The organism is Enterococcus sp. DIV2384 (genome assembly GCF_050534975.1).
In the GTDB taxonomy this organism is placed as follows: Bacteria; Bacillota; Bacilli; order Lactobacillales; family Enterococcaceae; genus Enterococcus; species Enterococcus faecalis.
The window spans coordinates 2,091,104-2,148,774 of sequence record NZ_CP172905.1 but is presented as its reverse complement, the minus strand read 5'-3'; the positions used below and the strand labels follow the sequence as shown (position 1 = coordinate 2,148,774).

General features: G+C 37.3%; 56 protein-coding genes and 1 riboswitch (2 of these 57 running past the window's edge). Of the genes, 44 read left to right on the top strand and 12 right to left on the bottom strand.

Features of this window, described 5'->3' with window-relative positions:
- From IGK54_RS10265 to IGK54_RS10255, 3 genes are all read left to right on the top strand, one after another.
- On the top strand, nt 1-564 hold the 3' portion of the coding sequence (locus IGK54_RS10265) for a CdaR family transcriptional regulator (protein WP_002379728.1). Its footprint begins 450 nt before the window's first position; 564 of the gene's 1,014 nt are visible here — the last part of the coding sequence; the start codon falls outside the window, past its left edge; its stop codon occupies nt 562-564.
- A 122-nt stretch (nt 565-686) separates the two neighbouring features.
- Nucleotides 687-1,589, top strand: coding sequence for a diacylglycerol/lipid kinase family protein (locus IGK54_RS10260; RefSeq protein ID WP_002362274.1), 903 nt, complete (start codon nt 687-689; stop codon nt 1,587-1,589).
- Nucleotides 1,590-1,709: 120 nt separating this feature from the next.
- Nucleotides 1,710-2,444, top strand: a complete 735-nt coding sequence (locus tag IGK54_RS10255; RefSeq protein ID WP_002384134.1) for a YcjF family protein — start codon at nt 1,710-1,712, stop codon at nt 2,442-2,444.
- A 284-nt stretch (nt 2,445-2,728) separates the two neighbouring features.
- Here IGK54_RS10255 and IGK54_RS10250 read toward each other — a convergent pair whose 3' ends face one another.
- The 4 genes from IGK54_RS10250 to IGK54_RS10235 all read right to left on the bottom strand — a co-directional run bounded on the left by IGK54_RS10250 (nt 2,729) and on the right by IGK54_RS10235 (nt 8,415).
- Nucleotides 2,729-4,438: an ABC transporter permease/substrate binding protein gene (locus IGK54_RS10250; RefSeq protein WP_002384135.1), complete on the bottom strand. Its 1,710-nt coding sequence runs from the start codon at nt 4,436-4,438 to the stop codon at nt 2,729-2,731.
- The gene (locus IGK54_RS10245) at nt 4,431-5,621 is read right to left on the bottom strand and encodes a quaternary amine ABC transporter ATP-binding protein (protein ID WP_185938168.1); all 1,191 of its coding nucleotides are present in this window, start codon (nt 5,619-5,621) and stop codon (nt 4,431-4,433) included. Before IGK54_RS10245 ends, IGK54_RS10250 begins: the two co-directional genes overlap by 8 nt.
- Nucleotides 5,622-5,821: 200 nt before the next feature.
- Nucleotides 5,822-6,454, bottom strand: coding sequence for a GntR family transcriptional regulator (locus IGK54_RS10240; protein WP_002356525.1), 633 nt, complete (start codon nt 6,452-6,454; stop codon nt 5,822-5,824).
- 14 nt (nt 6,455-6,468) lie between these two features.
- On the bottom strand, nt 6,469-8,415 hold the full coding sequence (locus IGK54_RS10235) for an ABC-F family ATP-binding cassette domain-containing protein (protein ID WP_002374213.1): 1,947 nt from the start codon (nt 8,413-8,415) through the stop codon (nt 6,469-6,471).
- Nucleotides 8,416-8,628: 213 nt separating this feature from the next.
- Here IGK54_RS10235 and IGK54_RS10230 point away from each other — a divergent pair, with 213 nt between their 5' ends.
- On the top strand, nt 8,629-9,279 hold the full coding sequence (locus IGK54_RS10230; protein ID WP_002356528.1) for a redox-sensing transcriptional repressor Rex: 651 nt from the start codon (nt 8,629-8,631) through the stop codon (nt 9,277-9,279).
- A gap of 42 nt (nt 9,280-9,321) precedes the next feature.
- On the opposite strand, the gene IGK54_RS10225 is transcribed toward IGK54_RS10230, so the two are convergent.
- Together IGK54_RS10225 and IGK54_RS10220 are read right to left on the bottom strand one after the other, a co-directional pair.
- Nucleotides 9,322-9,975 carry a CPBP family intramembrane glutamic endopeptidase gene (locus IGK54_RS10225; RefSeq protein WP_002356529.1) on the bottom strand — a complete coding sequence of 218 codons (654 nt, stop codon included), beginning with the start codon at nt 9,973-9,975 and terminating at the stop codon, nt 9,322-9,324.
- 18 nt (nt 9,976-9,993) lie between these two features.
- The gene (locus IGK54_RS10220; protein WP_002356530.1) at nt 9,994-10,170 is read right to left on the bottom strand and encodes a hypothetical protein; all 177 of its coding nucleotides are present in this window, start codon (nt 10,168-10,170) and stop codon (nt 9,994-9,996) included.
- 233 nt (nt 10,171-10,403) lie between these two features.
- On the opposite strand from IGK54_RS10220, the gene groES reads away from it, so the two are divergent.
- The 29 genes from groES to IGK54_RS10075 all read left to right on the top strand — a co-directional run bounded on the left by groES (nt 10,404) and on the right by IGK54_RS10075 (nt 37,896).
- Nucleotides 10,404-10,688, top strand: coding sequence for a co-chaperone GroES (groES, locus tag IGK54_RS10215; RefSeq protein WP_002356531.1), 285 nt, complete (start codon nt 10,404-10,406; stop codon nt 10,686-10,688).
- A 57-nt stretch (nt 10,689-10,745) separates the two neighbouring features.
- Entirely contained in the window at nt 10,746-12,371 is a 1,626-nt protein-coding gene (groL, locus tag IGK54_RS10210) for a chaperonin GroEL (protein ID WP_002362559.1), read from the top strand.
- A 302-nt stretch (nt 12,372-12,673) separates the two neighbouring features.
- Nucleotides 12,674-13,393, top strand: coding sequence for a response regulator transcription factor (locus IGK54_RS10205; protein ID WP_002368880.1), 720 nt, complete (start codon nt 12,674-12,676; stop codon nt 13,391-13,393).
- Nucleotides 13,394-13,416: 23 nt separating this feature from the next.
- Nucleotides 13,417-14,127 (top strand): hypothetical protein, encoded by a 711-nt coding sequence (locus tag IGK54_RS10200; RefSeq protein WP_016626163.1) that lies wholly within the window; start codon nt 13,417-13,419, stop codon nt 14,125-14,127.
- Between the two features lie 16 nt (nt 14,128-14,143).
- Nucleotides 14,144-15,691, top strand: a complete 1,548-nt coding sequence (locus IGK54_RS10195) for a glucosaminidase domain-containing protein (protein ID WP_142957637.1) — start codon at nt 14,144-14,146, stop codon at nt 15,689-15,691.
- Nucleotides 15,692-15,875: 184 nt separating this feature from the next.
- Complete coding sequence (locus tag IGK54_RS10190) at nt 15,876-17,582, top strand: IS1182 family transposase (protein ID WP_241408206.1); 1,707 nt, start codon at nt 15,876-15,878, stop codon at nt 17,580-17,582.
- Between the two features lie 100 nt (nt 17,583-17,682).
- On the top strand, nt 17,683-18,093 hold the full coding sequence (locus IGK54_RS10185) for a GtrA family protein (RefSeq protein ID WP_002356537.1): 411 nt from the start codon (nt 17,683-17,685) through the stop codon (nt 18,091-18,093).
- Nucleotides 18,094-18,170: 77 nt separating this feature from the next.
- Nucleotides 18,171-19,655, top strand: a complete 1,485-nt coding sequence (locus IGK54_RS10180; protein WP_002356538.1) for a nicotinate phosphoribosyltransferase — start codon at nt 18,171-18,173, stop codon at nt 19,653-19,655.
- Nucleotides 19,656-19,657: 2 nt separating this feature from the next.
- A complete protein-coding gene (gene nadE, locus IGK54_RS10175) occupies nt 19,658-20,485 on the top strand; it encodes an ammonia-dependent NAD(+) synthetase (RefSeq protein ID WP_002356540.1) in 828 nt (275 codons plus the stop codon).
- Between the two features lie 168 nt (nt 20,486-20,653).
- Nucleotides 20,654-22,483: a heavy metal translocating P-type ATPase gene (locus tag IGK54_RS10170; RefSeq protein ID WP_185938124.1), complete on the top strand. Its 1,830-nt coding sequence runs from the start codon at nt 20,654-20,656 to the stop codon at nt 22,481-22,483.
- 91 nt (nt 22,484-22,574) lie between these two features.
- Entirely contained in the window at nt 22,575-22,859 is a 285-nt protein-coding gene (locus IGK54_RS10165; protein WP_002356543.1) for a (4Fe-4S)-binding protein, read from the top strand.
- The gene (locus IGK54_RS10160; RefSeq protein ID WP_002356545.1) at nt 22,849-23,124 is read left to right on the top strand and encodes a GNAT family N-acetyltransferase; all 276 of its coding nucleotides are present in this window, start codon (nt 22,849-22,851) and stop codon (nt 23,122-23,124) included. The genes IGK54_RS10165 and IGK54_RS10160 overlap by 11 nt, the downstream gene beginning before the upstream one ends.
- Nucleotides 23,125-23,291: 167 nt before the next feature.
- On the top strand, nt 23,292-23,528 hold the full coding sequence (gene secG / locus IGK54_RS10155; RefSeq protein WP_002356546.1) for a preprotein translocase subunit SecG: 237 nt from the start codon (nt 23,292-23,294) through the stop codon (nt 23,526-23,528).
- 145 nt (nt 23,529-23,673) lie between these two features.
- The gene (locus IGK54_RS10150; protein WP_002384145.1) at nt 23,674-24,447 is read left to right on the top strand and encodes an alpha/beta hydrolase; all 774 of its coding nucleotides are present in this window, start codon (nt 23,674-23,676) and stop codon (nt 24,445-24,447) included.
- Nucleotides 24,447-26,816, top strand: a complete 2,370-nt coding sequence (rnr, locus tag IGK54_RS10145; RefSeq protein WP_430602955.1) for a ribonuclease R — start codon at nt 24,447-24,449, stop codon at nt 26,814-26,816. The genes IGK54_RS10150 and rnr overlap by 1 nt, the downstream gene beginning before the upstream one ends.
- Nucleotides 26,817-26,828: 12 nt before the next feature.
- Nucleotides 26,829-27,293: an SsrA-binding protein SmpB gene (gene smpB, locus IGK54_RS10140; protein ID WP_002356550.1), complete on the top strand. Its 465-nt coding sequence runs from the start codon at nt 26,829-26,831 to the stop codon at nt 27,291-27,293.
- 302 nt (nt 27,294-27,595) lie between these two features.
- Entirely contained in the window at nt 27,596-28,315 is a 720-nt protein-coding gene (gene atpB, locus IGK54_RS10135) for a F0F1 ATP synthase subunit A (protein ID WP_002356551.1), read from the top strand.
- Nucleotides 28,316-28,363: 48 nt separating this feature from the next.
- Complete coding sequence (gene atpE / locus IGK54_RS10130; protein ID WP_002356552.1) at nt 28,364-28,585, top strand: ATP synthase F0 subunit C; 222 nt, start codon at nt 28,364-28,366, stop codon at nt 28,583-28,585.
- Between the two features lie 137 nt (nt 28,586-28,722).
- Entirely contained in the window at nt 28,723-29,253 is a 531-nt protein-coding gene (gene atpF / locus IGK54_RS10125; protein WP_002365031.1) for a F0F1 ATP synthase subunit B, read from the top strand.
- Nucleotides 29,240-29,782, top strand: a complete 543-nt coding sequence (gene atpH, locus IGK54_RS10120; RefSeq protein WP_002356554.1) for an ATP synthase F1 subunit delta — start codon at nt 29,240-29,242, stop codon at nt 29,780-29,782. Before atpF ends, atpH begins: the two co-directional genes overlap by 14 nt.
- A 28-nt stretch (nt 29,783-29,810) precedes the next feature.
- Complete coding sequence (atpA, locus tag IGK54_RS10115) at nt 29,811-31,367, top strand: F0F1 ATP synthase subunit alpha (RefSeq protein WP_002356555.1); 1,557 nt, start codon at nt 29,811-29,813, stop codon at nt 31,365-31,367.
- A 15-nt stretch (nt 31,368-31,382) separates the two neighbouring features.
- Complete coding sequence (locus IGK54_RS10110) at nt 31,383-32,291, top strand: F0F1 ATP synthase subunit gamma (protein WP_002359606.1); 909 nt, start codon at nt 31,383-31,385, stop codon at nt 32,289-32,291.
- Nucleotides 32,292-32,364: 73 nt separating this feature from the next.
- Nucleotides 32,365-33,771, top strand: a complete 1,407-nt coding sequence (gene atpD / locus IGK54_RS10105; protein ID WP_002356558.1) for a F0F1 ATP synthase subunit beta — start codon at nt 32,365-32,367, stop codon at nt 33,769-33,771.
- A gap of 16 nt (nt 33,772-33,787) precedes the next feature.
- Nucleotides 33,788-34,207, top strand: a complete 420-nt coding sequence (locus IGK54_RS10100) for a F0F1 ATP synthase subunit epsilon (protein ID WP_002356559.1) — start codon at nt 33,788-33,790, stop codon at nt 34,205-34,207.
- Nucleotides 34,208-34,395: 188 nt separating this feature from the next.
- The gene (locus IGK54_RS10095; RefSeq protein WP_002356560.1) at nt 34,396-34,632 is read left to right on the top strand and encodes a DUF1146 family protein; all 237 of its coding nucleotides are present in this window, start codon (nt 34,396-34,398) and stop codon (nt 34,630-34,632) included.
- 102 nt (nt 34,633-34,734) lie between these two features.
- The gene (gene murA, locus IGK54_RS10090; RefSeq protein ID WP_002356562.1) at nt 34,735-36,036 is read left to right on the top strand and encodes a UDP-N-acetylglucosamine 1-carboxyvinyltransferase; all 1,302 of its coding nucleotides are present in this window, start codon (nt 34,735-34,737) and stop codon (nt 36,034-36,036) included.
- Nucleotides 36,037-36,049: 13 nt separating this feature from the next.
- Nucleotides 36,050-36,226, top strand: a complete 177-nt coding sequence (locus IGK54_RS10085; protein WP_002356564.1) for a DNA-directed RNA polymerase subunit beta — start codon at nt 36,050-36,052, stop codon at nt 36,224-36,226.
- 127 nt (nt 36,227-36,353) lie between these two features.
- Nucleotides 36,354-36,722: a PTS glucitol/sorbitol transporter subunit IIA gene (locus tag IGK54_RS10080; protein WP_002356567.1), complete on the top strand. Its 369-nt coding sequence runs from the start codon at nt 36,354-36,356 to the stop codon at nt 36,720-36,722.
- A 4-nt stretch (nt 36,723-36,726) separates the two neighbouring features.
- On the top strand, nt 36,727-37,896 hold the full coding sequence (locus IGK54_RS10075; RefSeq protein ID WP_002381494.1) for an AI-2E family transporter: 1,170 nt from the start codon (nt 36,727-36,729) through the stop codon (nt 37,894-37,896).
- A gap of 61 nt (nt 37,897-37,957) precedes the next feature.
- On the opposite strand, the gene IGK54_RS10070 is transcribed toward IGK54_RS10075, so the two are convergent.
- Nucleotides 37,958-38,584: an FMN-dependent NADH-azoreductase gene (locus IGK54_RS10070; RefSeq protein ID WP_002356569.1), complete on the bottom strand. Its 627-nt coding sequence runs from the start codon at nt 38,582-38,584 to the stop codon at nt 37,958-37,960.
- Nucleotides 38,585-38,885: 301 nt separating this feature from the next.
- On the opposite strand from IGK54_RS10070, the gene licT reads away from it, so the two are divergent.
- The 10 genes from licT (at nt 38,886) to manA (ending at nt 51,648) form a co-directional block, all read left to right on the top strand.
- Entirely contained in the window at nt 38,886-39,728 is an 843-nt protein-coding gene (licT, locus tag IGK54_RS10065; RefSeq protein WP_002397991.1) for a BglG family transcription antiterminator LicT, read from the top strand.
- Between the two features lie 162 nt (nt 39,729-39,890).
- Nucleotides 39,891-41,771, top strand: a complete 1,881-nt coding sequence (locus tag IGK54_RS10060; protein ID WP_010717106.1) for a beta-glucoside-specific PTS transporter subunit IIABC — start codon at nt 39,891-39,893, stop codon at nt 41,769-41,771.
- 24 nt (nt 41,772-41,795) lie between these two features.
- Nucleotides 41,796-43,241, top strand: coding sequence for a glycoside hydrolase family 1 protein (locus IGK54_RS10055; RefSeq protein WP_002362575.1), 1,446 nt, complete (start codon nt 41,796-41,798; stop codon nt 43,239-43,241).
- Nucleotides 43,242-43,422: 181 nt separating this feature from the next.
- Nucleotides 43,423-43,992, top strand: coding sequence for a guanylate kinase (locus tag IGK54_RS10050; protein ID WP_002384153.1), 570 nt, complete (start codon nt 43,423-43,425; stop codon nt 43,990-43,992).
- Between the two features lie 147 nt (nt 43,993-44,139).
- Nucleotides 44,140-44,817 (top strand): TetR/AcrR family transcriptional regulator, encoded by a 678-nt coding sequence (locus tag IGK54_RS10045; protein ID WP_002367146.1) that lies wholly within the window; start codon nt 44,140-44,142, stop codon nt 44,815-44,817.
- Between the two features lie 20 nt (nt 44,818-44,837).
- Nucleotides 44,838-46,565: an ABC transporter ATP-binding protein gene (locus tag IGK54_RS10040; RefSeq protein WP_033594452.1), complete on the top strand. Its 1,728-nt coding sequence runs from the start codon at nt 44,838-44,840 to the stop codon at nt 46,563-46,565.
- Complete coding sequence (locus IGK54_RS10035) at nt 46,562-48,430, top strand: ABC transporter ATP-binding protein (protein WP_002362258.1); 1,869 nt, start codon at nt 46,562-46,564, stop codon at nt 48,428-48,430. The genes IGK54_RS10040 and IGK54_RS10035 overlap by 4 nt, the downstream gene beginning before the upstream one ends.
- Nucleotides 48,431-48,592: 162 nt before the next feature.
- Nucleotides 48,593-49,462, top strand: a complete 870-nt coding sequence (locus IGK54_RS10030) for a VOC family protein (protein WP_430602952.1) — start codon at nt 48,593-48,595, stop codon at nt 49,460-49,462.
- A 129-nt stretch (nt 49,463-49,591) separates the two neighbouring features.
- Nucleotides 49,592-50,635 (top strand): serine hydrolase domain-containing protein, encoded by a 1,044-nt coding sequence (locus tag IGK54_RS10025; protein WP_142957431.1) that lies wholly within the window; start codon nt 49,592-49,594, stop codon nt 50,633-50,635.
- A gap of 41 nt (nt 50,636-50,676) precedes the next feature.
- The gene (gene manA / locus IGK54_RS10020) at nt 50,677-51,648 is read left to right on the top strand and encodes a mannose-6-phosphate isomerase, class I (protein WP_002356580.1); all 972 of its coding nucleotides are present in this window, start codon (nt 50,677-50,679) and stop codon (nt 51,646-51,648) included.
- Nucleotides 51,649-51,703: 55 nt separating this feature from the next.
- Here manA and IGK54_RS10015 read toward each other — a convergent pair whose 3' ends face one another.
- The 5 genes from IGK54_RS10015 to IGK54_RS09995 form a co-directional block, all read right to left on the bottom strand.
- Nucleotides 51,704-52,249, bottom strand: a complete 546-nt coding sequence (locus IGK54_RS10015) for an ECF transporter S component (protein ID WP_002368898.1) — start codon at nt 52,247-52,249, stop codon at nt 51,704-51,706.
- A 2-nt stretch (nt 52,250-52,251) separates the two neighbouring features.
- Nucleotides 52,252-53,226 carry a nucleoside hydrolase gene (locus tag IGK54_RS10010; RefSeq protein WP_002376589.1) on the bottom strand — a complete coding sequence of 325 codons (975 nt, stop codon included), beginning with the start codon at nt 53,224-53,226 and terminating at the stop codon, nt 52,252-52,254.
- Between the two features lie 77 nt (nt 53,227-53,303).
- A riboswitch (PreQ1 riboswitch) is annotated at nt 53,304-53,348 on the bottom strand.
- A gap of 114 nt (nt 53,349-53,462) precedes the next feature.
- Nucleotides 53,463-54,155, bottom strand: coding sequence for a type 1 glutamine amidotransferase (locus tag IGK54_RS10005; protein ID WP_002356583.1), 693 nt, complete (start codon nt 54,153-54,155; stop codon nt 53,463-53,465).
- On the bottom strand, nt 54,145-55,497 hold the full coding sequence (locus IGK54_RS10000) for a Mur ligase family protein (protein WP_131639100.1): 1,353 nt from the start codon (nt 55,495-55,497) through the stop codon (nt 54,145-54,147). The genes IGK54_RS10005 and IGK54_RS10000 overlap by 11 nt, the downstream gene beginning before the upstream one ends.
- Nucleotides 55,498-55,702: 205 nt before the next feature.
- Complete coding sequence (locus tag IGK54_RS09995; protein ID WP_002381503.1) at nt 55,703-56,341, bottom strand: helix-turn-helix transcriptional regulator; 639 nt, start codon at nt 56,339-56,341, stop codon at nt 55,703-55,705.
- 402 nt (nt 56,342-56,743) lie between these two features.
- Here IGK54_RS09995 and ssnA point away from each other — a divergent pair, with 402 nt between their 5' ends.
- Nucleotides 56,744-57,671, top strand: the 5' portion of a protein-coding gene (gene ssnA / locus IGK54_RS09990) for a putative aminohydrolase SsnA (RefSeq protein WP_048737938.1). Its footprint extends 407 nt past the window's final position; only the first 928 of its 1,335 coding nucleotides appear in the window; its start codon is at nt 56,744-56,746; the stop codon falls past the right edge of the window.

Genomic DNA, 57,671 nt, shown 5'->3' with positions numbered 1-57,671 from the left:
CTATATAACCTTCAATTAGATGACCAGAATCATTGTGTACTGACCAAGGACAAGCGCTTATTATCCAGTTATTATCCTGGACATGAAATATTTGAATGGGAAAATTGTTATCTGGTGATTACTTCTGAACCACCTCAGATAACAAAGCCAGTAACAGAATACCTTGTGATAAGTTCGGAAAAAGCCACGATTCAACAAATGGTCCAAGAGGCACAAAACACGTATTTACTTCTATCGTTTCTCCAATTAGAAAAGGCTAAGTTTTACCAAGCAGAAGATTTTTTCATTCAAGGAATTTTTAATTTTCCTTTTCATATTGAATTGGATTTTTTTGAAACCATCCAGACGATTTATGATGAATACTATGAAACCGTTATTTTTTTCGCCAATCATAACTTAAACATCAATGAAACCTCACAAGTATTACATATCCATCGAAATACATTGAATTACCGTTTGAAACGAATTCATGAATTGACGGGGATGGATCCAAAAGTTTGGCAAGATTTTTGGAAATTGTTCTATTATTTTGCCTATTGCTTTAAAGAACGTTTTGAAAAGTAGTGAGGAGCAGGAATGCTTGTTTGTTAAGCAAGTGTCAGCATATTTTTCGCCAGAATCAAAAATATCTTTTATAATAATTGTAAGGAATCAAACGATTTAGATATCAATGAGGAGTGGTACCAGTGAAAAAAGCAGTTTTAATTGTTAACCCCAGTTCTGGTGGTGAAAAAGCCAAAGAATTTGAAACGTTAGCAGAAGAAAAATTAAAGCAGTTATTTGATGAAGTTGTAGTGAAACAAACAGAAAAAGGCGGCGATGCAGAACAATTTGCCCGTGAAGCTGCGGAAAGTCACTTCGACAGTGTTTTCGTAATGGGGGGAGATGGAACCGTTAATGAAGGAATTAGCGGGTTGGCAGAACAAGCTTACCGCCCAAAATTTGGCTTTTTTCCTTTAGGAACGGTGAACGATTTAGCGCGAGCCTTGAATTTACCGATGGACCCTGAAGAAGCGATTCAACAATTAGATTTAGAAAAAACCAGTGCTTTAGATGTGGGGAAAATCAATGACGACTACTTTATGAATGTCGTTGCAATTGGGACGATTCCAGAGTCAATTAACGACGTGGACGTTGAACAAAAAACGAAGTTAGGAAAACTCGCTTATTTTATTTCAGGTGCCAAACATTTAGCGAATGCTCAAACGTATCCTTTTCATTTAAGCTTGGATCAAAAAGAACAAACCATTGAAAGTAGTACCGTTTTAGTTGGCTTAACGAATTCAATCGGTGGGTTTGAAACATTATTACCAGAGGCCCAAGTGGATGATGGCAAACTTCATTTAGTTTATTTAAAAGATCAATCATTATGGGATGCAGTAAAAGCAGTCCCAGATTTGTTAAAAGGCGTCGACCAGTCCACTGATAATTTAGTTTACCTAACCTTTAAAGAAGGAACAATCTCCTTAGAAAACCAAGAAGAATTAACCACTAATGTGGATGGTGATGAAGGAGCTGCTTTGCCAATTACGCTGAAGATTTTGCCTAAACACTTGACGGTTTATTGCGGTGAAGAACAAACAAAATAGCTGATTTTTTTGAGAAAAGCTGGAACATTTCTATTTGTTTAAAAAACAGATAAGTTCTGGCTTTTCAAATCATCTAAAAGAGAATCAATCAGGGGCTATGCTATACTTTGTTTCTACATATTGATAGATAAAGGAGTTAATGAGATGAGAAGAAAAAAACATAAAAACAAAAAGAAACAAGAACTTTTTGAAGAGATTGAAAAACAAGAATTAGCAGAACAAGAAACTAAGCAATTGAATGAAGAAATCGAAGACCCAGAATTTCGTTCTTTTTTTCAAGATGTCTTGAAAAAATTTCCACAAAAAACGTCTACGGCTATAATGAATGCTTTCGCAACTTCTAAAGGTAAAGCAGAACAATTAGTGACGAACAGTCAAACACAACTCGACAAAGTATTTGATGAATTTTTGGCTGGTGTTTCACCTGACGTGAAAAAGAAAAGTCATCAAACGATTCATTTTGCTGCATTGTCAGCAGCAATTATTGGGTTTTCGCCAATTCCGTTTTCGGATGCTTTTTTACTGGTACCTGTTCAATTAACTATGATGTCACGGCTGCATAAAATTTTTGGTCAGTCTTGGTCTGAAAGCTTAGGGAAAAGCTTAACCAAAGAATTAGTAGTGGTTAGTTTAGGTAAGAGTGCAGTCGGGAATATTCTAAAAGTGATTCCTGTTGTCGGAACTGTGACTGGTGGCATGGTCAATGCTTCAGTTGCGGTAGCAATTACGGAAGCGCTTGGCTGGGTTACCGTCAAAATGTTAAACGATGGTGTTGATATCTTTGATGATGTGATGTCTTTCAAAGGACAATTTTCAACATTATTTAAAGCCATCCAAAATGCTAAAAAGAAATAATCACTGTATCGATTAACTAGGGTGAGACACATTTAAACTTTTTTAAGTAATTCGTAGCAAATTTCCAAGGTTTTCGTCACAAATTATTCACAGGTTCTCGTTAATATATAAGCATACCAACAAAACACCCAACATAAACACTTTTCATTTTTACTCCTCAAGTAAAAATAACTCCTTTCCACTCAGTCTACCCAACTGAGTGGTTTTTTTTGCGAAAAAAGAGGGCGTTGAACAATTTGTTCAACGCCCTCTTTTAAATAGATGGGGAAGTCATTTGTTAAGAATTATTTTTTCCATTCTGATACTTGGTCTTTATGTGAATCAACCCAATCGCGTGCAGCTTCTTGTGGGTCTTTGCCTTCGTTAATTTCTAACATGACAGATTCCATATCCTTAGTTGTCCAATGGAAATTATCTAACACTTTGTAAGCTTCTGGTTGATCTTCTTTTAGGCCTTGGCGAGCCATTGTGTGAATCGCTTCTTCGCCGCCCATAGTGCCTTTTGGATCAGCTAAATATTTTAAATCATATTTTGCAAACATCCAGTGAGGAGACCAGCCAGTAATAACGATGTCTTCGTTGTTTTTAATTGCTTGTCCTAAGGCGACAGTCATGGCACCTGATGAAGAAGTTTCAACAGACCAATCTTTCAAATTAGGATAAGCTTCTTTAGTTTTCTCTGCTGCTGCAACAACACCAGCCCCAGGTTCAATTCCAGTAATCTTTTTCCCAGCTTGATCAGATAAATCTTCGATAGAATCAACATCCATATAAGAAGGGACGACAATTCCTAGCTTCGCACCTTTAAGGTTTTCACCAAGGTCGTCTAATTTATCTTTATATTGTTTATATTGCTCTGCGTGTGTTCCTGGTAGCCACGCACCAACCATGGCATCTGTTTCACCTTTAGCTACAGATTCCCACATAATTGCGTTATCTAAAGGAGTCGTTTTAACATCATACCCCATATCTTTTAAGACTTCGGCAACAACATGTGTGGAGGCTACTTCGGTATCCCATTCCACATAAGAAAGGGAAATTTGCTTATCATTTGTTGTTGTAAAAATTGAAGCACCAACTAAGCCAGCGACAATTACAACAACCGCTGCAATAATCCCATATTTTTTCTTTTTAGAGGTGGCACCAGCTGCTTTAGGGGCTGCTTTTTTATTATTTAAATGTTGAGTAAAACGGTCAATGATAATCGCTAAAATAACTAAAGCCACACCATTTACGAAACCGTTCCCGACTTGTGCACGTTGTAAAGCGGAAAGGACGCCACGTCCTAATCCAGGCGCACCAATCATTGAAGCAATAACTACCATTGATAGAGCTAGCATGGTTGTTTGGTTAACACCAGCCATAATCGTGTTTTTGGCTAAAGGTAATTCTAATTTGAATAATTTTTGCCAGCCAGTACTACCGTAAGAATCAGCTGCTTCAACAAGTTCATTTGGCACTTGTCGAATTCCTAAGTTCGTAAAGCGAACGGTTGGTGGTAAAGCGAAGATAACAGAGGCGAAGACCCCAGGAACCATACCAATTCCGAAGAATGCAACGGCTGGAATCAAGTAAACGAAACCAGGCATTGTTTGCATGAAGTCCAAAATCGGTGTAATAATACTCTTGGCTTTTTCACTTTTCGCCATTAAAATCCCTAGTGGCACACCAATGATAATGGAAATAACACTAGAAAGTAAAACTAACGTAACGGTACTCATTAAATCGTTCCATAAGTTTTGGTTATAGATAAACATTAAGCCGATAAATGTGAATAAACTTAAGCCAATTTTTTTATTAGAAATAAAGAAAGCAGCAATCGTTAATAGCACGATCAGCACAAGTGGTGGTACGGCTGTTAGTAATGCAGTAATGTTGTCCATTACACTTTGACCAATTGTTTGTAAAAAGCTGAATAATCCAGCAAATGTTGAAGTTAACCAATCAGTAAAACTTTCAACCCAAGATGCGACAGGTAATTGATACTTATTCATGTTCGTTCACCTCTGTTTCTGCAAGTGCTTCAAGTACGCTACCACGGATGACCACGCCTAATAGTTTGCCGTTATCAGTCACGGCAAGAGGTGTTTGTGCATCATAAATCAGTGGGAAAATATCATTCACTAACATATCTTTGTCGATTGTTTGAATTTCTGGATCCACACATTCTACAAGAGAAGTCCCGTTTTTACGCGCTTCTAAAGCTTTTTCTGCGCGTACAACGCCTTTTAGTTGGCGTTTTTTATCCACGGCAAGTAACATACTCACTTCTTCTTGACGCATCCGTTTTAAAGCAACAGTTGGGCCATCAATTTCAATGTTAGTAGTTAAAGCAGGTACCATAATATTTTGGGCAGTTAAGACTTTTGAACGATCCACATCTTCCACGAAGGTTCGCACATATTCGTTGGCTGGGTTGGTTAAAATTTCTTCTCCAGTCCCAATTTGCATAATTTGACCATCTTTCATCAAAGCAATCCGGTCGCCGATTCGTAAAGCTTCATTCAAATCATGTGTGATAAAGATAATGGTTTTTTTGACATTTTCTTGTAAATCTAATAGTTCGTCTTGCATTTCACGACGAATTAACGGATCAAGAGCAGAGAACGCTTCGTCCATTAATAAAATTTCTGGATCGTTAGCCAAGGCACGAGCAAGGCCGACACGTTGTTGCATCCCACCAGATAATTGACTTGGTAATTGGTCTTTAAAAGCAATTAAGCTAGAATTTTCTAAGGCTTTTTCAGCTTTTGCTTGGCGTTCTTCTTTAGGAACACCACGAATTTCTAAACCATATTCCGTATTTTCTAAGATAGTTCGATGGGGGAAAAGACCAAAGTTTTGGAAAACCATGCTCATTTTATTTCGACGTACTTTACGTAATCCTTCTTTATCTAAAGAAGAAATATCTTGTCCATCAATATAAATATTTCCTGAAGTTGGTTCAATCAAACGATTTAATAAACGAATTAATGTTGATTTCCCACTTCCTGATAACCCCATAATAACGAAAATTTCGCCTTCTTCAACTTCGAAATTTACATCATAAACACCGACTGTGGCACCCGTTTTTTCTAAAATTTCTGTTTTGCTTTTGTTGGCACGAATCATTTCAAGTGCCGGTTTGGTTTTCTTACCAAAGATTTTGGTAAGGTGATTTACTTTTACTTTTGGCAAATCATTGTTCCTCCTCAATAAAAAAAGTGACTACATCAGACTACTATAAAGTTGTCACTTTGTCAAATTAGATGAAAATCTTTCTGAAAATGAAGAAAAACAGTATTTTAACTAGGTTTTATAGTGGGTTTTTATGAAAAATAGAAATAATAAATAAAAAAAGTGACTATTTACCGCAAGATAAGTAGTCACTTTTTTGTTTAAGGATAAAAGAAATTTTGGACACGTTGTAAGGTTGATTCGTCATGTCCAACAAAATAAAGTGTGTCGTTCAACGAAATCTTTGCATATGGACCAGGTGAGACCAGAAGCTCTTCTTTGTGTTTGATAGCGATAATCGTTGCCGAAGTGTTTTGCCAAAAATTCATTTCGCTAATCGTCGCCTCAAGATAAGCAGCTTCTTCTGTTAAAACTAATGAATAGGGATTCATTGGATTGAAAGAATCAAAACGCTTTGTTTGTTCAACAAGAGTATCTAGAATGCTAGAAAAATGAGTAAGTTCTTCTTTTTGTTTCGCTACGCTATCTAGCAATTCTTCTTTAATTTCAGCAATCGTTTGAACGTCTTGATATTGTGTCACAAAGTCCTGCGCTTTTTCTTTTGATGCCACATAGAAGCCGCTGCCGTGTTTGGCTTTAACGATTTCTAAATCGACTAAAACGATAATGGCTTTGCGAGCTGTTTCTGGCGACACTTGGTATTGGTTAGCTAGGGTGGAACGGGCATGGATTTTATCTCCAACATGTAATTTGCCTTCTGCAATTTTTTCCGCAACATCAACGGCGATTTGTTGATATTTGGGCTTCGTTAAACTGATTTTTTTGGAAGCCATAGTGAATCCCTCCGTTAATTGTTATTTTCCATTTCTTCTAATTCTAAACTGAAATTTTCCCATTGCTCAAGTAGTTCATCTTGTTGCTGACGAGCGTCATCTAATTGTTGGTTTAAAGCCAGCAATTCAACATGATTTTCTAGAATGTCTGGTTGACTCATTTGTGCTTCTAATTGTGCAATTGTCGTATCTAGCTGAGCAAGATTTTCTTCGACTTGTGTTATTTTTCTCTGCAAAGTACGGAGTAATTTTTGTTGCTCCTTGTTTTGATAAAAGGTATTTTTGGCTGTAACTGGTTCGGGTTTTTTCGCCGCTTCTTCATTAGCTAAGAGGGCAGCGATTTCTTCTTCCTCTTGTTTCTTTTCTAAATAATAATCATAGTCGCCTAAATAAAGTTTGCTGCCTTTTTCAGAAAGCTCAACAACTTTTGTTGCAATTCGATTGATAAAGTAACGGTCATGGGAAACGAAGAGGATGGTTCCTTCATAATCAATCAGCGCATTTTCTAAAACTTCTTTATTATCGATATCCAAGTGGTTGGTTGGCTCATCGAGAATCAAGAAATTGTCACGATCCATCGCTAATTTTGCTAATGCCACACGTGCTTTTTCGCCACCGCTTAATAAAGGAATCGTTTTTTCAACATCATCTCCACTGAAGAGAAAGCCGCCTAAAATACTTCGAATCTCTTTTTCAGGTGTGGTTGGGTGTTCATCCCATAATTCCGCTAAGACCGTTTTATTGCCATGTAAATTGGCTTGCTCTTGGTCATAGTAACCTACAGAAACATTGGTGCCAAAAGTTTTACTTCCTTTAATGAAAGGAATGCGGTCAATAATTGATTTCAAGAGAGTGGATTTACCAATTCCGTTCGGTCCGACTAAGGCAATGGCTTCTTTGCGACGAATATCCAAGTGAATAGGTTCGGATAAAATATGTTCTGGGTCGTAACCAATGGCGGCATCTTCGACTTGTAAAACAACATTTCCCGAGACTTTTTCACTATCGAAAAGAAAATGCGCCGATTTTTCATCTCCTTGAGGTCGGTCTAAACGGTCCATTTTTTCTAATACTTTTCGGCGACTTTGTGCACGTTTCGTTGTAGATGCACGAACCAGATTTTTGGCAACGAAATCTTCTAACTTATTGATTTCTTCTTGTTGCTTTTCATATGCTTTCCATTCACTGGCTAATTGTTCTGCTTTTAACTCTAAGTATTTGGAATAGTTTCCTTTGTAGTGAGTCATTTTTTTGCGACTCAGTTCATAAACTTCATTAACTACCTTATCTAAAAAATAACGATCGTGGGAAACAATTAATAGGGCGCCGGGATAACTTGGCAAATAAGATTCCAGCCAAGAAAGCGTCTCGATATCTAAGTGGTTTGTAGGCTCGTCCAGAATTAAAATGTCTGGTTTTTGTAAAAGCATTCTCGCTAATGCAAGCCGGGTTTTTTGACCACCAGATAAGGTTTGAATATCTTTCGTGTAAAAGGATTCATCAAAGCCAAAGCCGTGAAGGACTGAACGAATTTCATTTTCATAGCCGTAGCCATTTTTTTCAGAAAATGTATGTTGCAATTGATCGTACTCTTTTAAAATTCCTTCATAAACGGAAGTGGTTGGCTCCATTTCACTAATTTTAGTTTCTAATTCTCGCATACGCTGTTCCATTTCTAGGATGTCAGCAAAGGCTTTTGTCATTTCTTCCCAAACGGTTTTATCTGATTCTAAGCCGGTATTTTGAGCTAAATAACCTAACGTAGCAGTTTTATTTTTGGCAATGGTTCCGCTATCGGGAGCATCAATGCCTGCAATGATTTTTAAAAAAGTCGATTTTCCAGCACCATTACGACCAACTAAGGCAATCCGACTTTTTGTTGCAATTTCTAAATGTATGTTTTCAAACAATGTTTCCGAGCCAAAATGCCGGGCAACTTGATTTGCTTGTAATAAAATCATCAGTAGTCCTCATTTCTAAATTCATTGCCCTTAGTGTAGCATAAAATCTGCTAAAATAGCACGTATCAAAAAATGCTTTGTGAAGGTTTATACCTTTTATCACAAACTTTTGAAGAAAAATGCTATTTTTGAGCCATAGAATTGCTTTTTATTGTGAAAAACTGCTATTATGTTAATGGATAAGATTTAAGTGAAAGTATTGGAGGTCCAATTGTGAAAGATCAAGTTATTCCAAAAGCAACGGCGCGACGCCTTCCTTTATATTATCGCTACTTAAGAATGTTACATGATACAGGAAAAAATAAAGTCTCATCAACTGAATTAAGTGAAGCGGTACAAGTAGACAGTGCGACTATTCGTCGTGACTTTTCATATTTTGGTGAATTAGGTAAACGTGGGTACGGCTATGATGTTGAAAACTTAATGAACTTTTTTGCAAAAACATTGAATGAAGATGAGTTAACCAATGTCGCATTAATCGGGGTTGGTAATTTAGGAAGTGCTTTATTAAAGTACAAATTCCATCAAAGCAACAGTATTCGTGTAAGTTGCGCATTTGATGTGAATGAAGATATTGTGGGACGCATTGTTGACGGTATTCCGGTTTATCCAATGGAAGATATGATGGAACAAATTCGTGTTCAACAAATCGAAGTAGCTATTTTAACTATCCCAGCTCGCAAAGCGCAAGAAGTTGTAAACAAACTTGCCGAAGCAGGGGTTAAAGGAATTCTAAACTTTACGGCTGCGCGTTTAGTAGCGCCACCTGAAGTATTAATTCAAAATGTTGACTTAACCAACGAATTACAAACATTAATTTATTTCTTACATCATGACAACGAATTGATTGACGAAGAAGAATAAGCAAAAGAAAAGGGCCTAGTCGTTTAGACGAAGGCCCTTTTCTTATTGAATTGCACCATTATGCAAAAGTAATTGAACAATAATCACAATCGTATTCATGCCGCAATGGGCAATAATTGAGGTCCAAATTTTTCCAGTTTGCTTGTACAAAAGAGCAAAGAAAAATCCCATAAAGAAATAAACAAAAAAGTGACCATCGGCATGTGCGAGTGAAAAAATCGCCGAACTAACAGTAGCCGCAATCCAGAAATTTGTAAAAGGCTGGATTAAATGGATAAATGCATAACGAAAGACGAATTCTTCCATAATCGGACCACCGATAGTAGTTGCCAAAATAAATAAAGGATTTGCCAAAATCACCGCTACAATAGCTTGCGTATTTTGAGAAGTAGCTTGTTCTCCTGTGATGGCTACTTCAATGGCAAAAGTAACCCCTTGAATCAGCATGGCAATGAAAATCCCACTAACACCTAGTAAAAAAATAAAAATAGGTGATTTCAAGGTTGCGGTTTCCTCTAAAGGAGAAGGTTCTGTGGTTTTTAAAAAGATGCCAATCATTACAAGGGCGCCAATAATGTAGAGAGCAGTTGTCACATTAATCGCTGCATTGGGGGAAATACCCGAAAAAAGTAACGGCCCGAAAAAAGCGATAATGTATGTGACTAAAATAAATAAACTTGATTTTCTTAAGGTCATGGTTAATCCTTTCTATAATTATTTTTTACGATTATTGCGATATCCTAATAAAAGAAAAACGAATAAGAAAAAGAAAAGAGATTCCCAAAGTGTCGAAACAATTCCTTCTGTGACACTGAAAACAAGATTTCCTAAATTCGCTATCACAAAATAAACGAATGTTGCTATTAGTGCTGTAAGTAAACGTTGTTTCATTTTATTCGCCTCCAATCGTAGTCAACTTATTTTACCATGAATTAAAGGATTGGAAAAACATTCCATGAAAAAAAGAATACGCAATAAAAAATGCGTATCTTATAATTGACAAGAAAAAGAGAGAAAAGACTTGCATTTTTAGAGTGAAATGAGTATTATAAATAGTGTGAGTTAGCACTCTTGTGTATCGAGTGCTAAAATAAGCGAAAACTTTTTATTTGGAGGGATTTATTGTGTTAAAACCATTAGGCGATCGCGTCGTAATTAGAGTCGCGAAAGAAGAAGAAAAAACTGTTGGAGGAATTGTTCTTGCATCCGTTGCAAAAGAAAAACCACAAACAGGTGAAGTTATCGCAGTAGGTGAAGGTCGTGTGCTTGAAAATGGCACAAAAGTTCCGATGGAAGTAAAAATTGGTGACACAGTAATGTTTGAAAAATATTCAGGAACAGAAGTGAAATACGAAGGCGTAGAATACTTAATTGTATCAGCCAAAGACATTATTGCCACTGTTGAATAATAAACAACTTTTACAGAATAATATAATAGAAGAAAAAAATTATGAGGTGAAGAAATCATGGCAAAAGAGATTAAATTTGCAGAAGATGCACGTGCAGCAATGCTACGCGGAGTAGATGTATTAGCAGATACAGTGAAAGTGACATTAGGCCCTAAAGGTCGTAACGTTGTTTTAGAAAAATCATTTGGTTCACCATTGATTACTAACGATGGGGTAACAATTGCTAAGGAAATTGAATTGGAAGATCATTTTGAAAACATGGGCGCAAAATTAGTTTCAGAAGTTGCTTCTAAAACGAATGATATTGCTGGTGACGGAACAACAACAGCGACTGTTTTGACACAAGCCATTGTTCGTGAAGGCTTAAAAAACGTAACTGCTGGAGCTAACCCATTAGGTATTCGTCGTGGGATTGAATTAGCAACAAAAACAGCAGTAGAAGAATTACACAATATTTCATCTGTAGTTGATTCAAAAGAAGCGATTGCACAAGTCGCTGCTGTTTCATCAGGTTCTGAAAAAGTCGGCCAATTAATTGCTGATGCAATGGAAAAAGTTGGTAACGACGGCGTAATTACCATTGAAGAATCAAAAGGGATTGAAACAGAATTAGATGTGGTTGAAGGAATGCAATTCGACCGCGGTTATTTATCTCAATACATGGTTACTGACAACGATAAAATGGAAGCTGTTTTAGAAAATCCATATATCTTAATTACCGACAAAAAAATCTCAAATATTCAAGATATCTTACCTTTATTAGAACAAATTCTACAACAAAGCCGTCCACTATTGATCATTGCGGATGATGTTGATGGGGAAGCTCTACCAACATTAGTATTGAACAAAATCCGTGGTACATTTAATGTTGTCGCAGTAAAAGCGCCAGGATTTGGTGACCGCCGCAAAGCGATGCTTGAAGATATTGCTATTTTAACAGGTGGTACAGTAATCACTGACGACTTAGGGTTAGAGTTAAAAGACACAACTATTGAAAACTTAGGAAATGCTAGCAAAGTAGTTGTCGACAAAGATAACACAACAATTGTCGAAGGTGCTGGTTCAAAAGAAGCCATTGATGCCCGCGTTCATTTAATTAAAAACCAAATCGGCGAAACAACGTCTGATTTTGATCGTGAAAAATTACAAGAACGTTTAGCTAAATTAGCTGGTGGGGTTGCTGTCGTTAAAGTCGGTGCTGCAACTGAAACAGAATTAAAAGAATTAAAATTACGAATTGAAGATGCATTAAACGCAACACGTGCCGCTGTAGAAGAAGGCATGGTTTCTGGTGGTGGTACCGCACTGGTCAATGTAATTGGTAAAGTCGCTGCGCTAGAAGCTGAAGGCGATGTGGCAACAGGGATCAAGATTGTCGTTCGTGCATTAGAAGAACCAATCCGTCAAATCGCTGAAAATGCTGGTTATGAAGGATCAGTGATTGTTGACAAACTAAAAAATGTTGACTTAGGTATCGGATTCAATGCAGCTAACGGTGAATGGGTAAACATGGTTGAAGCCGGTATTGTTGACCCAACAAAAGTAACTCGTTCTGCCTTACAAAATGCAGCTTCTGTGTCAGCTTTATTATTAACAACTGAAGCAGTTGTTGCAGACAAACCAGAACCAGCTGCACCAGCTCCTATGATGGATCCATCAATGGGCATGGGCGGTATGATGTAAAAATAAAAAAGTATTCTAAAAGCTTACGATTGAAAAATCGTAAGCTTTTTTTTACATAAAGAATAAATAATCTAAATAATATCTTTGCTTATGGTGTTTTCTCAAATATTTACTCAATTAACAAAAAAGATGATAATTTAAAGGGTTCGTTTTAGCTAGACAGCCTTGTTTTTATTCGATAAAATTTAGTAATAACAATCATTTTTTGAAAACTAGTAGTTGGTAATTTTTATTTATTAATAGAATATAAATAAAAATTATTATATTTTGAAGGGGAATATTAGGAAGATTGAGGTGGAAAAATGGAAAAATATACAATTGGTGTCGTTCCTTTGACAATTGAAACAAAAGAATACTGTCAAAATTGGTTTGTTAGTAATCAAGTAGAATGTCAGATCATCCAAGGAACAAATATACTTCTTCATTTGCACCATATTGATGGATTAGTGATTGAAGTTACTGACCACCAGCAAGTAAATACTTGTTGTGAGTTATTAATGACGATTCGCAAGCAGTCAGATTTACCGATTTGGTTATTTTCTCGGACAGAAGTAATTAGTAAAGTCAATCGAATTATTTATTTACAATTAGGTGCAGATGGCGTTTTTGATCATTCTTATGATCGTCAAGAATGCATGTTAAGCATGAGTAATTTATTGCAACGTGTAAAAAGACGTTTTTATCCTAAATTAGTTAGTGCAAACGAGGAACAAACAGTTACTAAGAATCTTTCTGAGAGATTGTATTTAATTGCGCCAAATTTGAGTGTTTGCTTGGGAAGTGGAGAAGAAATTCTTTTAACAAAATTGGAATTTTTCACAATAGAGTATTTATACAAACACGCAGGACAAACAATTACATATGAAGAACTCTACAAAAATGTCTGGAAAGATACTGCGAATGAACGAAAATATCGTGTCGCTAATGTGATTTTCCATTTGCGCAAAAAAATTGAACAAGATGTGAACAAACCACAATATATCAAAACAATTCGTTCAAAAGGCTATATGTTAACGGTGTAAAAGGTACGAAGGGGGAGAAAAAGATGTGGCAATTTTTGACTAAAAACAATGAAGATGAGGAGTATGAGAAGATGCCGGATTTTGAAAATGAACAATCGATGAAAGCACAACCAAAGGTAACAGAGGAAGCAAGCTTTGATGACGAGGTTGTTTATGCAAAAGAGCAAGCTGCAAAAGTTAAGCAGGTCCAGCAACAAGTGCCGACTGAACTGTCAGAAGAATCATTTTCTTTTGTTGAAAAACTAGAAGAAGAAAATCAACTATATCAGCAATCCATTAAAAAGCTAACGGAGCAATTATTAATGCAAACCAATGAAGTGGAAGCATTACAAAAACAAGTAGTCGAAAAAGATGTTCAACTTAAACATGTTAAAGAAACATTAAGTGATAAAGAAACAACTATCACTTCTTTACAGAAACAATTGTCTGAAGAAAAGATGCAACAGAGACAGACCAGTGAAGAGAATTTAGACACAGCCGTTACGCTTTCTCAAAAAGAAATTGGCGAAGTGTTATTAGAAGCCAAACGTCAAGCAAAAGAAACAATTAGTCAAGCCAAACAACAAGTTGCAACAGTTCATGAAGAGATGGAACAACGTTTAGCAACTTTAACACGCATGAAGCAAGTGGCAAGAGAGTACCAAGCTTATTGTGAACAAATGCTGACCATCAAGAATGAATCAACAGGAATGTACCAACAGATAGAGCAATTATTAGCAGAAATAAAGAGGTAAATGAAGGAGAAATGCGATGAAAAAAAGAAAGGCAAGATATTTGAAGTTGGTATGTCTTGGAGTCTTAGGGGCTTATGCGGGCGCCAGTTACTACAATTCAGAACCATTAATCGCTCAAGAGGAGACCGAAACGAGGGACGAAAGTCGACAGCTATCGCTGGAAGAAAAAAGAGCGGACCAAGCCAATCAAGACCAAGGAACCCTTACTTCTTCAACGCTGAACGAAACAATAATAAGTTCGTCTGAACAACAAGAAAGTTCAACACAAAATGACAGCAGTGACCATCAGGAAAATAATGTGGAACCATTAGAATCTGAAAATAGTTTACCGCCACAAGAAAAGACAATTGCTAGTACTAAACCAACCGAATCGTTACAAAATGAGCAACCAGTATCTGAAGAGCATAAAGCGCTCACTGAGAAGTCACCTCATAATCAGGAACCACAAAATTCTACATTAACTGAAAAGACCAAAGAGCCGTTGGTACATTCAGAGATAGACAATAGTCAAGAAAAGGAAAAGCAAGCAGGAATTCAACAACAAGCCGAGGCAAATTTTGTTGTTCAAGAGAATGCTTCTACTTCTGAGTTTATTAGAAAAATTGGTGAAGAAGCACGAGTTATTGGTCAGCAACATGATCTATACGCTTCTGTCATGATAGCTCAAGCTATTTTAGAAAGTGGCTCGGGCAATAGTGCGTTAGCAGCGCCGCCTAATTATAATTTGTTTGGCATTAAAGGCGCTTATCAAGGTCAAAGTGTCAGCTTTCCCACACAAGAAGATGATGGTAAAGGGAAGATGACCACCATTCATGCCGATTTTCGTCAGTATCCATCCTATAAAGAGTCATTAACAGACTATAGTAAATTAATCATCAATGGGCTGGCTGGTAATCCAACGTTTTATCACGGCGTTTTGAAAGCAAACACGACGAATTATCAGCAGGCAACAAAATTTTTAACAGGTCGTTATGCAACGGATACATATTACGATAAAAAATTAAACGCGTTGATTGAAACCTATCAATTAACTGAATACGATCAAGAAAAGAAGAAACCAGTAGTGACTAATTTGGCAGAAGAAAAGAAACCTTCGTTTGATAAGGAAGCAGTCAAAGAACAGCTAAAAAAAGAAGCAGTCGTCTACGAAGTAAGCAAAGGAGATTCTCTCGCCACCATTAGCCAGACGTTTGGTGTGTCAGCAACAGCCATCTTAAAACAAAATTCAAAGACTCAAGAAATGTTTTATATTGGCCAAAAAATCACGATTCCTCAGCATACAGCGGCGACTTCTCTAGAACCGAAAGAACAAGCGTTACTTCAATCACTAATAATCAGTAAATCGGTGACTAATGCTTTGGAAACAGCAGAGCAATCAAATGGTACAGCGAATGACTCAAAAACAGCGTCTACTGAGTATTATGAAGTAAAAAGAGGAGAGACACTCGCAAAAATTGCTAAAAAAACGGGCTATTCCTTAACCGCCCTCAAGCAGGCAAATGACTTAACGTATTCTGTATTAACCGAAGGACAAACGATAGCACTTCCTAAGCTAAAGGACTAATGCTGATTTAACTTATCGGTCGATGGAGTCAATATATTATTAGAGTAAGAGTAGAGAGAATGGGACAATAATCAGAAAAAAATCTGATTATTGCCCCATTTTTTTAATTTCAAAGTACACAAAAAGCACTCATTCCTGTAAGATTAAAGTGACGAAACCCAATCAGAAAGGAAGCGAGTGCTTTATGTTTAAAAATTATACCATCAATCAAACAACTTTACCATTAGATATGGAACAATATATTCCTGAAACAGATGTCGCTTTTGCGGTTAATGCTTTAGTCGAAGCCATGCCACAAACACTCTTTCTTAAATTAGAAGAACAACTAGGCCGACCGGCCTACCACCCCAAAATGATGTTAAAAATTATTTTATATGCTTATACGCAACGTGTTTTTTCAGGTCGTAAAATTGAATTTCTATTAGATGACAGTTATCGTATGCGTTGGCTAGCTAACCACGAACAAGTCAGTTACCGGACCATCAATCGCTTCCGAAGTCAGGAAACAACTGCTCACCTTTTAGCAGAAGCCTTTGTCTTATTCCGCCGTCAATTAATCACCAATCAGGTAATTGACAATGAAGCGCTATTTATTGATGGTACAAAAATCGAAGCGGATGCCAATAAATTCAGTTTTGTCTGGCGCAAAGCAACAAATCGGTATGAAGCTGCTTTGGATAAACAATCAAACGAATTCTATCAAACCCTTTATAAAGAAGAAATCTTGCCTTCTTTAAAAGAAGAAAACCAAAGTGATAGATTGACAAGCACCCAATTGGAAGAAATCGCGCAGCACTTGGAAACAGAGTTGGTGGCGACAGAAGAACAACTACAAAAGGAAAAGAAGAAAGAAAAACAAAGCCAATTAAAGAAAAAAAGAAGAACCTACAAAAAGTATCTACGCAAAATCCAAGCGGATTATTTACCAAGAAAACAAAGATATGAAACCTATAACCGCCTTTTTCAAGAGCGAAATAGTTTTTCTAAAACAGATACAGATGCCACATTTATGCGGATGAAAGACGATTATATGCGCAATGGTCAACTAAAGCCAGGCTACAATTTACAAATCGCAACAGAAAATCAATATGTCCTAGCGTATGATCTGTTCCCGAATCCAACAGATACAAAAACTTTAAATCCATTTTTAGACAGCTTTTTGGAACAACACAACGAATTACCCGAGTATATTGTAGCGGATGCCGGCTATGGAAGTGAAGAAAATTATACGTATATCAACGATGTCTTGCATAAAACGCCATTAATCACCTATGCTAGTTATCATAAAGAAAATAAAAAGACCTATAGAAACAGTCCTTTTATGGTTGATAACTGGCGCTATTTGGAAAAAGAAGATACATATATTTGTCCTGCCCATCGGGCAGTTCCCTTCAAGCGATATAGTCGAAGAAAAGATAAAGGCGGATTTGTCCGTGACTTCAAAATTTATGAATGTGAAAATTGTCGAGATTGTCCTGTTCGTAGTCAATGTACGAAGGCAAAAAGTGAGCAAAACCGACAAATTTTAGTGAATAATACATGGCGCTATTTCAAAGCCGAATGTAAAAAGAAGCTTTTAGAGGAAAAAACAGGTTCGATTTATCGGAAACGGAAAATCGATGTCGAACCAGTGTTCGGCCACCTAAAGGCTCATTTGGCGTTCCAACGTTTCCACTTACGAGGGAAACAAGGAGCCAAGATTGACATTGGCTTGGCGCTCATGGCATTAAATTTAAGAAAATTAGGGAAATATATGGAGAAAAAACAACGTAAAAATGAAAAACCAAGTCCGATTTTGAAAGTAATCATCAAAATCGGACTTGGTTTCTTTTGGAGAAAGGACTATTGTCCCACTCTCTCTACTCTTATTATGTTTTTCATAAATACTTAATAAATAGTAAAATTAGCAAGAGAATTGTGTCTTTACACAAAATAGATAGGTTTTCTTGCCGAAGTTTGATAAAATGATTAGTTGAAAGGATGCGTGAAAATTGAAAGAATTATTTCGTAAATACCGAGAAGTACTGGCTTATTTATTTTTTGGTGGTGCAACGACTGTCGTCAACTTAGTTGTGTTTTTTGTTTGTCAAAATGTGTTAGGGTTGGATTACAAGATAAGTAACACAATTAGTTGGTTTTTATCTGTTCTATTTGCCTTTTTCACGAATAAATATTGGGTATTCGCAAGTAAGCATGAAAGCATAGCTGGTTTTTTTAAAGAAATGGGCTTATTTTATTGGTACCGAATTTTATCTTTTGTGGCTGATATGGGTTTAATGATTCTCCTAATTGATGGCATTCATTTTTCATCGTTTTGGGCGAAAATGATTACACAAGTTGTAGTAGTGATTTTAAATTATTTCTTCAGTAAATTTTTCATTTTTAAAGAAAAAGAGGTCTAAGCAGATTTTAGGCTAAAAAAAATTTTTTTGTTATAATATAAACAAGTTTTTAATACAAAGAATAGAGGTAGAAAACGATGGACTATACATATGCAGATGATAGTTTGACATTGCATACAGATATGTATCAAATCAATATGATGCAAACATACTGGGAATTAGGGAGAGCAGATTTACATGCTGTTTTTGAATGTTACTTTAGAGAGATGCCCTTTAATCATGGCTACGCAATTTTTGCAGGTTTAGAACGTTTAGTCAATTATCTCGAAAATTTAACGTTCACAGAATCTGATATTGCATATCTCCGAGAAGTTGAAGAATATCCAGAAGATTTCTTGACGTATTTAGCAAATTTTGAATTTAAATGTACTGTACGCTCTGCTTTAGAAGGGGATTTGGTTTTTAATAACGAACCGTTAATTCAAATTGAAGGTCCTTTGGCACAATGTCAATTGGTAGAAACTGCCTTGCTAAATATGGTGAATTTCCAAACATTAATTGCGACAAAAGCGGCTCGAATTAAATCCGTGATAGGCGATGATCCTTTATTGGAATTTGGAACACGCCGGGCACAAGAATTAGATGCTGCCATTTGGGGCACAAGAGCCGCCTATATTGGTGGGGCGGACGCGACAAGTAATGTTCGTGCTGGTAAAATTTTTGGTATTCCGGTTAGTGGGACTCATGCCCATTCATTGGTTCAGTCGTATGGAAATGATTATGAGGCATTCATGGCGTATGCCAAAACACATCGGGATTGCGTTTTCCTTGTTGATACGTATGATACTTTGAAAGCGGGAGTGCCAAGCGCAATTCGAGTAGCTCGAGAAATGGGTGATAAAATTAATTTCCTAGGCGTGCGGATTGATAGTGGCGATATGGCTTATATTTCTAAACGAGTTCGTGAACAACTGGACGAAGCAGGCTTTACTGAAGCAAAAATTTATGCATCGAACGATTTAGATGAAAATACGATTTTGAATCTAAAAATGCAAAAATCAAAAATTGATGTATGGGGCGTGGGTACCAAGCTGATTACCGCCTATGATCAACCGGCTTTAGGAGCGGTGTTTAAATTAGTTTCAATTGAAGGTGAAGATGGTCAAATGAAAGATACCATTAAACTATCTAGCAATGCTGAAAAAGTGACAACACCAGGAAAAAAACAAGTCTGGCGCATTACACGTAAATCTGATAAAAAGTCAGAAGGGGACTATGTGACACTTTGGAACGAAGATCCTCGCCAAGAAGAAGAAATTTATATGTTCCATCCCGTTCATACCTTTATTAATAAGTATGTCCGTGATTTTGAAGCACGGCCAGTACTCCAAGATATTTTCGTTGAAGGAAAACGTGTGTATGAATTACCAACTTTAGATGAAATTAAACAATATGCAAAAGAAAATTTAGATTCACTTTGGGAAGAATACAAGCGGGACTTGAATCCGCAGAAATATCCAGTGGACCTTTCAACAGATTGTTGGAACCACAAAATGAATTTATTGGAAAAAGTGCGTAAAGACGTTAAACATTTAACGGAAACGGTGAATAAGGAGGCCTAGAAATGACAACACTTCAAGAAAAAATCATTCAAGAGTTAGGTGTTTTACCGACAATTGATCCAAAAGAAGAAGTTCGTAAAAGTATTGATTTTCTGAAAGCTTATTTAACTAAACATCCTTTTTTAAAAACCTTTGTCTTGGGAATTAGTGGCGGACAAGATTCAACATTAGCTGGGCGCTTAGCACAATTAGCGATGACTGAAATGCGCGAAGAAACAGGAGATATGTCGTATCAATTTATTGCGATTCGCCTTCCATACGGTGAGCAAGCAGATGAAGCTGATGCACAAGCCGCGCTAGCCTTTATCCAGCCAGATGTTTCTTTACGAGTGGATATTAAACCAGCAGTGGATGCAATGGTTGGTTCGCTAGAAAACGCTGGCGTTCAAATTAGCGATTTTAATAAAGGGAACATGAAAGCACGTCAACGTATGATTACACAATATGCAGTAGCTGGCGAAAATGCTGGCGCAGTAATTGGCACAGACCACGCAGCCGAAAATGTCACAGCTTTCTTCACCAAATATGGCGATGGCGGAGCGGATATTTTACCGTTATTTCGTTTAAATAAGCGCCAAGGAAAAGCTTTGCTGAAAGAACTTGGGGCACCAGAAGCCTTGTATCTAAAAATACCAACAGCTGATCTAGAAGATGACAAACCGTTAGTTGCAGATGAAGTTGCCTTAGGTGTCACGTATGATGCCATTGATGACTATTTGGAAGGCAAAAAAGTCTCGGAAACAGATCAACAAACAATTGAAAACTGGTATAAAAAAGGACAACACAAACGGCATTTACCCATTACAATTTTTGATGATTTTTGGAAATAAAAACACAGACCATCGGCGAATGAACGATGGTCTGTGTTTTTTTTACATAACTACTTTTCAGAAAGTAAACGTTGCTACAGCAACTATCCTATGATAATGAAAGTCGTTTTCATTTAGGCGTTTTCACTTTCTTTTTCAAAACAGAAAAGGTACGCTCAATAATGTAAAGTGAATGATGGGAGAGAAAAAGAGATGAAGCATGTAACAAAATTGGGGATTACAATTATAACAGGAGTTTTGGCATTATTATTTGAATTTATTTTACATCAGCCGAATTGGGCGTATGGCATTATTTTAATAACAGGTTCTGTAATGGCGTTAATGATGTTCTGGGAAATGATTCAAACCTTACGTGAAGGAAAATATGGTGTCGATATTTTAGCGATTACCGCTATCGTTGCAACCTTAGCTGTGGGAGAATACTGGGCCAGTTTGATGATTTTAATTATGTTGACTGGTGGTGATTCATTAGAAGACTATGCCGCTGGAAAAGCTAACCAAGAGCTGAAGTCATTATTGGATAACTCGCCACAAAAAGCTCATCGCTTGAATGGCGAAAATTTAGAAGATGTTTCTGTTGAGGAAATCAATGTTGGCGATGAATTAGTAGTAAAACCAGGGGAACTAGTTCCAGTTGATGGCTTGGTAAAAACCGGGACATCAACAGTCGATGAATCTTCATTAACAGGAGAATCAAAACCAATTGAAAAAAATCCTGGGGATGAATTAATGTCGGGTTCCGTGAATGGTGATGGCTCTTTGAAAATGGTTGCTGAAAAAACTGTAGCCGACAGTCAATATCAAACAATTGTGAACTTAGTGAAAGAATCTGCGGCACGTCCAGCTCATTTTGTACGTTTAGCAGACCGCTATGCGGTACCTTTTACACTAGTTGCCTACCTAATTGCAGGTGTTGCTTGGTTTGTTTCAAAAAGTCCGACGCGTTTTGCGGAAGTCTTAGTTGTTGCTTCGCCGTGTCCTTTAATTCTATCTGCCCCAATTGCTTTAGTGGCAGGGATGGGTCGTTCAAGTCGTCATGGGGTCGTTATTAAATCGGGAACGATGGTCGAAAAATTAGCTTCTGCAAAAACGATTGCGTTTGATAAAACAGGCACGATTACGCAAGGACAACTTTCTGTTGATCAAGTCCAACCAATCAATGCTGAAATAACTGCTGCTGAATTAGTGGGATTGGCAGCAAGCGTGGAACAAGAATCAAGTCACATTTTAGCTAGATCAATTGTTGCTTATGCCAGAAAGCAAGATGTCCCATTAAAAAATATTACAGATCTAGCGGAAGTTTCTGGTGCTGGCGTGAAGGCATTTGTGGATGGTGCTGAGATACGGGTAGGTAAAAAGAATTTTGTGACACAAGAGTCTCAAACAACTGAAAAAATTGATAAAACGACCATTCATATTTCACGTAATGGCACATATTTAGGCCGAATTACTTTTACAGACACAGTACGACCAGAAGCAAAAGAGACTATGGAAAAATTACACCAATTACATCTTCAACGAATTTTAATGCTGACGGGGGATCAAGAATCCGTCGCAGAAACGATTGCTGCAGAAGTAGGAATTACCGAAGTACATGGGGAATGTTTACCACAAGATAAGTTAACCATTTTAAAAGAATTGCCTAGAGAAAATCATCCAGTCATCATGGTAGGAGATGGTGTAAATGATGCACCTTCGCTTGCTGCTGCAGACGTAGGTATTGCTATGGGCGCTCATGGAGCTACTGCGGCTAGTGAAACTGCTGACGTTGTTATTTTAAAAGATGACTTAAGTAAAGTCAGCCAAGCGGTCGAAATTGCCCAAGATACCATGAAAATTGCCAAACAATCTGTGTTAATCGGAATTTTTATCTGCGTTTTACTAATGCTAATTGCTAGTACCGGGATCATTCCGGCGCTAATCGGGGCTATGCTACAAGAAGTCGTGGACACTGTGTCAATCTTATCTGCTTTGCGTGCTCGTCGAATTGGCAAGTAAGGTGGAACAATTAATTGCCTGAATGTCCAGCTTAGTGGTAAAATAAAGGTACGTTTTTAATATTAATAAGTTACAGGGGAGAGATTGTGCAATGAAAGGAAACCAAATAGATGGGCAACCAGTCACGGAAGAACAACTATTAAAAGAAGGCTACCGTAAATATACTGGGGAAGGAATTGATATCTTTTATAATAAAGATATTTGTGAACATATTGGTAATTGTGTTCGCGGAAATCCAGAAGTCTTTGAAGTTGGTCGGAAACCATGGATTATTCCAGATAACGGAAGTGTTGAAAATGACATGATTGTGGTAGATTCATGTCCAAGTGGTGCTCTAAAATATATTCGGAAAGCAGGGAACGAATATGCAAATTAAAGAAGAAAACAATCGTTTTGCTCTATATAACGATGAAAACCAAGAAATTGGTGAAATGACTTGGTCAGATGCTGGCGAAAGCATGATGATTATTGATCATACGTTTGTTGATCCAACTTATCGTGGACAAAAATTAGCTGAAAAACTTGTTTTAGCAGGTGTTGAAAAAGCGAGAAAAGAGCATAAAAAAATTATTCCGCTATGTCCATTTGCCAAAAAAGAATTTGATACTAAACCTGAATACGGAGACGTATTGAGAAAATAAAGAAGAAACTAGCAACAGCCGCAAGTAGGAATCTGATTCCTACTTGCGGCTGTTGCTATTAGAGACAAATAAGGAAAGACATTAAATTTCACTGGTGTTTACAGATAAAATATGCTACATTAAAGTAGATGAATTTCGCATATTTGTATAAAAAGGAGAATTAACGCATGTATAATCTAATCTTAACGTTGGTCATCATTTTATCTGTTTTAATCGTCATTACTGTTATGATGCAACCAAGCAAACAAAACAGTGCAGCAAGTGCCTTCACTGGCGGTGCAGATAAATTATTTGGGAAGCAAAAAGCGCGCGGTTTTGAAGCTGTTATGCAACGCTCAACAGCAGTTCTTGGCGCAATTTGGATGATTTTATTATTTGTTTTGGCGTTCTTATCTTCAAAATAAGTACGTAATCTTTTAAAATGACAAGTTTAGAACAGAGAGATGAGTGCGGACACTTATTTTTCTGTTCTTTTTCTTTCTGAAAAAGTCTTTGAAACTTATCATTTCGGAAGGTTTTCTTTTGAGAATATGATAGAATGAAGCTGAGGTGAGCGAAGTGGCAAAAAAAATCAATTTACCGAAGCCGTTATTTTCAGAAAAAGGAAAACGGGCGGTCCTTTTATTACACGCTTATTCTGGCAGCAGTAATGATGTACGGATGTTAAGCAGACGTTTAGAAAAAGAAAATTATACTGTCTATTCGCCTAATTTTTCAGGACATGGCACGCTAGTTCCTGAAGATATTTTAGATCAAACAACGGAACAATGGTGGCAAGATACACAAGAAGCAGTCGCTTTTTTGAGAGAAAGAGGCTACCAAGAAATTGCCATTTTTGGTTTATCAATGGGCGGGATTTTCAGTATGCATGCATTAACGGAACAATTAACAGGATTAATTGGTGGTGGATTTTTCTGTTCACCTATCTACCCTGTCGAAAATAAAGTCCCAGAAAATTTCGTATTATACGCAGAAAATGTGATGAAAATCGCAGAAGTTCCTGCAGAGGAACAACAAAGCCGGTTGCAATCGATTGAGCAACGAGTCAAACAACAATTAGGAGCGATTGAAACGATTGCTAGTCAGACGGCTGACAAACTAAACAAAATCCACGCACCTCTTTTCTTAGCGCAAGCTGGCAAAGATGAAATGATTGAGCCAATGGGCGTCTATCAAACGGCCCAAGCGCTAACACAAGCACGTGTGACCTTACAATGGTACCCAAACAGCGGACATGTCATTACGGTGAGTGGAGAACACAAACAATTAGAGCAAGATGTGGTGCAATTTTTAGCAACACTACCTTGGAATGAGGAGAAATAATGACAAAACAAACAATTAAAGAGCAAATTTTACATTTCATGGAAAGCCAAAAAAAGAAAAGCTTTTCAATGGAAGAAATTGCACAAGGCTTGAATTTAGAAAAAAGTTCAGATTTTAAAATTTTAGTGCAAACCATTGCACAAATGGAACGAGAAAAGTCAGTTAGTTTCAATAAAAAAGGCAAAGTCCTGTTACCAATGAAAGACTTATTAATAGAAGGAACGTTTCGTGCAAATGAACGAGGCTTTGGTTTTGTAACCATCGATCCTGAAGAACCAGATGTTTATATTCCGAAAGAGGCAACGAACTTTGCAATGGATGGAGATACGGTTTTAATTGACGTGATCCAACATGCGGATCCTTTTTCAGATCGCGGCGCAGAAGGTAAAGTCAAAGAAATTAAAGAGCGAGCAGTGAGCCAAGTTGTCGGAGAATTTGTGGCATATAGTGAAGAAGAAATGGCAGAAATGGGACTGTATGGCTACATGATTCCCAAAGATAAGAAATTGAATCAGTATACTGTATCAATTGCACCTGAAGGGATTAAGCCAGTAGATGGTAGCATTGTCATTGCTGAAATTACCTATTATCCAGATCAAGAATATCCAACAAGTATGGAAGGACTAGTCAAACAAGTGATTGGTCATAAAAATGATCCAGGAATGGATATTTTATCAATCGTGGTGGCTCATGGAATTCCCACAGCATTTCCTGATGAAGTTTTGGCTGAAGCGGACCAAGTACCAGAAACTATTGCAGAAAGAGATTTAGTCGGTCGTCGAGATTTACGTGATCAGTTGATTGTGACGATTGATGGAGAAGATGCGAAAGATTTAGATGATGCAGTAACGGTACAAAAGCTAGCAAATGGCAATTTCTTTTTAGGGGTGCATATTGCAGATGTTTCTTATTATGTAACTGAAGGAAGTCAATTGGATATGGAAGCGTATGAACGCGGCACAAGTGTCTATTTGACAGACCGAGTTGTGCCAATGATTCCGCAGCGATTATCAAATGGGATTTGTTCGCTAAACCCACATGTTCCACGTTTAACCATGAGTTGTGAGATGGAAATTACACCAGAAGGAGAAGTTATTTCGCATGAAATTTTCCAAAGTGTAATCCAAACAACGGAGCGAATGACCTATACAGCAGTCAATGAAATTTTAGAAGAGCAAAAACCTGAAACGTTAGAACGCTACAAAGAGCTAGTTTCCATGTTTAAAGAGATGGGCGAACTGCACCATATATTAGAAGAGATGCGTATGCGCCGTGGTGCGATTTCTTTTGAAGATCGTGAAGCCAAAGTCCTAGTTGATGAAAATGGTCATCCCCAAGATATTCTTTTACGCACGCGTGGTGTGGGTGAACGATTAATTGAATCCTTTATGTTGGCAGCGAATGAAACTGTGGCGCGTCATTATCATGACTTAAAACTGCCATTTATTTATCGGATTCATGAACAACCAAAAGAAGAAAAAATGCAACGTTTCTTTGATTTCGCTGCAGTACTTGGCATTCTTGTTAAAGGAACAAAAGAAAACATTTCACCGAAAGATTTACAAAAAGTTTTAGAGCAAGTTGAAAATAAGCCGGAAGAAGTGGTTATCAATACGATGTTGCTAAGAAGTATGCAACAAGCGAAATACTCAGAAGACAACTACGGACACTATGGGTTGGCTGCTGAATATTATACGCATTTCACTTCACCAATACGTCGTTATCCAGATTTAATTGTGCATCGTTTGATTCGTAGCTATAGCCAAGATCAATCTGAAAAAAATCAAGAAAAATGGAACGAAGCATTACCAGAAATTGCCAATCATAGTTCAAGTATGGAACGTCGCGCAGTTGATGCAGAGCGTGAAGTGGACGCCATGAAGAAAGCCGAATTTATGGTAGATAAAGTGGGAGAAACGTATGACGGGATCATCAGCTCAGTCACAAAATTTGGTATCTTTGTGGAACTGCCTAATACAATAGAAGGCTTAATTCACGTGAACAACTTAAAACAAGATTATTTCCACTTTATTGAAAATCATATGGCGTTAGTTGGTGAACGGACGGGAATGACTTTGAAAATTGGTCAGAAAGTTCAAATCCGTGTTGAAAAAGCTGATCCAGAAACAAGAGAAGTTGATTTTGAATTGATTTCAGCTGAGGAAGTCGCGCCAGTCGAAGGACCAAAAGGACGTAAAAAAGGTAAAGCCAATTCTTCAACTCGTTCAAATAATCAACGAAGAAATAAAAAAGATGAATCATTTGATGGTAAGAAAAAGAAAAATAAGAAAAAAGGCAAAGGCAAAAAACAACCTTTTTATAAAGAAGCAATGAAACAAAAAAATAAAAAAGGGAAAAAGAAGAAGTAGAGGAGGTCGCTTATGCCAAAAGGGGAAGGAAAATTAATCGCACAAAACCGCAAAGCTAGACATGATTATTCAATTATCGATACGGTTGAAGCTGGGCTTGTTTTACAAGGAACAGAAATCAAATCTATTCGAAATGGTCGTATCAATTTAAAAGATGGTTTTGCACGAATTCGAAACGGAGAAGCCTTTTTGTATAATGTTCATATTAGTCCATATGAACAGGGCAATATTTTTAATCATGACCCATTACGTACCAGAAAATTATTATTACACAAAAAACAAATTAATAAGTTAATCGGCGAAACCAAAAATACAGGTATCACATTAGTACCTTTGAAGGTCTATATTAAAGATGGCTATGCCAAAGTTTTGATTGGTTTAGCTAAAGGGAAAAAGCAGTACGACAAGCGTGAAGACTTGAAACGTAAGGAAGTTGACCGACAAATCAGCCGAACATTAAAAAATAACCGACGTTAAAAATGTAAATTTATTCTTTTTCGCATATTTGCTTGCCTTTCTTCGGATTAGGTGTAAAATCTGGTAAGTGTTGAGTAAATGAATGTAAATGATTCATTTTTTAATCGCTTCGGAAAGCAGTACCACCCTGCATTAGATTGGTTTATGGAAAAGGTTTTCCAACCAATTTTCAACACATGAAATTTTAAAAGTAAACTATTTGTAAATTATCAACAAGTGGTGGTACGATAGCTTTGCCAGGGATTATCACTCAGGAGTAGGATGAAACTTCTGAAAGATTGTTGGAAAAGAGGTGAATTGATTTGGAAGAGAAGAAATTACTCTTCAATATCGGACCAATTTGGTTTGATGGAACCATTGTTTTGATGGTGCTGTTGACGTGTATCATTGTTTTCGCCTTTGTCTATGCTTGTACGAGAAATATGAAGCTACGACCTAAAGGCAAACAAACGGTCATCGAATGGTTAGTGGATTTTATTCGTGGAATCATTACAGACAATTTACCTCGTAAAGAAGTGAGCAATTTTCATTTAATGGCGTTTACCCTTTTCATGTTTGTACTTGTTTCAAACATCTTGGGTCTCGTTACAAAAATCGTTGTGGGCGACGATCTCAGCGTTTGGAAAAGTCCAACCGCCGATCCAATCGTAACCTTAACGTTAGCGATGATGATGATTGTCTTAACACACTTCTTTGGTATGAAACGCTTTGGTTTTAAAGGCTATCTAGTTAATAGTTATTTAAGACCCGTTGGTTTCTTACTACCGGTAAAATTAATGGAAGAATTCACGAATCTATTAACATTAGGCTTGCGTTTGTACGGAAACATTTTTGCCGGCGAAGTTCTATTGGGCTTGATTGCTGGAACCGTAGCAAGCGTCGGATTATGGGTTATCCCACTAGCAATTCCGCTAGAAATGATTTGGGTAGCATTCTCAATCTTTATTGGATGTATCCAAGCGTTTATCTTTGTGACACTTTCAATGGTTTATATGTCACACAAAATTGAAACAGAAGAATAATCAAGAAATACGAAGGACAAAAATTATCTTTTAGGAGGATTTTACACAATGGAAGGATTAAATTTTATCGCAGCAGCAATTGCAATTTTCGGTTCAGCTATCGGAGCCGCTATCGGTAACGGACAAGTTATTTCAAAAACAATCGAGTCAATGACTCGTCAACCAGAAATGTCTGGTCAATTAAGAACAACAATGTTTATCGGGGTCGCTTTAATCGAAGCTGTGCCAATTTTAGGTGTCGTTGTTTCTTTATTACTTTTATTCAGATAAGCAATAAAATGGAGGCAGGACGCTGATTATTATCGGGACCGTCACTGCTTTCTTCTATCTTTAGCCTTTTCAATAGCTGGTGTTAAAGCAGTTGAAGAAGCTAAATCGATTTTTGCAGGAAAGGAAGTTGAGACTTCATGCTACTTACTACATTGGTAGTCGGTGAAACGGCTCCTAGTACCACACTAGGCACGATGATTGTTGTCAGTGGTGCATTTTTAATCTTGATGCTCTTATTAAAGAAATATGCATGGGGAGCAATCGTAGATATTTTGACACAACGTGAAGAAAAAATTGCCAACGATTTAGACTCTGCAGAACAATCTCGCGTAGCAGCAGCGAAAATGGAAAAAGAACGTCAACAACAATTACTTTCTTCCAGATCAGAAGCAGCTGAAATTATTAAAAACGCGAAAGAAAGTGGAGAACAGACTCGCCAAAAAACATTAAAAGAAACAACTGCGGAAGTTACTCGCTTACGCGAAAAAGCTCGGACAGATATTTCTCAAGAACGTGAAGAAGCATTGTCTTCAGTAAAAAATGAAGTGGCAGATCTTTCTCTTCAAATTGCAGCCAAAATTTTAAATAAAGAATTAACACCAGATGCACATGAAGCATTGATTGATTCTTATATTGAAAGTTTAGGTAAAGCAAATGAAACTAGATAAATATACAGTTGGTAAACGCTACGGCAAGGCTTTGTTTGAGTTGGCAGTTGAAAAGAACCAAGCTGAAGCAATTTATCAAGAATTATTGACGCTTCGCGAAGTCTATCACCAAGTACCTGGTATTGGCGATATTTTAAGTGATGATCGCTTAGAACCTTATGAAAAAGACAGCATCATGGAAAAACTAGTAACAGGTTTTAGTGAAATGATGCAAAACTTTTTGCGAGTGGTTTACGAATATCGTCGCATGTATGATCTGCTCTTGATGATTGATGAATATGAACGACGTTATGATGAGCACCAAGGACTAATTTTGGGTTCAGTGACAACAGCCATTCCTTTATCAAAAGAACAACATCAAGCAATGGAAGAAAAAGCTGCCCAATTATTAGGGTATGAACAAGCGCATTTAGTCAATTTAATTGACCCGTCAATTGTTGGCGGAGTGGTTATTGAAGCAAACCATCAAGTAATCGATGGCAGCATCCGCAAACAATTAGAACATATGCAGCAGAAGTTATTAAAATAATCTTTAGGACTACAAAGAGGTGAATTGAATGGCTATCAAAGCAGAAGAAATCAGTGCCTTGATTAAAGAACAAATCGAAAACTATCAACAACAGCTTGCTGTTGAAGAAGTTGGAACAGTCACTTACGTCGGTGACGGAATTGCCCGCGCCCACGGTTTAGAAAATGCCATGAGTGGAGAACTTGTTGAGTTTTCAAACGGTTCATACGGAATGGCACAAAACTTAGAAACAAATGATGTAGGGATTATTATCCTTGGCGATTTTGAAACCATTCGTGAAGGAGATAAAGTACAACGCACAGGCAAAATCATGGAAGTACCCGTTGGGGAAGCTTTGATTGGCCGTGTCGTTAATCCATTAGGTCAACCATTAGATGGTTTAGGCGAAATTAAAACAGACAAAACACGTCCTGTGGAAGCAACAGCTCCAGGTGTTATGCAACGTCAATCTGTTGCTGAACCAATGCAAACTGGCTTAAAAGCCATTGATGCCCTAGTACCAATTGGTCGTGGACAACGGGAATTAGTTATTGGAGACCGTAAAACAGGGAAAACATCGATTGCAATTGATACAATTATTAACCAAAAAGGACAAGATGTAATTTGTATTTATGTAGCGATTGGTCAAAAAGAATCTACTGTTCGTAACCAAGTAGAAACACTTCGTAAATTTGGTGCCTTAGATTATACAATCGTTGTGACTGCAGGGGCTTCACAACCAGCACCATTACTTTACATTGCACCATATGCAGGAACTGCAATGGGTGAAGAATTCATGTATAACGGCAAACATGTCTTAATTATTTTTGATGACTTATCAAAACAAGCCGTGGCTTATCGTGAACTTTCTCTACTATTACGCCGTCCACCAGGTCGTGAAGCTTATCCAGGGGATGTCTTCTATTTACACTCACGTTTATTAGAACGTGCAGCTAAATTAAGTGATGAATTAGGTGGCGGTTCAATGACAGCCTTACCATTCGTTGAAACACAAGCAGGCGATATTTCTGCTTATATTCCAACAAACGTTATTTCAATCACTGATGGACAAATTTTCTTAGAAAGCGACTTGTTCTATGCAGGCACTCGTCCAGCCGTTGATGCTGGGTTATCTGTTTCTCGTGTCGGAGGATCAGCGCAAATCAAAGCAATGAAAAAAGTTGCCGGAACGCTTCGTTTAGACTTAGCTAGTTACCGTGAGTTAGAAGCCTTTACACAATTTGGCTCTGATTTAGATGCGGCAACACAAGCTAAATTAAACCGTGGTCGTCGTACGGTAGAAATTTTAAAACAAAAACTACATGCGCCACTGCCTGTAGAAAAACAAGTCTTAATTTTATATGCGTTAACACACGGCTTTTTAGATAGCGTGAGCGTAGATAAAATTTTACACTTTGAACAAGATTTATTCGATTATTTTGATGGCAAACATGCAGACTTATTGGAAACCATTCGTACTACGAAAGACTTACCAGATACTGATGCATTAGATGCAGCGATTACAGAGTTTTCTGAAATGTTTGCAGCGGCAAACAATAGCGGAGATTCAGCCAAAGAAGCTTTAGAAAAAATCGATAACGCATAAGAGAGGTGAGCGACATTGGGTGCTTCATTAAACGAAATCAAACAACGCATTGCATCAACAAAAAAGACAAGCCAAATTACCAAAGCGATGCAAATGGTTTCTGCAGCCAAATTGACCAAGTCAGAAGGCGCCTCTAAAAGCTTTCAAGAATATTCTTCAAAAATTCGTAGTGTCGTTACGCATTTAGTAGCTGCTCAGTTAAGTGAATTACGTGAAACAGAACAATCTTCTCTTAGTGAAGGGAACTATCATGTGATGTTAGCACAACGACCTGTCAAAAAAACAGGCTATATCGTTATCACTTCTGACAAAGGGTTAGTTGGTGGCTACAATAGCTCAATCTTAAAACAAACCATGAGTATGATTCAAGAAGACCATGATTCTAATAAAGAATATGCCTTAATCGCCATTGGTGGTACAGGGGCGGATTTCTTTAAAGCACGCGGAATCGATGTTTCCTATGAGCTAAGAGGCTTAACGGATCAACCAACGTTTGAAGAAGTCCGTAAGATTGTGACAACGGCAACGACTATGTACCAAAACGAAGTGTTTGATGAATTGTATGTTTGTTATAATCACCACGTTAACTCACTAACGAGTCAGTTTCGTGTGGAAAAAATGTTGCCAATTACTGATTTAGATCCATCAGAGGCGACCTCTTACGAACAAGAATATCTTTTAGAGCCTTCACCTGAAGCAATCTTGGATCAATTATTACCACAATATGCAGAAAGCTTAATTTATGGGGCGATCATTGATGCGAAAACAGCAGAACATGCTGCTGGGATGACCGCCATGAAAACAGCCACTGACAATGCGCAAAATATTATTAGCGATTTAACAATTTCTTATAACCGTGCTCGTCAAGGGGCGATTACCCAAGAAATTACAGAAATTGTTGCTGGTGCAGCTGCACTAGAATAATCTAGTCTTACGTTTGAACGTTTATAAAAACGTTCAAAGCGTGTGACTTTATGAAGACTGGAGGAAAGAAATTATGAGTTCAGGAAAGATTGTTCAAGTAATCGGTCCCGTTGTTGACGTGGAATTTTCATTAGATCAATCCTTACCCGATATTAACAACGCTTTAGTCGTTTATAAAAATGGCGAAGCAAAACAAAAAGTAGTACTTGAAGTCGCTTTAGAACTAGGTGATGGAGTGATTCGTTCTATCGCCATGGAATCGACAGATGGTTTACAACGTGGAATGGAAGTTATCGATACAGGAAAATCAATTTCAGTTCCTGTTGGTAAAGATACATTGGGTCGTGTGTTTAACGTTTTAGGAGACACAATTGACTTAGAAGCACCATTCCCTGCAGATGCTGAACGTAGTGGGATTCATAAAAAAGCGCCAGCATTTGATGAATTAAGTACCAGTAATGAAATTTTAGAAACAGGGATTAAAGTTATTGACTTATTAGCACCTTATCTAAAAGGTGGTAAAGTCGGACTTTTCGGTGGTGCCGGTGTTGGTAAAACCGTCTTAATTCAAGAATTAATTCATAATATTGCCCAAGAACATGGAGGGATTTCCGTCTTTACTGGTGTTGGTGAACGGACACGTGAAGGGAACGACCTGTACTATGAAATGAAAGATTCAGGCGTTATTGAAAAAACAGCCATGGTTTTTGGTCAAATGAACGAACCACCAGGTGCACGGATGCGTGTGGCCTTAACTGGGTTAACGATTGCTGAATATTTCCGTGATGTGGAAGGACAAGACGTGCTATTATTTATTGATAACATTTTCCGTTTCACCCAAGCCGGTTCAGAAGTTTCTGCCCTTTTAGGTCGGATGCCGTCAGCCGTTGGTTACCAACCAACCTTAGCGACTGAAATGGGACAATTACAAGAACGGATTACTTCAACGAAAAAAGGATCAATTACCTCTATTCAAGCAATCTATGTTCCAGCCGATGACTATACCGATCCAGCGCCAGCAACAGCGTTTGCCCATTTGGATGCAACAACTAACTTGGAACGTAAATTAACCGAACAAGGGATTTATCCAGCGGTAGATCCGTTAGCTTCATCTTCTAGTGCCTTGGCTCCTGAAATTGTTGGAGAAGAACACTACGAAGTGGCTACCGAAGTGCAACATATTTTACAACGTTACCGTGAATTACAAGATATCATCGCTATTTTAGGGATGGACGAATTATCAGATGACGAAAAAGTACTTGTTGGTCGCGCACGCCGTGTTCAATTCTTCTTATCTCAAAACTTTAACGTTGCTGAACAATTTACAGGTCAACCTGGTTCTTATGTACCAGTTGCGGAAACAGTTCGTGGCTTTAAAGAAATTCTTGAAGGTAAACATGACAATCTGCCAGAAGAAGCCTTCCGTAGTGTCGGTAAAATTGAAGATGCCATCGAAAAAGCGAAACAATTAAACTACTAGAAAGGCGGCAAACACAATGGATAGTCTTACTGTGAATGTAGTAACGCCTAATGGTCTAGTTTATGACCACCATGCAAAAATCGTTGTGGCGAAAACAACAGATGGTGAAATTGGTATTTTACCAAAACATGCGCCAATCATCGTTCCGCTAGCGATTGATGAAGTCCGCATCAAACGGACCGATTCAGATACACATGTTGACTGGGTAGCTGTAAATGGTGGTATCATGGAAGTCCGTGATAATGTCGTTTCTATTATTGCCGATAGTGCCGAACGTGAACGAGATATCGATGTACCTCGTGCTGAACGAGCAAAACAACGAGCAGAACGTTTAATTGAAGAAGCCAAAGCAAAAGACGACCGCGATCAACTACGTCGTGCGACTGTTGCTTTGCATCGTGCAATCAACCGGATCAACGTATCGAAACATGGGTAAAAAAGGCTGAAGGATTCAGTCACTTTTGTAGAGTTTAAGGCGCTTGCTATTGAGTCAGGTGCCTTAAACTCTATTTCTTCGTATTTTTTAATAAATAGTGTCAAATTTTGGCATTTCAAGTGGATTAATTATCGGTTTTTATTATTTTGTGATAAAATGTTCCTACGTTAGAAAAAAGGAGGCTCCTTATGCAATACTATGGAGTAGATGCTATTGTTCGAATCGTTAGTCACCTTATGTTCATTTACATAAGTTTTTGGGCGTTGCAATCATTGCGTATTGAGCAATTTTTCAAAACCCAATTTACACCGCAAATCAGAATGTTGATGGTATTTTTCGCCATCGCTATCGGATACACAGTTAGCTCGTTTGCTTTAGAATTGATTGCGCTTTGTCGAAATCTTTTCATTGTGTATTTTCCTTAAAAATTGAAAAATAAAAAAAGGTACAATTTTTAGTTGAATAATGGTATAATAGTAAAGATTTTGAATAGGAATACCTATTCTCATTTTTTTGGGGGGAACAAAATGGAACAAATTATTGTTCATGGTGGTAATACAAAATTAGAAGGAACTGTAAAAATTGAAGGCGCCAAAAACGCTGTTTTACCAATTTTAGCAGCTACTCTTTTAGCTGAAGAAGGCGTTACTACTTTAAAAAATGTACCAATTTTATCTGATGTATTTACAATGAATCAAGTAATTAAACATTTGAATGTAGCCATTGATTTTGATGAAGACGCGAATGAAGTAACAATAGACGCAACACAACCTTTAGGGATCGAAGCAAACTATGAGTACGTTAGTAAAATGCGTGCTTCTATCGTTGTAATGGGACCTTTATTGGCTCGTAATGGCCATGCCAAAGTGGCAATGCCAGGTGGCTGTGCCATTGGGAAACGACCAATTGATTTACACTTAAAAGGCTTCCAAGCATTAGGTGCAAAAATCATCCAAAAAAATGGTTATATTGAAGCAATTGCGGATGAACTAATCGGTAACACTATTTACTTAGACTTCCCAAGTGTCGGCGCTACGCAAAACATTATGATGGCTGCTGTTCGTGCGAAAGGAACAACCATCATTGAAAACGTTGCTCGTGAACCTGAAATCGTTGACTTAGCAAACATTTTAAACAAAATGGGTGCCAATGTTATCGGTGCTGGAACAGAAACGATGCGTATCGAAGGCGTCGATAAATTACATGCCGTAGAGCATTCAATCGTTCAAGATCGAATTGAAGCAGGTACGTTCATGGTAGCTGCAGCAATGACTGAGGGCAATGTTTTAATTGAAGAAGCAATTTCTGAACATAATCGTCCGCTAATTTCTAAATTAACTGAAATGGGTGCAATCATTGAAGAAGAAGAAAACGGCATCCGTGTAATTGGACCAAAACATCTAAAACCAACAGATGTTAAGACAATGCCGCATCCTGGTTTCCCAACAGACATGCAAGCGCAAATGACAGCGATCCAAATGTTTGCTGAAGGAACAAGCATCGTGACAGAAACAGTCTTTGAAAATCGTTACCAACACTTAGAGGAAATGCGTCGAATGAACGCTGACTTAAAAATTGACGGCAACATTGCCGTTATTAATGGTGGCAACGAGTTACAAGGAGCAGCAGTGGAAGCCACTGATTTACGGGCAGCTGCCGCATTGATTTTAGTAGGGTTACGTGCAAATGGCATTACACGTGTCTCTAATTTGAAATATTTAGATCGTGGCTATTATGAGTTCCATAAAAAACTTCAAAAATTAGGCGCGAACGTTGAACGTGTCAATGATGAAAAAATTGAAGAAAAACAAGCAACGACAGTAATCTAAAGGAGTCAAACGTATGAGTTCATTTCGTTATATTTTAGTAACATTATTGAAAATTCTAGTGGTCATTTCGTTAGTCATTATCTTATTTGTTGTGGGAACAATGATTGGTTATGGTTTGATTGGAAATGGGAATCCAATGGATGTCTTTGATGAAAAAATTTGGACTCATATTATGAACTTCTTTAAATAAAAACTTATTTTAAGGCGGTGAACAAAAGTCAATTGACGATTGTTCACCGCCTTTTCTTTTTCCTGAATATCTATTTTATTCTATGCTATAATAATAGAAGTAAGATAATGAAGGAGTGGGATGGAAGATGCAAGCAACCGTAACAGAAATAGGCAAACATGCAATCGATGATTCAGAAAAAATGATTATTCTTTTTGGAGAAACTGCTACCGATACCTTGAAGCAACATGCAGTTATTCAATCATTCCCAGAAAAAGACCAAGTTACCTTGGCAGAAGGAGATCATCTGAAAATTGGCGATACAAATTATACAATCACAAAAGTGGGTTCTTTTGCCAATAGTAACTTGCAAAGTATCGCTCACAGCACTTTAATCTTTGCTGATGCACCAACCGATGAGGATGATGTTATCCGAAATGGTGTTTATTTAACGCCCCATCAGTTACCAAAGATAACCATTGGAACAACAATTGATTATTTAGTAAATGGAGCGTGAATCAATGGATAAAAAACAAACGACTGATAAACGCCTGTCTTGGTTTTGGCGTTGGTTTTTAAATAATCAAGTAGTAACAGCCTTACTGATTGTCTTATTGGTGCTGTTAATTATTCTAACTTTTACGAAAGTTTCTTATTTATTTAAGCCCGTCTGGCAGTTTTTCGGCGTTGTCGGCTTACCAGTAATTATGGCGGGGATTTTATATTATTTATTAAATCCGATTGTCGATTATTTAGAGAAAAAACAAATCTCGCGTGTCTGGAGTATTATCGGCCTATTTATTTTAATTGTGGCACTACTCATTTGGGGTGGTATTGTAATCGTTCCTAAAATTCGTGAGCAATCTGTCAGCTTTGTGAATCATTTTCCTCAATATATTGATACAATTGATCAAAAATCGCAGGAAATATTAAGTGATCCACTTTTTGCGCAATTTAGAGAACAACTTGAAGCGGCAGGCGATAAAGTTGTCAGTTCGTTAGGTACCATCATTAAAAACGTCTCAACGTTCACAGTACAAGGAATTGGTAATTTCTTTGGGGCGGTGGCTACGATCTTTGTCGCCATCATTACGATGCCGTTTATTCTATTTTATTTACTGAAAGATGGCAAAAACTTAGCGCCATATTTAATGAAGTTTTTACCAGTGAAGATGCGTAAACCAACCTTAAAAGTTCTTGCAGAAGTCAATGATCAAGTCTCTTCTTATATTAGAGGACAGTTAACTGTCGCTTTCGCAGTGGCAATTATGTTTATGATTGGTTTTTCTGTCATTGGCTTAGATTATGCAGTCACTTTAGGTATTGCAGCAGGCTTTTTAAATTTAATCCCTTATTTAGGGTCATTTTTAGCCATGATTCCAGCAGTCTTTTTAGGAATTGTCAGTGGGCCAGCTTTGTTAATTAAAGTCTTGATTGTTTTTGCCATTGAGCAAACGGTCGAAGGTCGGTTTATTTCACCACTTGTCCTAGGCAGTCAGTTATCCATTCATCCAGTCACCATTTTGGTTGTTTTATTAACGTCTGGTAAACTATTTGGGATTGTCGGGGTGATTTTAGGAATTCCTGTTTATGCCGCAGCTAAGGTGATAATTACACACATTTTTGAGTGGTACCAAATTGTTTCCGGTTTGTATGATGAAGATAAGCCAGATCAACAAGAATCTACGTAACAAAAGAGACAAGCAGTGAACGAACTGCTTGTCTCTTTTTGATGTAAATCACTCGGAAAATTTAGAATGTTTTACCGTATTCAGTTGCTTTGGTCATGGCAGTATTTAAAAGTTCTTCCGCGCGATCAGGGAAATGATCGATTCCTTCGATGAATAATCCGTCAACTTGCTCAACACCAATAAAGTTTAGAATCGCTTTAATGTATTGAGAAGCAAAATCTTTTCCTTCGTAGAAGCCGCCATTTGATTGGATGTGTAAGGCTTTTTTACCACTTGTTAGAGGTTTTGGTCCTTCTGCAGTATATTGGAATGTTTTTCCAGCAACGTTGATTGTATCTACCCAAGCTTTTAAGCGTGTCGGTACGTTTAAGTTCCACATTGGATTAGCAATTACTACTTTGTCGGCAGATAAAAATTGATCAGTTAATTCATTAAAACGAGCCACTTTTTGTTGTTGGTTTTCGCTTAATGTTTCAAATGCTGCGCCAGCGCGAAGTGCACCCCAAGCAGATAATAATTCTTCATCGATTTCCGGCATGTTTGTTTCTGGTGCATAAACATCTAAAATTTCGATTTCGTCTGATGGATTTGTTTCACGGTATGAAGCTAAAAATGTTTCTAACGCACGAACTGAGCGTGATTCTTCTTTTGTTAATGGATGTGCTTTAACAACTAATAATTTTGACATTGTGTAATCTCCTTAAAATAAATAGTTTAAAAATTCAACATCTCTATTTTACTAATAAAAAGTAAGAGAAAGCAAGTCTTTTTTTTACTTTTAGTAAACTTTTTTTTAAAATGGATCAAAAGAGTAAAAAATAAATAAAAATATTTTTTTGGAAAGGCTTGCATATTAAAAAAAAGCATGCTATTATTACTTTGTAAATAAGGATTGTTACTGCTTTGCAGGCAAAACCAGAGTCTTCCATTAACACAATCAGTGGAGGGATTCTGGGCTTTTTTTATAAAAAAGTGAGGTTGCATTCATCATGAGGATTGAAAAAGTTTTAAATAATAATGTCGTGCTTTCAAGAAATGAGCAAGGCGAAGAAATTGTTTATATGGGACGCGGCTTAGCCTTTCAAAAGAAGATTGGAGACACGATCAATCCAGATTATGTTGAAAAGGAATTCGTGTTAAAGGACTCCGCTATGGCAGGGCAATTCCAGCAGCTGTTTGAAGACGTCCCCACCAAAGAAGTAGAAGTCGTCAAACAAATCGTTGATTTAGCAGAAACAACGCTAGCGATTGAGCTTTCATCAAATATTTATTTAACTTTAACGGATCATATTCACTATGCGTTACTTCGAGCCAAAGAAGGAATTGATATTCCGAATCCTCTTGTATTCGAAACACGCAAATTTTATCCTAAAGAATTTGAAATCGCAAAGCAAGCATTAGCGATTATTGCTGAAAAGCTAGAGGTTCAATTTTCAGAAAATGAAGCGGGCTTCATTGCTTTTCATATTGTGAATGCTGAACAAGGAAATGGCAATATGGAAGTTACCATGGAAGCAACCAAGATGGTTCGTGATATTTTAACGATTATTAGTCGCTACTTTGGACAGGTGTTTGATGAAGATTCATTGAACTATCAACGAATTGTTACACATCTTCAATATTTTGCGCAACGTTATTTAAAACAAGAAGCGCATGATGAGGAGGACGAATTTCTTTTTGCATTGGTCCAAGGAAAGTATCCTAAGGCGTTTCAAGCGGTCCAACGTATTAATGAGTATTTATTAAAAAGCTATGATCGACCAATTGATCAAGCGGAAATGATTTATTTAACCATTCATATCCAAAGAGTGGTCAATGATAAAAAAGCATAACAACCAATAATCGCGGATTGTTACTGATAATGTAGGCAAAACCTAGATTGAAAAAACCGATAATGATTTTCGCAGACTGCGCAGCTGTGAAGAGAAGGATCCGGCTCTTTTTCAATGTAGGTTTTTTTGATATTAAAAATTAATGGAAATGAGGATCTAGAGATGAGTAAAAATCAAGAAATTGCAGCACGTGTGTTAAAAGCTGTCGGGGGCGAAGGCAACGTTAATAGTGTTGTTCACTGTGCTACGCGCTTACGTTTTAAATTAAAAGATGAAAATAAAGCAGATACAGCTACATTGAATGCTGACCCAGATGTTATTCAGGTAGTTCAAAGTGCAGGACAATATCAAGTGGTTATTGGCAGTCACGTTAGTGATGTGTATAAGGATTTGATGGCCAACAGTGGACTAGGTAATGATTCTGATAATAGAGAAAAAGAAAGTGGCGGAAATATCTTTAACCGTTTAATTGATATTATTTCTTCTATTTTTACACCGTTTTTAGGTGCAATGGCCGGCGCTGGGGTTCTAAAAGGCTTCTTAACATTGGCTGTAACTATGGGCTGGTTAGCTGACACTTCAGGCGTATATCTTGTTCTCTTTTCGATTGCAGATGGTTTATTTACTTTCTTACCAATTATGTTAGCGTTTACGGCTGCTAAAAAATTCAATACTAATCCCTTTTTAGCGGTTGCTTTGGCGATGGCCTTAGTTCATCCCAGCATTACTGCTTTAGCAGGCAAAACAATTAGCTTTGCTGGTCTTCCAGTGATTATTGGGCCAAGTGGCTATACTTCTTCGGTTTTACCAATTATTTTGGCTGTTTTTGCACAAAGTTATGTGGAACGTTTCTTCAAAAAAGTAATTCCGAGTTTTCTACAAATTATCTGCGTTCCGTTAGCTGTTTTCCTTATTATGGCACCTGTTACCTTCTTAGCTATTGGTCCTATCGGGACGGTCATCGGCGATTGGTTGGGACAAGGATACAACGCAATTTACGCTTTTAGTCCAATTATCGCAGGGTTATTAATGGGTTCGTTGTGGCAAGTCTTGGTAATGTTTGGTATGCATTGGGGCTTTGTACCAATTATGATGTTAAACTTAACACAAGGTGGCGATACGATGGTACCGATGTTATTACCAGCCGTTATTGCACAAGGCGGGGCTGCTTTAGCTGTCTTTTTCCTAACAAAAAATGTGAAACTAAAAGGTTTGGCTTTGTCTTCAAGCATTACAACTATTTTTGGAATTACTGAACCAACTGTATATGGTGTGACTTTACCATTGAAAAAACCATTTATTGCAGCTTGTATTGGTGGCGGTATCGGTGGTGCATTTGTGGCTATGAATCACGTGAAAAACTTTACGTTTGGCTTGGTTAGTATGTTGAGCTTACCTGGGTTTATTCCTGCAGAGACAAAAGATACTGCACCGATGATTACTGGTGCAATTGGTGCCGGAATTGCTTTTATCATTGCGTTTGTCTTAACGTTTGTCTTACGTTTTGAAGATCAACCTAATCCAGAAACAGCAACTGAAAAAACAGCAACTGATAAGGTGGTGGCACCTGTAAAAACGAATCAAGAAGACAAAATTATTTTAGCAAGTCCACTTCAAGGTGAAATTTTACCGCTAGAAAAAGTACAAGACCCTGTTTTTGCTTCAGGTGCTTTAGGAAAAGGTGTTGCAATTGAGCCGACTGAAGGCAAACTGTATGCACCCGCAGATGGTGAAATCACCACATTATTTCCGACAGGACATGCTGTTGGCTTGACGACAACAGAGGGCGTTGAATTATTAATGCATATTGGCATGGATACGGTCGAATTAGATGGTAAAGGCTTTGAATTATCAGTGAAACAAGGTGATTCTGTTAAAAAAGGAGATTTGCTAGTTACTTTTGATATTGCTGCCATTAAAGAAGCTGGTTATCCGGTAGTTACACCGATTGTGGTAACGAATACGAATGATTATTTAGATGTTTTGGATATGAACCAAATAGACGTGTTACATGGTGAAGACTTTTTAGCCATTATTAAATAAAAGACAATTGGAGGAGGAACAAGTATGACAACAACGACAAAATTTCCAAAAGGATTTTTATGGGGCGGTGCGACCGCAGCCAATCAATTAGAAGGGGCTTACTTAGCCGATGGTAAAGGGTTATCTGTGGCAGATGCGATGCCGGGAGGAAAACAACGTTTCGCTATTTTAGGAGATGAAGCGTTTGATTGGACGATTGACGAAACGAAATATCGCTACCCTAATCATACAGGAATTGATCACTATGATCGCTTTAAAGAGGACATTGCGTTGTTTGCTAAAATGGGCTTCAAATGTTATCGCTTTTCAATTGCGTGGTCGCGTATTTTTCCACAAGGAGATGAAACACAACCGAATGAAGCCGGCTTGAAATTTTATGATGCGGTTATCGATGAATGTTTAAGCTATAACATTGAACCAGTAATTACGATTTCTCATTATGAAATGCCACTGCATTTAGCGAAAGAATACGGCGGGTGGAAAAATCGTCAATTAGTTGACTTTTATGAACGTTTTGCGGAAACTGTTTTAACACGTTACCACCAAAAAGTTAACTATTGGATGACATTCAATGAAATTAATTCAGCTTTTCATTTCCCAGCGCTTAGTCAAGGATTGGTAAAAAGCAATGGAGCCAATGATTATCAAAACATTTTCCAAGCATGGCATAATCAATTTGTTGCAAGTAGTAAAGCTGTAAAAATTGGCCATGAATTAAATCCAGAATTACAAATTGGATGTATGATTATTTATGCCACAACGTATGGCATTGATTCGAATCCAGTCAATCAAGTTGCTACAATGATTGAAAACCAAGAGTTTAATTATTATTGTACAGATGTTCAAGTTCGTGGTGAATATCCAGCATACGCAGAACGCATGTATCAAAAATATGCTGTGAAAGACTTAGTTATTGAAGAAGGCGATTTAGAATTATTAAAAGAATACCCAGTGGATTACATTGGCTTTAGTTATTATATGTCGACTGCTGTCGATGTTACTGGTACTACCAACGATACAGCAAATGGGAATCTTTTAGGCGGCGTTAAAAATCCCTTCTTAGAAGCAAGTGAATGGGGCTGGCAAATTGATCCCGAAGGCTTACGAATTGCCCTAAATGAATTATATAATCGTTATCAAAAACCTTTATTTATTGTGGAAAACGGCTTAGGTGCAATTGATAAAGTAGACGAAAATTTCTATGTGGCAGACGACTATCGGATTGATTATTTACGTCGTCATATTGAAGCAATGGCAGAAGCAGTTGCAGACGGCGTCGATTTAATGGGCTATACGCCGTGGGGCTGTATTGATTTAGTCAGTGCTTCCACAGGTGAAATGAGTAAACGGTATGGGTTTATTTACGTTGATTTAGACGATGAAGGAAATGGTACTAAAAACCGTTATGAAAAAAAATCGTTTAATTGGTACAAACAAGTTATTGAAACTAATGGACAAAACTTAGACTAGTTATTGTAATTAAACAAAACAAGATAAGCGTAGTAGGTTGTTGCTTCTGTTCCCGCCGTTTATTAATTTTTAAGCTTGGACCAAAAATCTAAAGTGATTTTTGGCCCAAGCTCTTTTTTGTCAATTTTTCAAAATAGTGCACAATACGTTATAATAGAAACAACTGAGAGGAGCGTTTCTAATGATTAAGCAATTACAACATCCATTTTTTGTTATTATGGGTCCGAGTGGTTCTGGCAAGACCGCAATTACAAGTAAGGTTTTTCCGAAAAACTATAAAGTTATCTCGCATACTACGAGGAAAAAACGATTGGATGAAGTGGATGGTGTGGATTACTATTTTGAAACAAAAGCAAGTTTTCAAACCTTGATTGAAACCAATCAGTTAGTGGAGTATGATTTTTACCATGGAAACTATTACGGTGTCGGTGTAGATGCCATCGTTGAAACAACGAAAGAGCATCCAGCCTATAATGCGTTAACTTTTCCAGGCTTTCAAGCGGTCTTTGAGCGTTTCGGCGAGTCCGTCATTCCAGTTTTTTTTGACGTTTCAAAAGAAAATATTTATCAACGTTTAAAGCAACGAGAATCTGATCCTAAAATTATTGAAGAACGTTTAAACCTTTATGATCAAGAAATTCTTATCAAAAACCAATTAGAACAATATCCTAATTATCAACGAATAGATGCCAATGGACCTATAAAAGAGGTCGCTGGCTTGTTACAAGAATGCATCAAACACTATTATTAATCAAGCAACTGGTGAGACAGAATCTAACATTAATTTTGTCTTGCTGGGTGCTTGATTTTTTTTGTAAAAAACTTGCATTCTGAATAGAGAGTGCTATAATGACATGGTGTCATATGACAATGTGTCATAAAAGGGAGGAACACAAATATGCCTACGAATACGTTTTTTCATTTGCCAGAAGAAAAGCAACAACGCTTATTAGATGCTGCGCAAATTGAATTTTCACGACATTCTTTACAAGAAGCGTCAATTGCAAATATTGTTAAATTAGCGGAAATTCCTCGCGGTAGCTTTTATCAATATTTTGAGAACAAAGAAGATTTGTATTTTTATTACTTTGCGACATTAAGAAAAAATAGTGAACGAGATTTAGAGAAACAAATTATTGCGGAAAATGGTGATTTAATCGAAGCCATGGATGTCTATTTCTCCAAGATGATTGTCGAAGTGCTAACTGGAGAGAATGCTTCTTTCTATCGGAATTTATTTGTCAACATGGACTATCGTGCTTCACGTCGGGTGACAGATAATTTAGCGACTGGGGAAGAGGAAAAAAATAGGAAACAGCACTGTCATAAGCATAGAGGAAGAAAAGGCCATGCTGCCTATGCAGAACATCTTTATCAAATAATCGATCGTTCGAAATTAACCATTGAAACGCCAAAAGAATTCACATGGTTCATGCAGACGGCGATGCATGCCGTTTTCTCAACAATTGTTGACGGGTATCGTCAACAAAGAGAAAATACCGCCTATGATTCAACTGAAGCAGTCAAACAATTAAAAATGAAATTAAATTGGTTGAAAAATGGCGCTTATAAGTAGCAAAAAGGAGGAGAAGTTAGTTGATTAAACTAGTCAAACGGATGTCGTTATGGTCGGTCTTTGCAGCGGTTGTATTTATGATCGTACAAATTATCGCAGATTTATATCTGCCCACATTAACATCTAATATCATTAATGACGGTGTCGCTAAAGGAGATATTAACTATATTTGGAGTACAGGAGTTGTCATGTTAGGCTTTTCTTTGATTAGCATTGTCGCTTCTATTGGAAATACCTTTTTTGCCACCAAAGAATCACAAAGTTTAGGTAAAAAATTACGGACTGATATTTATCGAAAAGTTGAAAATTTTTCTAATAATGAATTTGACAAATTTGGGACAGCTTCGCTAATTACACGAACAACCAATGATGTCAATCAGATTCAAATGGTTATGCAAATGTTTTTACGTTTAATGATTAACGCACCTTTAACGTTAATTGGTGCAAGTTTTATGGCATATAACAAGGACCCACAATTAACGAAAATTTTTCTATATGTTTTACCAATTATGGCTGTTTTAGTGGGCGGTATCATGTTTTTAGCGGTTCCGTTATTTAAAAGCATGCAAAAGAAAACCGACCGTTTAAATTTAGTTTTTCGTGAAGGACTGACAGGAGTTCGTGTGATTCGGGCCTTTGGCAAAGCAAACTATGAAGAACAACGTTTTGATGAAGCCAATAAGGATTATACACAAACGGCGATTAAAGTGAATACGATTGTCGCTTTGATGATTCCTTTAATGACACTCATTATGAGTGGTACCAATATTGCAATCACTTGGTTTGGCGGTCATTATATTGCGGAAATGCAACTAGAAGTAGGGAACTTAATCGCCTTTATGACTTATGCCATGCAAATTCTGATGAGTTTCATGATGCTATCCATGATTTTTGTCATGGTACCGCGGGCGCAAGCTTCTGCTGATCGGATTAATGAGGTGCTAAATACTGATTCAGAAATCAAAGATGTACCCAATCCAGAACTGCTTTCTCTAAAAGGCGACGAAGCAACATTGGCGTTTGAACATGTTAATTATCGTTACCAGCATGCTGAAAACTTAGCACTGGAAGATATAGATTTTTCAGCAAAATCTGGGGAGACGGTCGCAATTATTGGTGGGACAGGTTCTGGGAAAACAACGCTGGTTAATCTTTTACCACGTTTTTATGATGTTGAATCTGGCAAGATTTTGCTAAATGGTAAAAACATTAAAGATACGTCACAGCATAATTTACGAGAAATGATTGGTTTTGTACCGCAAAAGGCTGTTTTATTTACAGGAACGATTCGTGAAAATATGCAATACGGCGCCCCAAATGCGACCGATGAAGAAATTTGGCAAGCTTTAGAAATTGCGCAGGCGAAGGCGTTTGTTTCAGAATTGGCAGAAGGTTTGGATAGTCATGTCGAACAAGGCGGCGGTAATTTTTCTGGCGGACAACGCCAGCGGTTGGCTATTGCTCGTGCTTTAGTAAAACCAGCAGATGTCTATGTTTTTGATGATTCCTTTTCTGCATTGGACTTCAAAACAGATGCTAATTTAAGAAAAGCCTTGAAAGAGCAGATGACGGATGCAATTGTCGTTTTAGTGGCCCAACGTGTAAGTACGGTTATGGAAGCATCGACAATTTTAGTATTAGACGAAGGAAAATTAGTTGGTAAAGGAACGCATGAAGAGTTATTAGCGAATAACCAAACGTATCAAGAAATTGTACATTCTCAATTGAGAGAGGAGGACCTTGCATGAGTAGTCGACCAAAAGGCGGACCAATGGGCGGGGGACCAGGACGTAACATTGGCGCAAAAGGGCCAAAACCAAAAAATTTCTGGAAAACAGTGAAACGTTTATTTCGGTACATGTCTAAACGAATGCTGTCAATTATTGCTGTCTTAGTATTAGCAATCGCAGCCGTCGTTTTCCAAATTCAAACACCAAAAGTATTAGGACAGGCAACAACTGAAATTTTTAAAGGCGTCATGAAAGGCGCTGCTGAAATGAAACAAGGCTTAAAAATAACATCTTTTCCAATTGATTTTGACAAAATCGGTCAAATTTTATTAATTGTTATTGCCATGTACCTTATTTCTGCTGTCTTTAATTTCTTGCAGCAAGTAATTATGACACGTGTTTCACAGCGAACAGTTTATGAATTACGTCAAGAATTAGAAGCGAAAATGAACAAAGTTCCAATTTCCTATTATGATACTCATAGTAATGGGGACATCATGTCGCGGGCAATTAACGACATGGATAATATTGCGAGTACTTTACAACAAAACTTAACCCAATTAATTACCAGTATCGTGACATTTGTGGGTGTACTTTGGATGATGCTGACCATTAGCTGGCAGTTAACACTAATTGCCTTAGCAACAGTGCCATTAAGTTTAATTGTTGTGATGGTTGTGGCGCCTCGCTCGCAAAAACATTTTGCGGCTCAACAAAAAAGCTTAGGATTATTGAATAACCAAGTCGAAGAAACCTACGGTGGTCACGTAGTAGTAAAAAGTTTCAACCACGAAGAAAGTGATCAAGAAGTATTTGAAAAAGAAAATGAAAAATTATACCATGCTGGTCGAAAAGCACAATTTATTTCAGCGATCATTATGCCTTTAATGAACTTTATCAAAAATCTAGGCTACGTGTTTGTTGCAGTCCTTGGTGGCGTAAAAGTAGCGAATGGTATGATGGATTTAGGGGATGTCCAAGCATTTCTTCAATATACCAATCAATTTTCACAACCGATTACTCAAATCGCTAATTTAATGAATACAATCCAAGCTACGGTGGCTTCGGCAGAACGTGTCTTTGAAGTATTAGATGAAGAAGAAATGGTGGATGAACCTTCTGGCGTACCAGTGGAAACAGATAGTCCTTATCGTGTTTCCTTTGAACATGTTGCTTTTGGCTATTCACCAGAGAAATTATTAATGAAAGATTTCAATTTAAATGTTAAACCTGGGGAAATGGTCGCAATCGTGGGCCCAACAGGTGCTGGGAAAACAACCCTAATTAACTTATTGGAACGCTTCTATGATATTAGTAGCGGCAGCATCAAATATGATGGCGTAGATACGCGCGATTTATCTCGCGAAGAGTTGCGAGCACACTTTTCAATGGTTCTTCAAGATACTTGGTTGTTCACTGGAAGTATCTATGACAATATTCATTATGGTAATGAGCAAGCGAGCGAAGAAGAAGTGATCCGTGCGGCGAAAGCAGCCCATGTGGATGATTTTGTCAGAAAATTACCAGAAGGCTATCAAACGATTCTAAATGAAGAAGCCAGCAATATTTCTCAAGGTCAACGACAATTAATTACAATTGCACGAGCATTCTTAGCAAATCCAGACGTTTTAATTTTGGATGAAGCCACCTCAAGTGTGGACACTCGAACAGAAATACTGATTCAAGCAGCAATGAATCGTTTATTGGAAAATCGGACCAGCTTTGTAGTTGCTCATCGCTTGTCGACTATCCGTGATGCCGATACGATTATCGTTATGGCAGAAGGTTCAATTGTGGAAACAGGAACCCACGATGAATTAATGGCGAAAAACGGTTTTTATGCTGACTTATATAACAGTCAGTTTTCAGAAGAAGTAGCCTAAAAGGCGAAGCAAAAAAATATTAATTCATGATGAGGCGTCAGGAACCATAGTCGTAAAGACTGGTTCCTGAAGCCTTATTTTTTTAACAAAAAGTTAGCGAAATTGAAAAATTTCTATTTTCTTTTGAGAAAAACAGGATATTACTTGATGAAATAGCAAGAGATGTATAAAATGGGAGAGAAGAAAATGGAGGTAACAGAAAAAATGACTGAATTTCAATTAGAAAAAGCTGCGACATTAAAAACAATTGCCATTTGTGCGAAAAAAGTTGGCGAAATGGTCGACTTTTATAAAAAAGTAATGGGTTTTGTTTTAAAGTCAGAAGAAAATAACCTGTCTATCTGGGGTACACGTGAAGCAGGAACGCAATTATTAATTTTAGAAGAAACTAGAAAAGCCGAAGATTTTCATAATGAAGAAAAGCAAATGGCTTATTTTTCAATTAAAGTTCCTACGGAAAAAGAATTTTTACAAATTGCTCAACGAGTGCTTGAACAAGACTACCCAATTGATGAAAGTTTCCAAATTGGCACACGTCAAAGCATGTTCATTACTGATCTTGAAGGCAATCAATTTGAGATTTTTCACGATGAAGCAACAGCAAATTCGACTTCTGAAAAGCAACCAATTGTGCTTAAAGATCTTATCAGTGAGGACTTAGAGCCACATCAAGGGTTAGCCGCTGGGTCATATTTAGCGCATGTGCAATTAAAAACAAACAATCAAAAAGAAATAAAAGCATACTATGAGGAAGTTCTGGGTTTAAAACGCAATGAAAAAGATCAATTTGTTTTAGAAGATGGCAAAGCAACTATTGGATTCCAAAAACCTGAAACAAGTGAAGTGGATCAATTACCTGATCCACACTTAGGTTTAGATTTCTTTACCATTAAGCTCTCTGATCAAGACCATATTTTATCAATGGAGCAACAATTAACGGCAAAAAATCAAGAGTTCTTTATTGACCAGAAAAAAGCGATTGTCACTGTGTTTGATCCAATTGGCTTGGAATGGTGGTTTGTCTTAAAATAAACGCTCAGACAGACAAAATAAGCTTGTTTTAGCAAGTCTGGAATAAAGTCTGAATAAAAGTTTAACGCTACTTTTGTTCGGGACTTATTCTAGACTTTTCCTTTAATATTAAAAATAGAAGGTGAAAAAATGTACGAAAAAACAAAGTGGAAAATTCAAAAAATGATGAAAAAAGGTGTTTTTTCGGGGGCTAGTTTTTGTTTCATTGAAGGTGAAAAAGAGGAGAGCAATTGTTGGGGACTCGCACAAATAAAACCCACCAAAGAACAATTAACCTCGGCCATGCTGTTTGATGTGGCTTCTTTAACCAAAGTAGTCGGCACCACCACCGTTATTTTACAATTAGTGGAAGAAGGAAAAATTATTCTAGATCAATCATTACAAACCTATTATCCCTCTTTTCAAGATCCTAATATTACAATCCGGCATTTGTTGACACATACGGCAGATTTACAAGGCTATATTCCTAATCGTGATCAGCTGAATGCCCAAGAATTAAAAGACGCCTACAATCATTCATTTCACGCAGGCAAAGCGATAGGTAAAAAAGTTGTTTATACAGATGCAGGGACTATTTTATTAGGCTTTATGTTAGAAGAAATGTTCCAGCAATCAATGATAGAAATTTTATCTGAGCGAGTATTGCTTCCTTTAGGGATGAACGAAAGTACGTTTCTACCAAAGAATCCTTTTAACTGTGTGCCAACAGAATTACATGAACAAAGAGGGTTGATTCGAGGCGCAACCCATGATCCTAAGGCATTTGTTTTACGGGAACATGCAGGGAATGCTGGCTTGTTTAGCAATGTCTATGATTTAACAAAATTTGTTCGAATGTATTTAAATCGAGGCAGTTATCACAATCACCAATTCTTGAAAAAAGAGACAATTGATTTGTTACTAGTTAACCAAGTGCCAGCTGCAGATAAACCACGTTCTCTAGGCTGGGATTTTAAATATGATGTAGCTACGCAACGGCCATTATTATTCCATACAGGCTATACAGGCACTTTTTTGCTAATTGATGTGCGACAACAATCAGCGTTTATCTTTTTATCTAATCGAGTCCATCCAGAGGACCACCGGAATACTTATATCGAAGAAAGAGATCAGTTGTTGGCAACCTATTTAAAAGAGAAATCATCAGTTTCAGATGAAATGACTAGTTTTTAGTGATATAATGAGAGCGAATTCAATTTGGGAGGTCACAGTCAATGCAAGAACCATTATTTTTACAACCTGTTTTTCAAGAAAAAATTTGGGGCGGCAATCGTCTACACACGCTATTTGGTTTCGATTTACCGAGCGATAAAATTGGTGAAGATTGGGCAATCAGTGCACATCCACATGGCGTTAGTACTGTTTTAAATGGCGAATTTAAAGGAAAAAAATTAGATGAATTGTGGGCAGACCATCAAGAGTTATTCGGCCATGCAGGTGGCGCTGTCTTTCCATTATTAACGAAAATTTTAGATGCTGAAGATGATTTATCCGTGCAAGTTCATCCTGATGATGCATATGGTCAAAAACATGAAGGCGAGCTAGGCAAAACTGAATGTTGGTACATTATTGATGCAGAACCTGGCGCTGAAATCATTTATGGACATCACGCGAAAACAAAAGAAGAACTAGCTGAAATGATTGAAGAAGGTCGTTGGGACGATCTTTTAAGAAAAGTACCAGTGAAAAAAGGCGATTTTTATTATGTACCAAGCGGCACTATTCATGCCATCGGCTCGGGTATTTTAATTTTAGAAACGCAACAAAGCAGTGATACTACGTATCGGGTTTATGATTATGATCGAACAGATGATCAAGGAAAGACCCGGGAATTGCATATTCAACAATCCATTGATGTGACAACCGTTCCGGCAAAGGATCCTGACCTCTCTATTCAACAAGAAAATCAAGGACAATCAAGCATTGTTACTTATGTAAAAACAGATTTCTTTAATGTCTATGAGTGGCGTGTCAGTGGGATTCTAAAAGTCAAAAAACAAGCACCTTATACATTAGCAACAGTTATTGAAGGTGTGGGTCGATTGATTACAGAAGATGCTGCAAAAGCAGATGTAGCTACTTTTGATTTGAAAAAAGGCGATAGCTTTATCTTTCCAACAGATATTCCGAGCTGGCGTTTTGAAGGTGATTTAACGATTATAGCTTCAGAACCTGGCAGTCGCTAAAAAAATGAGGAGATCATCAACAGATGATTTCCTCATTTTTTGGCATTAAAACAGTTTATTTTGTTATAAAGGAACGTTTAGGTAAGGCAGCGATAACAGCTGTGACGATGATGACTGATAGCAGACGATCCCCGTAATCTGTTATCAATTGAACCAACAGGACGCTTGCTAACTGATTGAAGCCTAAACCATATAAAAATTGGACAATTATGCTGGAGCCAGCAGAAGTAATTCCACCAAATAAACAAACTGTGATTAAGGAAGAAATCACTGTTCCTGGTATCGTTAACCACAACGTTTTAAATGGTAATTTGGTTACTTTTAACTGCTGATGAAGGAGCAAGCCTGCTAAAATTCCTGTGCAGAGTTGGACAGGTGAATAATACAGAGAAAAGATATCCGTTGTCAATCCAGTTAGTAGACTTGTTAAAATACCTGTCAGTGCGCCAAAGAGTGGGCCTAATAACGCACCTGTAAAAATAGTTCCCGCGCTATCAAGATAAATTGGTAAACGAAGGAGTAACGCAATGGTACTGCCAAGGTAATTTAAAGCAACACTAAAAGCGATAATTGTAATGATTCGTGGTGTTATTTTTTTCATGGTTATCCCATCCTTAAATTTTTGAAATCTCTTTCGATCTCATCTATTTGTACATTTAAAAGAATGGATAGAAACTTCACGAAAAACTGTTGACTATCAACCGTAGTCAAGACATGACAATTAGCTGGTTGCTGCTGGAAATGATACTGATCGATCATTGATTGCCCCATAGCAATGCCGTCAGGAACAATTTGTCCGTAACTGGAAAAGCCTTGGCAGAGCGTAGGATCAATAAAATAAGCAACCGCTAAGGGATCGTTGATAACACACCCTAAAATACGTTCATATTTCCAATGAAAATCAAAATAAAATTGAGTAATCTCAGCGAGGTAATTCCCCATTTTGGGGTTGAGTCGTTGACAATAATTGAGAATTGTTGGTGTAAAAACAATTTCTCGTGTGACATCTAAGCCGACCATCTCGATTTTTGCACCTAATTCCTCAAAAACCCAAGCTGCTGCATCAGGATCACACCAATAATTAAATTCTGCAACAGGAGAGCAATTGCCGTGGCTTTTAAAGGTGCCACCCATTGAGACAAAACGTTGAAGATTTCGCCCCAGAAGAGGTTCTTTTTTTAAAGCCAAAGCAATATTTGTTAAAGGACCAAGGGCAATGATTGAGCAATCGGTAGCTTGTTGAAAGGTTTGTGCTAAATAGTCAGCAGCGGAAAGCGCTTGTGCTTGGATTTTGCTAGTTCTGGGGAAATATGTTTCACCTAAACCATCCATGCCATGTGTATCTTGTGCACTAACAAATGGCCGTTTTAAAGGGCTAGCAGCCCCTTGGTAGACAGGAATATCTAAGCGATTAACTTTTTCCAAACATTTAAAAACATTTTCCACGCCAATCTCCACAGGGACGTTTCCGCAAACAACTGTAATCGCTTGGACATCTAGCTCTGGTGAAGCAAGTGCATACAAGAGAGCAAGCGTGTCATCAATTCCAGGATCACAATCAATAATTACTTTTTGCATTTTTTCCAATCCTCCTTTTTCGTTAACTGCAAATGATAACTCTTGTTAAAAAAGCTATGACTTGAGTTAGTATTGAGAGATACTTAGTTTTTTATTCTGGGAAGTTTCCGAACCAGTCCGAGAAATTCTCGATTTTAAATGCACCTCTTTATCTTACTATATTTTGTAAAGATGTAAATAGTTGTCGGAGAAATGAAAAAGAATCTAGTCCTATATGTAGGAACTAGATTCTTCTTTTATTTATAAAGCGTTTCAGGAATAGCGATCGGTTCACCATATTTTTTCTCTAAAGCGGTCCGAATTAACCGAATCCCTAGATTTTTGTTGCGTGCTAAGATTGGACCGTGGAAGTAGGAGCCAAACACATTTTTATAGACAACGCCTTCGCCATTATCTTGACCGTTATTGCCTTTGCCTTGTTTGACTGTTCCTAAAGGTCGTTCACCTTCGCCTAAAAAAGTCATGCCGTTATGATTCTCAAAACCATAATACGTTTCATCAAATTCTTCATTATAAATTTCAATATCACCAATGAAACGATTGTTGTCTTGGCTCAAAGTGTAATGATCTAATGCACCGATTCCTTTAATTTTTTCGCCTTGTGCGCCGACATAGTAATGTCCTAGAAGTTGATAACCACCACAGATAGCTAACAAGACGCCATCATTTTCAATATAAGAAGTCAAAGCTTCTTTTTTATTCTGAATGTCTTCTGAGATGATCAGTTGCTCAAAGTCTTGACCGCCACCAACAAAGACTAAATCATATTTTTCGGGATCAAACGGTTCGTAGATACTGATAATTTCTGATCGGAAGGTAACGCCCATTTTTTCGGTTAAATATTTAAGCATCAATAAATTTCCGTTATCTCCGTAAGTATTTAATAAGTTGCCATATAAATGACAAACGACTAATTCTTTAGACACCATTCATTCCCCCTTGAATATACCCTTGGGCTGTTAATGATTTTCTTAATTGCAAAACAGCAGTATAGGTTGCCAAAATATAGACATGATCTGTCGGCAACGTCTTAATTTCTGAAATTACTTGCTCCAAATCAGGAATTTCTAGTAATTTTTCTTCAGGAATACCCGCAACTTTTAAACGCAAGGCCATATCTTCATGGCGATCACCGCCAGCAATTACTTTTGGAATGTCCATACCAGCAAAGGCTTCATGATTACCATCCCAAATCCAACTGACATCAATTCCATCTGCATAATTAGCATTTAATAATGAAACCAGCGAGAAAGAGTAAGGGGCTAAGCCCATCATATCAATGACCTGATTTAAACCAACGGGATTTTTTACTAAAACTAACGTACATTCTTTATCGCCAACTTTAATGGTTTCTTGACGCCCAAAAACTTTTTCATCATAAGCTAAACCTGCTCGGATTTTATCTGGTGCCACCTGATAATATTCTGCTACCGCTGTGGCTGCTAGCGCATTATAAACATTGTACATCCCACCAACAGCAATGCCGTATTCTTCGCCATCAATCACAAAATCAGCAGATGTGTTATCCATCCGGACCATTTCCGTTAACTGCACATCCAATTCAGGGCGTTTGAAGCCACAATTTGGGCAATAGTAATCACCTAAATTAGCATACGTAATCATTTTATAATGAAGAATATGATTACATTTTGGACATAAAACCCCATCTGTATTGTAATGAGCCAATTGCTCTTTCGGTGGTAAATGATTAAATCCATAGTATTTGCGAGGATTTACAGTTTCTTTTGAATTAAAAATTGGCGAATCACCATTGCACAAAATAGTTGCTTCAGGAGCAGCAGCGGCGCCTTCCATAATTAAGCGATACGTCGTATAAATTTCACCATAGCGATCCATTTGGTCGCGGAAAATATTCGTAAAAACAAATAATTTTGGTTGAATATATTTAGTGACGCGGCTTAAACTTGCTTCATCAATTTCTAACACCGCAAATTTCTTTTGTCCTTTTTTCGCCTTGGCATTTAAAAAAGTAGAGACAATTCCTTGCTCCATGTTAGCACCCGTTGGATTTGTTAATACCTCATCAAATTCTTGGCGTAAAATGTTAACAGTTAAAGCAGTTGTCAATGTTTTGCCGTTCGTTCCAGTGACTACGACAATTTCATAGTCTTTTGCCAATGTATCTAAAATTTTAGGATCGATTTTTAGGGCTAATTTCCCTGGGTAGCTACTGCCGCCTTTAAAAAATGTTTGTAAAACCCATTGCGAAGTTTTTCCTGCAGCAATTGCTAAATGACTTCGAATCCCCATTTGTTGTCCCCCAATTTCTATATCTTTAATTTTTCGTTATTTTAAATTAAACTCAATCTATCATACCATAACTAAAATAAAAAATTAATTCCTTTTACTTTTTCTTACTATTATTTAAAAAGTCTTTTAGAAAAAGTAGAATAGTGAAGGAAAAAAGAGAATAGACGACTTGTCTTAACAACAAATCGTCCATCGATTTCCATTTTTATTTCGCATCAATATAACTGTATAGCGTATATTTAGAAATATTGAAGAAGTTAGAAACTTTGTCTCCAGATTTAGTGACTAAGAAGGCGCCTTTATTATTTAAAAATTGAATACACTTGATTTTATCGTCCTTCGTCATTAATGGGACCGGCTTACCAACTAATTTGACTGATTCATGAATTAAATCGTCTAACAACTCATTAACATCCTGAGGAATGTAATCAGGGTCTTTATCTTCTTCAGGTTCTGCAGTGGAAATCAAAGATTTTAAGTTCGACTCTGCAGCAATCAATGTAGTGATGTCGTAGTTAATAGCAAAAATACCATCGAGTTGACCATTCTCATCTTTAAAATACATTGTACTAGATTTTAAAATACGACCATCATGGGTGCGGGTCAGATAGTTAATATGATCATTCAACTCACTAGGGTCTTTTTTTAAGGCTTCTAAGACTACTTGAGAAGGTCCATCGCCCAGATGACGAGAAGAGACATGACCATTTTCAATGGAAACAATAGAGTTGTTAATATTGTCTTCATTGATTTGGTGGATAACGACTTCGCAGTTTTCCCCAAATTGACCAGCTAAACCTTTAGCAATTTGTGTTAAAAAAGTAAGTTTTTCGTCGGATAACATAAATAAGCTCCTTTCTAATGTGCCTGGCACAAACAGTTTTTATAAGATTGTGTCAAATTTAACATAATATTTTTAAATGGAATAGGCAGGGCTAAATCCTTTAATGTCGCGTACTACCTGTTCTGAAAAATAATGATAGCATGATAAAAATAATAATACAAGATAACGGCTGTCAAAATTCTAAAAAATATTTTTTAGGTAGCATTGTTTTTTTTAAGGTAAGGTGATATACTTTAATCAAGTTAATGAGTTCGTTAGTAAAAAATGCAAGCGCTTCAAATGCTTTTCGTAGGGGATATAGATTAGCCAAGCTAGTCAAGCTATATTCGTGAATGATTGAGCGATATATTTGTAAGCGTTTGCCGCTTGTGGGGAATAGGTTGAAAAATAGGAGGAGAATACATGTTATTAATTGGAAATGGGCGTTTAATCACTCGGGATGCGCAGAATCATTTTTTTGAAAATGGGTGTGTGGCGATTGATGGTCAAGTTGTGAAACAAGTCGGAACGACAGAAGATTTAAAACAAGCTTATCCAGAAGCGACATTTATTGATGCTAAAGGTGGAGTGATTATGCCAGGCTTTATTAACATGCACAATCATATTTATAGTACCTTTGCACGTGGGTTAAGTTTAACGAATTATCATCCTAAAAATTTCATGGATATTTTGGTAGATCAATGGTGGCGAATTGATCGTGCCTTGACATTAGAAGACACTTATCAAAGTGGTAAGGTTGCTTATTTAGATAGTATTCGCAACGGGGTTACAACTGTCTTTGATCATCATGCTAGTTACGGAGAAATTACAGGGAGTTTAACCCAATTATCTAATGCAGCGGACGAGTTAGGGATTCGGACCTGCCTTTGTTATGAAGTTTCTGATCGCGATGGTGAGCAGAAAATGCGGGAAGCAGTTCAAGAAAATGCCGCCTTTATTAAAGCCAGTTCCTTAAGAAAGGATGATATGCAAAAAGCGATGATGGGTATGCATGCAGCATTTACTTTATCAGATGCTTCTTTAGAATTATGTGCAGCCAATACGCCAGATGGGATTGGTTATCATATTCATATTGCAGAGGATTTAGCCGATGTTCATGATTCTTTGAAAAAATATGGGAAGCCGATTGTGAACCGATTATTTGATTTAGGAATTTTAGGAAAACAGACAATGGCAGGCCATTGCATCCATATTGGACCTCATGAGATGGAATTACTAAGAGATACAGACACAATGGTGGTCACGAATCCAGAGTCGAATATGGGGAATGCGGTCGGTTGCCCACCTGCGATGCGCATGTTTAATGAGTATGGTATTTTGATGGGTCTTG

Coding starts and splice junctions, on each gene's coding strand:
- IGK54_RS10250 (WP_002384135.1), bottom strand. CDS start 4,438: ATGAATAAGTATCAATTACCTGTCGCATCTTGGGTTGAAAGTTTTACT.
- IGK54_RS10240 (WP_002356525.1), bottom strand. CDS start 6,454: ATGGCTTCCAAAAAAATCAGTTTAACGAAGCCCAAATATCAACAAATC.
- IGK54_RS10235 (WP_002374213.1), bottom strand. CDS start 8,415: ATGATTTTATTACAAGCAAATCAAGTTGCCCGGCATTTTGGCTCGGAA.
- IGK54_RS10225 (WP_002356529.1), bottom strand. CDS start 9,975: ATGACCTTAAGAAAATCAAGTTTATTTATTTTAGTCACATACATTATC.
- IGK54_RS10220 (WP_002356530.1), bottom strand. CDS start 10,170: ATGAAACAACGTTTACTTACAGCACTAATAGCAACATTCGTTTATTTT.
- groL (WP_002362559.1), top strand. CDS start 10,746: ATGGCAAAAGAGATTAAATTTGCAGAAGATGCACGTGCAGCAATGCTA.
- IGK54_RS10205 (WP_002368880.1), top strand. CDS start 12,674: ATGGAAAAATATACAATTGGTGTCGTTCCTTTGACAATTGAAACAAAA.
- IGK54_RS10200 (WP_016626163.1), top strand. CDS start 13,417: ATGTGGCAATTTTTGACTAAAAACAATGAAGATGAGGAGTATGAGAAG.
- IGK54_RS10195 (WP_142957637.1), top strand. CDS start 14,144: ATGAAAAAAAGAAAGGCAAGATATTTGAAGTTGGTATGTCTTGGAGTC.
- IGK54_RS10190 (WP_241408206.1), top strand. CDS start 15,876: ATGTTTAAAAATTATACCATCAATCAAACAACTTTACCATTAGATATG.
- IGK54_RS10180 (WP_002356538.1), top strand. CDS start 18,171: ATGGACTATACATATGCAGATGATAGTTTGACATTGCATACAGATATG.
- nadE (WP_002356540.1), top strand. CDS start 19,658: ATGACAACACTTCAAGAAAAAATCATTCAAGAGTTAGGTGTTTTACCG.
- IGK54_RS10165 (WP_002356543.1), top strand. CDS start 22,575: ATGAAAGGAAACCAAATAGATGGGCAACCAGTCACGGAAGAACAACTA.
- IGK54_RS10160 (WP_002356545.1), top strand. CDS start 22,849: ATGCAAATTAAAGAAGAAAACAATCGTTTTGCTCTATATAACGATGAA.
- secG (WP_002356546.1), top strand. CDS start 23,292: ATGTATAATCTAATCTTAACGTTGGTCATCATTTTATCTGTTTTAATC.
- rnr (WP_430602955.1), top strand. CDS start 24,447: ATGACAAAACAAACAATTAAAGAGCAAATTTTACATTTCATGGAAAGC.
- smpB (WP_002356550.1), top strand. CDS start 26,829: ATGCCAAAAGGGGAAGGAAAATTAATCGCACAAAACCGCAAAGCTAGA.
- atpE (WP_002356552.1), top strand. CDS start 28,364: ATGGAAGGATTAAATTTTATCGCAGCAGCAATTGCAATTTTCGGTTCA.
- atpF (WP_002365031.1), top strand. CDS start 28,723: ATGCTACTTACTACATTGGTAGTCGGTGAAACGGCTCCTAGTACCACA.
- atpH (WP_002356554.1), top strand. CDS start 29,240: ATGAAACTAGATAAATATACAGTTGGTAAACGCTACGGCAAGGCTTTG.
- atpA (WP_002356555.1), top strand. CDS start 29,811: ATGGCTATCAAAGCAGAAGAAATCAGTGCCTTGATTAAAGAACAAATC.
- atpD (WP_002356558.1), top strand. CDS start 32,365: ATGAGTTCAGGAAAGATTGTTCAAGTAATCGGTCCCGTTGTTGACGTG.
- IGK54_RS10100 (WP_002356559.1), top strand. CDS start 33,788: ATGGATAGTCTTACTGTGAATGTAGTAACGCCTAATGGTCTAGTTTAT.
- IGK54_RS10095 (WP_002356560.1), top strand. CDS start 34,396: ATGCAATACTATGGAGTAGATGCTATTGTTCGAATCGTTAGTCACCTT.
- murA (WP_002356562.1), top strand. CDS start 34,735: ATGGAACAAATTATTGTTCATGGTGGTAATACAAAATTAGAAGGAACT.
- IGK54_RS10085 (WP_002356564.1), top strand. CDS start 36,050: ATGAGTTCATTTCGTTATATTTTAGTAACATTATTGAAAATTCTAGTG.
- IGK54_RS10080 (WP_002356567.1), top strand. CDS start 36,354: ATGCAAGCAACCGTAACAGAAATAGGCAAACATGCAATCGATGATTCA.
- IGK54_RS10075 (WP_002381494.1), top strand. CDS start 36,727: ATGGATAAAAAACAAACGACTGATAAACGCCTGTCTTGGTTTTGGCGT.
- IGK54_RS10070 (WP_002356569.1), bottom strand. CDS start 38,584: ATGTCAAAATTATTAGTTGTTAAAGCACATCCATTAACAAAAGAAGAA.
- licT (WP_002397991.1), top strand. CDS start 38,886: ATGAGGATTGAAAAAGTTTTAAATAATAATGTCGTGCTTTCAAGAAAT.
- IGK54_RS10060 (WP_010717106.1), top strand. CDS start 39,891: ATGAGTAAAAATCAAGAAATTGCAGCACGTGTGTTAAAAGCTGTCGGG.
- IGK54_RS10055 (WP_002362575.1), top strand. CDS start 41,796: ATGACAACAACGACAAAATTTCCAAAAGGATTTTTATGGGGCGGTGCG.
- IGK54_RS10050 (WP_002384153.1), top strand. CDS start 43,423: ATGATTAAGCAATTACAACATCCATTTTTTGTTATTATGGGTCCGAGT.
- IGK54_RS10045 (WP_002367146.1), top strand. CDS start 44,140: ATGCCTACGAATACGTTTTTTCATTTGCCAGAAGAAAAGCAACAACGC.
- IGK54_RS10035 (WP_002362258.1), top strand. CDS start 46,562: ATGAGTAGTCGACCAAAAGGCGGACCAATGGGCGGGGGACCAGGACGT.
- IGK54_RS10030 (WP_430602952.1), top strand. CDS start 48,593: ATGTATAAAATGGGAGAGAAGAAAATGGAGGTAACAGAAAAAATGACT.
- IGK54_RS10025 (WP_142957431.1), top strand. CDS start 49,592: ATGTACGAAAAAACAAAGTGGAAAATTCAAAAAATGATGAAAAAAGGT.
- manA (WP_002356580.1), top strand. CDS start 50,677: ATGCAAGAACCATTATTTTTACAACCTGTTTTTCAAGAAAAAATTTGG.
- IGK54_RS10015 (WP_002368898.1), bottom strand. CDS start 52,249: ATGAAAAAAATAACACCACGAATCATTACAATTATCGCTTTTAGTGTT.
- IGK54_RS10010 (WP_002376589.1), bottom strand. CDS start 53,226: ATGCAAAAAGTAATTATTGATTGTGATCCTGGAATTGATGACACGCTT.
- IGK54_RS10005 (WP_002356583.1), bottom strand. CDS start 54,155: ATGGTGTCTAAAGAATTAGTCGTTTGTCATTTATATGGCAACTTATTA.
- IGK54_RS10000 (WP_131639100.1), bottom strand. CDS start 55,497: ATGGGGATTCGAAGTCATTTAGCAATTGCTGCAGGAAAAACTTCGCAA.
- IGK54_RS09995 (WP_002381503.1), bottom strand. CDS start 56,341: ATGTTATCCGACGAAAAACTTACTTTTTTAACACAAATTGCTAAAGGT.